This is a genomic window from Arthrobacter sp. 10N418, from assembly GCF_056394725.1.
Map to the genome: position 1 here is coordinate 1 of NZ_JBFTIK010000026.1, position 43,134 is coordinate 43,134.

The following is a 43,134-nucleotide window of genomic DNA, read 5'->3' on the forward strand; positions in this document are numbered from 1 at the left end:
CCTGGGACTTCGGAGACGGGTCCGTTGGCCAGGGTGCGACCGCGACCCACACCTACGCGGCTGCGGGAACCTACACGGTGAAGCTCACCGTGACGGATAACCAGARCGCGACGGGCGAGAAGACCGATCAGGTGACAGTGACGGCACCGGCACCGGTGGACGTGGTGGCTGTTCCGGCGAAATCCGCGTGGAGCTGGCGCTACGAAGCCACCGCACCTCCGGCCGACTGGAAGGGACAAGGCTTCGACGCTTCGTCCTGGAAGACCGGAAACGGCGTCCTGGGCTTCGGCTCCACGGGACTGGGTACGAATGTCGATGTCAGCACCGGAACCAGCACGCGACCGCTTGCTGCCTACTTCATCAAGACATTCACGGTGGATAACGCAGCCAGCGTTTCCAAGCTGACGCTCAAGACGGTCGCCGACGACGGCGTGGTGGTGTACGTCAACGGAACCGAAGTGGGCAGGACCAATATGCCTGCCGGCACCGTGACGTTCAATACCTACGCATCGAGTGCACCTCGCACCTCGGTGGCCGCGGCCAGCCCGGTGACGATGGATGTGCCGGTGTTCCTGCTGCGGAACGGGGCCAACACCATCGCCGTCGAGACGCATCTGAACTACCATGCTACGGCCGACGTCAGCTTCGACCTGAGCGCCATTGAAACGGTCGGCGGGACGGTGCCGAACCAGGCCCCGGTCGCCAAATTCACCTCGACGGTTTCGGGACTGGGAGTTTCGTTGGACGGGTCCACATCGGCCGATCCTGACGGGACGGTGGCATCATATGCCTGGAATTATGGTGACAACACCACCGGGACAGGTGCAACGGCCACTCACACCTACGCCGCCGCGGGGACATACACGGTCACGCTCACAGCTACGGATAACAAGGGTGCGACCGGTGTGGCAACGGCTCCGGTGACGGTCACCTCGGTGACGGGACCGGTGGATGTGGTCGTGGTGCCGGCGAAGTCTTCGTGGAGCTGGCGCTTCGCGTCAACGGCGCCGGATGCCGCGTGGAAGAACAACGGCTTTGATGCTTCCTCCTGGAAGATCGGCACCGCGGTTCTCGGGTTCGGCTCAACGGGCCTGGGAACGAACGTCGATGTTCCCCCGCCAGCCATCAGCCGGCCGCTGGCAGCGTACTTCCTCGATCAGTTCAATGTGGACAACCTCGCCAAGGTCTCGAAGCTGACGCTGAACACTGTGGCCGACGACGGGGTGGTGGTGTACGTCAACGGAACGGAGGTTGCCCGGCAGAATATGCCCGCCGGGGCGGTGACGTTCTCAACGTACGCGTCAGCCGCGCCCAGCACAGCCAAAGCCAACGCGGCGCCGCTGTCCATCAACGTGCCGCTGTCCGTGCTGGTGGCCGGCATCAACACCATCGCGGTGGAGACTCATCTGAACTACCACTCGACACCCGATATCAGCTTCGACCTCAAGGCTACGATGACCAAGCAGCCCTGAGCCGCAGCGGGGGATCCCCCGCTATGAGCGACAGACGGACCCGTCGGCAGCTGTACCAGCAGCCGGCGGGTCCGTCTCTATGTGGATGAGGGGAATGTCGCTGTCCCGGACGCCCAGCGGGGTTGGGCCTGCTGTCGGTCTGGCTGGGCTGCCGGCCGGGCTATCGCAGGGCAGCGACAGCCAGCGGGGTTGGGCCTGCTGTCGGTCTGCCTGGGCTGCCGGCCGGGCTATCGCAGGGCAGCGACGCCCAGCGGGGTTGAGCCTGCTGTCGGTCTGCCTGGGCTGCCGGCCGGGCTATCGCAGGGCAGCGACGGCCAGCGGGGTTGGGCCTGCTGTCGGTCTGCCTGGGCTGCCGGCCGGGCTATCGCAGGGCAGGGTGCCCGCCGTCGGGCGCCTCAGGGAATCAGCAGACCGGGTTGTCCGGAAAGGTCACTTGGCTGACACGCCACGTCTGCGTCGGGGACTGCACCAGCGTCATGACATTCAAGGACCGGTCCTTGGCGCTGCCTTTCTGGACCGTCGCTCCGTCATTCGTCAGCACGGAAACGGCCGAGGAATCGATGCAAACGTTGAGGGTGACGGTCGGCGGCTGTGCGCTCGGCTGGTAGCCGACCACCTCAGTTGATACCACTTCCGGCTTGCCGTCGAGGTGCCAGCCGTTGGCCTTGAACTCGCTGGTTCTTGCCATCAGGGAGTCGTAGGCGGAGCCGGTGGCCAACGCAGAGAGTTCGGCCTCAGGCGGCGGGGTCACCGTGGCAAGCACCGCGGCCGTCCTGCCCACGTACGCAGTGGCGTTCTCGGCCGCCGAAGCCTCGACGGGGGCCGGCACAGCAACAGCGGGGGTAGCGCTTGCCGACGGGGCCGCCGAGGGCTTTGCGGCGGGGGCCGCAGCAGCAGAGCCGGGCGCCGTCGGGGGCGCCGCAGACTGCGAAGGGGTGCTCTGAGCGTCGGGCCGGCCCGCGCCGGGGCTGCCTTGCGTGAAAATCAGCAGTACTATCAGGGCGGCCAGCACGACGGCGGCGACTACGATGCCGGTGGTGCGCACCCTGACTCTCGGAGCCTGACCCGGTTCGGACATGTTTGCTCTCCCTCGATAATCGCCACATTCGACGAGGCCTTCGGCGTCATCCGAACTCTGCCACGTCACGGGCAGTGACCAGTATCGTACACAGCCAGTGGTGCTGACTATAGCCCTGGACACGAAGCCGGATGCAGGCGGCGCGCGACGGGTTCGGCGGATGCCCGCGCCCGTGGGGCCATGGCGGCCGGAGGCGGAAATGGGGACCAGTCGCATCATTTCTTCGGCCGGGTCCCGCCGTGGAAGAATTAAGCCAATATTTCTCGAGCGCGGGAGCCTCCGAATCTTGTCAGGCTTAACGACGCACAATGGGCAGAGGTCAGCCGGTCCTGCCCTGCCGAAGTGCTGCGCAGTCGCAACGATTTCCCCATCCTGAACCAGCAGGCCGCGGCAAGCCGTTGACTTATCCGGACTCCGGTGCCAACTCCCAGAACCCGCCGGGCGTGCCTGAGGCGGAGCAGGAATTCTATGAGCGGCGCAAAGAGGCGGTGCACCACGGCGCCCAACAGCTTGCCGTGGCGGCGACCGACGCGTTCGAGAATGCGCGCAATACTGGTGCCCGGTGCGTCGGCGTGGGTGGTGAGGAGCTCATCGGGACGGCGGATGCTTTTGGGGGCGCCGATGTCGAACCCGTTGGTGCCCAGTTTTTGGGCACAAAAAAACCCCGGAAAACCGGGGTTTTTCAGTGCGCGGAGGGGGACTTGAACCCCCACCCCCTTTCGAGGACTAGCACCTCAAGCTAGCGCGTCTGCCATTCCGCCACCCGCGCAGGTGGTAATTCGGTGAACCTCTCGCCTTTCAGCGTTTTGGATTTCTCCGAAGCAGCGAGAAAGACTCTAGCACGAACTTTCCGGAAACAAATAATCGGGGCTTGTGGGTAGGCTGAAGCCAGCAAATGACCCGCATCCACGAGGAGCTGCACATGACTGAAATCAGGCCCGAGGACGAAGTTGTCAGGATCTGCCAGGAACTGATCCGCATCGACACATCGAACTACGGGGACGGTTCCGGTCCGGGGGAGCGCGCGGCTGCTGAATACACCGCCGGGCTCATGGCAGAGGTAGGGCTGGACGCCGAAATTTTCGAAGCCGCCCCTGGACGGGCGAGTGTGGTCACCCGGCTGGCAGGGGAGGACCCCTCGGCGAGCGCCCTGGTTGTGCACGGACACCTGGACGTTGTCCCGGCACTCCGCGAGCAGTGGTCCGTGGATCCCTTCGGCGCCGAACTCAAGGACGGCCTGATCTGGGGCCGCGGCGCCGTGGACATGAAGGACATGGACGCCATGATCCTCTCCGTACTGCGCAACTTCGCCCGCACGGGCCGCAAGCCCAAGCGCGACATCATCTTCGCGTTCTTCGCCGACGAGGAAGCCGGCGGCACCTACGGGGCCCGCTACGCCGTCGAGAAGCGGCCCGAACTCTTTGAAGGAGCCACCGAGGCGATCTCCGAGGTCGGCGGGTTCTCCGCCACGATCGGCGGCCAGCGCACCTACCTGCTGCAGACCGCTGAGAAAGGCCTGTCCTGGCTGCGCCTCGTCGCCCACGGCCGCGCCGGCCACGGCTCCCAGATCAACACGGACAACGCCGTGACGCGGCTGGCCGGCGCCGTCGCGCGCATCGGGGAATACAAATGGCCGATTGAACTGACGCCCACCACGAGGCAGTTCCTCGACGGCGTGACCGAACTCACCGGCGTCGAATTCGATCCGGACGATCCCGACAAGATCCTCAAGGAACTGGGCACGGTGGCCCGCTTCGTCGGGGCGACGCTGCAGAACACCACGAACCCCACACTGCTCAAGGGCGGCTACAAGCACAACGTCATTCCCGAATCGGCCGAAGCCCTCGTGGACTGCCGCACGCTGCCCGGGCAGGAGCAGCAGGTCCTGGAGATCGTCCGCGAGCTCGCGGGCACAGGCGTCGATATCAGCTACGTCCACCAGGACGTCTCCCTGGAAGTGCCGTTTGCCGGCAATCTCGTCGATTCGATGATCGACGCCCTGCACGCCGAGGATCCCGGGGCCAAGGTCCTGCCGTACACGCTTTCGGGCGGCACGGACAACAAGTCCCTGAGCAGGCTTGGCATCACCGGCTACGGTTTCGCCCCGCTGATGCTTCCGGACGAGCTCGACTTCACCGGAATGTTCCACGGCGTCGACGAGCGCGTCCCGGCCGATTCCCTGAAGTTCGGCGCGCGGGTCCTGGACACCCTGCTGACCAACTACTGAGTCCAGCCACTGACGGAGCCGGAACATAGACCGTGACACCTGAAGAGATCCTGACCGGACCCCTGCTGGAACGGATCCGCGGCCGGGCCGCCGGCTACGACCGTGCCAACGCGTTCTTCCATGAAGACCTGGCGGAACTCGCCGCTGCCGGCTATCTGAAGATCTTCGTGCCGGCATACGACGGCGGTCTGGGCCTCGGGCTCGCCGACGCGGCACAGCTGCAGCGGCGGCTGGCGACGGCGGCGCCGGCCACCGCACTGGCCATCAACATGCACCTGGTGTGGACCGGTGTCGCGCACGTCCTGGCGGCCAGGGGCGACTCCTCGCTGGATTTCGTCCTCCGCGAGGCCGCACAGGGGGAGGTGTTCGCGTTCGGGAATTCGGAGGCGGGCAACGACTCCGTGCTGTTCGACTCGCGGACGGAGGCGATCCCGCTGCCGGACGGCAGCTACAGCTTCACGGGCCGCAAGATCTTTACGAGCCTGTCCCCGGCGTGGACGAGGCTGGGGATTTTCGGAAGGGATGCCTCGGCCCGGGACGGCGAGGGGGAGCTGGTGCACGGCTTCATGACCCGGGACACCCCCGGCTACGAGATCCTGCAGGACTGGGACACGCTCGGCATGCGGGCCAGCCAGTCCAATACGACCGTGCTGCGCGGCGCCGTCGTACCGGCGGAGCGGATCTTCAGGAAACTGCCCGTAGGCCCGAATGCGGACCCGCTGGTCTTTGCAATCTTCGCCTGCTTTGAGACGCTCCTGGCGGCGGTCTACACGGGCATCGGCGAACGGGCCTTCGCGCTGGGCGTTGAGGCCGCCAAACGCCGGACCTCGTTCAAGAGCGGCGGCCGCAGCTACGCGCAGGATCCGGATATCCGGTGGAAGGTGGCGGAAGCGGCGATGGCCATGGACGCGCTCTGCCCTCAGCTCTCCCGCGTGGCCTCGGACGTGGACGAACTGGCCGAGCACGGCAGCCAGTGGTTCCCCAGGCTGGTGGGACTCAAGGTCAGGGCGACCGAAACCGCACGGTCGGTGGTGGACCTCGCCATCCGCGTCTCCGGCGGATCAAGCTACTTCCACGGTTCCGAACTGGAGAGGTTGTACCGGGACGTGCTGGCCGGAATGTTCCACCCGTCCGACGACGAATCGGCGCATAATACGGTGGCCAATGCGTGGCTGGGGCCGCTGGAAACGCCCTAGACGGTCCGCTGGACCTGAATCACTTTCCGGCGCAGCCAGAAGCGGCGTCCGCCGCCGAGATACAGGACGCTGCGCTCCAGTTCCCACTTGCCGTACTCGGAATGTTCCACGAGCCTGCGGCGCGCGTCGGGCAGGGAATCCTCAGGCCCCACCGTCAGTACGAGGTACTCGTACTGCTTCACATAGTCCCGTTCCCGCTGGACTGAACTGCTCAGAAAATGTTCCTTCATTGCTCTCCATTTTCGTCCTTTTCCGGCTAACGTGAAGTCATGAGCATCGATCCGCGTGTCGCGCTTGAGTCCCTGACCGCCGCTTTGGAAGAACACTTGGCTGCCGCCGCGGCGCGCCGCGGCGAGGGGGACCCGGCGGTCGAGGCGGCCTTCTTTGCCGTTGCCGACGCCTTTGAAGTCTACGACGACTCCCTGTACGAAGCGTACGGGGAGGTCACGCCGCTCGAAGTGATCGACGACGACAGCGACGACGACGAGGAAGAGGACGTCGACGACGAGGAAGACCTCGAGATCCTCCAGGAATCCGAGCAGAACTAGCTATATTCCAGCGCCTGCGTCAGGCCGGGCTGGACACGTCTTCCAGCGCCTGCGCAATTTCCGGCGGCAGCGGCGCGAGCGTGGACTCGAGAATCTCCTTGAGCTGAACGGGCGTCCGGGCGCCCACGATGGCCGTGGCAACCCCGTGCTGGGAGAGCAGCCAGCTCAGCGAGACGTCCAGTGACGTCCTGCCCAGTCCTTTTGCGGCCATCGCGATTGCTTCGACCACACTGGAGGCGGGCCCCTCGAGGTAAGGCTCCACGTAACCGGCGAGCCGCTGGTGGGCGGCACGCGAATCGGCGGGGATGTGGCCCCGGTATTTTCCGCTCAGGACGCCGCGCCCCAGGGGCCCCCACGCCATCAGGCCCAGTCCGGCATCCTCGACCGCGGGAATCAGCTCGATTTCCGGCGTGCGGTGCAGCAGCGAATATTCGGACTGGTTCGCCACCAAGGGGAAACCGGCAACCGCTGCCGCCTTGGCCGTCTGCCAGCCATTGAAGTTCGAAACACCGGCATAGCGGGCCCGGCCCGAACGTACGGCGTACTCCAGCGCGGACAGCGTTTCGTCCAGCGGCACGTTGGGGTCCCAGGCATGGGCGAACCAGAGGTCCACGTACTCAGTGCCCAGCCGTGCAAGGCTTGCGTCCAGGCCGGAGAGCATCCCGTTACGGGACGTGTCAACGCTCCGGCGCCCGTCCGACGTCGAAAGTCCGGCTTTGGTGGAGATCACCACTTCGGAGCGCGCGACGACATCGCCGAGCATCCCGCCAAGCATGGCTTCCGCCTGGCCGTCGGCGTAGGACGCTGCCGTGTCGATCAGGGAACCGCCGCCGTCGACAAAGGTCCGCAGCAGCCCGGAGGCATCCTGCTCATCGGTCTCACGGGCCCAGGACATGGTGCCAAGGGAGAGGGCGGACACGCGCAAACCACTGTTGCCGACATAACGCTGCTGCATGTCAGCAAGCTTACGGGGATTCGGAGGCGTTCATAACGTAGGGTCTATAAACGTGAACTGGTTTGAAGCGGCCCTGCTGGGCCTTGTGCAGGGACTGACCGAATTCCTCCCGATTTCCTCAAGCGCCCATCTGCGGATTGTTGGCTCGTTCTTTCCCAACGGCTCAGATCCGGGAGCGGCATTTACCGCCATCACCCAACTGGGAACCGAGACGGCGGTCATCGTCTACTTCTGGCATGACATCGTCCGGATCGTCAGGGCATGGTTCGGCTCCCTTACCGGCAAGGTGTCCCGGCAGAATCCGGACGCCCGCATGGGTTGGCTGGTCATCCTGGGCAGCCTGCCGATCATCATCCTCGGCCTGCTGTTCCAGAACCAGATCGAATCGGTGCTCCGCAGCCTGTGGATCGTGGCCACCACGCTCATTGTGTTCGGCATGATCCTGGCGGTCGCCGACGCCGTGGGGCGCCAGGAGCGCTACCTCTCCAAGCTCACCTACAAACACGGAATCCTGTACGGGCTGGCCCAGGCCATGGCCCTCATCCCGGGCGTATCCCGCTCCGGCGGCACCATCACGGCCGGTCTGCTCATGGGCTACACCCGGGAAGCCGCGGCACGCTATTCCTTCCTGCTCGCGATCCCGGCCGTCTTCGGCAGCGGCCTCTACGAGCTCTACAAAGTCCTCACCAAGGAAGGGATCACCGGACCGTACGGGCTGCCGGAAACCGCTCTGGCCACAGTTATCGCCTTCGCTGTGGGCTACGTCATCATCGGCTGGTTCCTGAAGTACGTCTCAACCCGCAGCTACCGCCTCTTCGTCTGGTACCGGATCTTCGCAGGCCTGGCGCTGTACCTGCTGCTCGGTTTCAATGTCATCAGTGCCTAGCACTAGGCTTGGGCTGTGAAGTCCTGGATATCCCGCCCTGTTCCCCAACTCCCGGGCAGCATGCCTGCCGTGCGCCTCTTTGACACCGTCAAAGGCCGCGTCGTCACCCTGGAGGCAGCGGGTGAGCAGTCCATGTACGTCTGCGGCATCACCCCCTACGACGCCACGCACATGGGGCACGCGGCCAGCTACGTCGCCTTCGACCTGCTCAACCGTGCCTGGCGGGACGGCAAGCAGCAGGTTGCCTATGTCCAGAACGTGACCGACGTCGACGACCCCCTGCTCGAACGCGCGACGGCGACCGGCGTGGACTGGCGGGACCTCGCGGCAAGCCAGATCGAGCTGTTCCAGACGGACATGGAAGCCCTCAACGTCCTGGCCCCGGACCACTACGTCGGTGCCGTTGAAGCCGTGCCGATGATCGTGCCCGCGATCGAGCGCCTCCTCCACCAGGGCCTGGCTTACAGGGTCGCCGGTGCCGCCGGCGAACCCGACGGCGATGTCTACTACGATGTCGAAGCCGCCGGCAAGCACTCCGCGAACGCTGTCGGCTTCGCAGGCGCCGCTGCCGACGCATGGACGCTCGGCTCCGTTTCGGGCCTGTCCGACGCCGAAATGCTGGAACTTTTCGCCGAACGCGGCGGCGACCCGGGACGCGCCGGGAAGCGCCAGGCGCTTGACCCGCTGCTGTGGCGTGTCGCCCGCGAGGGCGAGCCCTCTTGGCCCGGCGGCGAACTGGGGGAGGGGCGGCCCGGCTGGCACATCGAATGCACCGTCATCGCGCAGAAATATTTGCCGGCACCGTTCACCGTCCAGGGCGGCGGATCCGACCTCATCTTCCCGCACCACGAGATGGGCGCCGGACACGCTTATTCGCTGGCCGGCGTCCCGCTTGCCCGCCACTTTGCACACGCCGGGATGGTGGGCCTCGACGGCGAAAAGATGAGCAAGTCCAAGGGCAACCTGGTGCTCGTTTCGCGGCTCCGGGCCGCAGGCGAAGATCCGGCCGCCATCCGGCTGGCCATCCTGGCGCATCACTACCGTTCGGACTGGTCCTGGACCGATGCCGGGTTCCACGAAGCCAAGGAAAGGCTCCAGACGTGGCGCTCCGCCCTGGCTGCGGCCCCCGCGGGTTCCGCCGGCGGGCTCATCGCCCGGCTGCGGGCCGAAATGTCCGATGATTTGAACGCCCCCGCGGCGCTGGCCGCCGTCGACGCCTGGGCGAAAGCAGCGCTGGAGCACACCGGCACGGTTTCCGGCTCGTCCACGGACGCGGCCCTGGTGGGCGACGCCGTCAACGCCCTGCTCGGCGTCGAACTCTAAATCGAAATCCGGGGCCCGCCGGATCGCATTCCAGGCGGGCCGGCGGGCCAGCCCTGCGCAAGCCCGTTTACGAGGGCTTGTCCTTGCCCCGCCGTTTGAGGTAGCGCTCGAATTCGCGCGCAATTGACTCGCCGCTTGCCTCCGGGAGGTCGGCGGTGTCCTTTGCCTCCTCCAACTGGCGCACGTAGGCCGCAATTTCCGGGTCCTCCGTAGCCAGCTCGTCGACACCGCGTTCCCACGCGTCCGATTCCTCCACGAGCTCCTGGGTGTCCAGGGGGACCTGCAGCAGCTCCTCGATCCGGTGCAAGAGCGCAAGTTGTGCCTTCGGGGAGGGCGCCTGGGCCACGTAGTGCGGTACGGCCGCCCAGAGCGACACCGTGGGCAAACCTGCCAGCAGCGCCACCTCGCCGAGCACGCCGACGATTCCGACCGGGCCCTCATACTGCGACGCCTCCAGGTCCATCCGCTCACGCAGGGCGTTGTCGTCCGTTGACGTACTGACGGGGATGGGGCGGCTGTGCGGCACGTCCGCGAGGAGGGCGCCGACCAGGATCACGTCGTCGACGTGCAGCGCTTCCGCATGCACGAGGAGCTCGGCCGTATAAGCGCGCCACTTATAGGACGGCTCCGTGCCCTGCACAAAGATCACGTCCACGTTGGAGTCCGGAACGCTGGCCTTGAAGATACGTGTGGAGGGCCACTTGATCTTCCGGTCACCCGAGGCGGTCCGGCGGATCGTCGGCCGTGTGAACTGGAAGTCGTAGTACTCATCGGCGTCGATCGTCGCGACCTTCTTGCCGCCCCACAGCTTGTTCAGATAGCGCAGGGCGTCGCTCGCGGCCTCGCCGGCGTCGTTCCAGCCCTCAAACGCGGCCATCATCACCGTAATGCGCCGCCCCTCGGGAACCGGCTGCAGCAGCCGCTCCGGCTCGGGGACGGCGCCTGGTTCCGTGGGGTCTCCCTCGAAGCTATTCATCTCATCACCCTACTTCCAAGGGGCGGGCCCGTGCAGGGAATGAAGCACCGCAAGTCGGCAAATCTCTGCCCGCATGCCGCAACCGTGCCGCTCGTGGGTGCCGGCGGCGGCGCCCGGCCACCTGATATTCGCCAGTGGCGTAGTCCGGACGGCGGGCGGGCGCTTCACCGTAGACTGGACGCATGCGATCCTCAGCTTCCCGGCCACTTCTCAAAGCTGCGCTCTGGGACATGGACGGCACCATCGTCGACACGGAACCGTACTGGATCGAGGCTGAACACGACCTCGTCGCCGCCCACGGCGGAGAGTGGTCACATGCCAAGGCCATGCAGCTCGTGGGCCAGTCCCTCATGTTTTCCGCGGGGATCCTGCAGGACGCCGGCGTGAAGCTGGAGCGCCGCGAAATCATCGACACCCTCACCGCTCACGTCATCAGCCGGGTACGGATCGCCGTACCGTGGCGGCCCGGGGCGCGGGAGCTGCTCGACGAGCTCCACTCCGCCGGAGTCCGCTGCGCCCTCGTGACCATGTCCGAGGCCCCCCTTGCCCGCGAGATTGTTGCCAGTCTGCCAAAGCCGTACTTCGACTTTCTCGTCACCGGGGACACCGTCACCAACGGCAAGCCCCATCCCGAGGCCTACCTCAAGGCCGTGGAACTGCTTCAACAACAGGATCCGGGACTAACGCTGGACGAGTGTGTGGCGCTTGAAGACTCCGAGCCGGGAGTCGCCGCAGCGGTGACTTCGGGCGTCGTGACGGTCGCCATTCCGCACATCATGCCGCTCCCGGACGATCCCCGCCGCGCCACCTGGGACACCCTGGCGGGCCGCACCGTGGCCGACCTTGAAGAGCTGGTGGCCCTGCGTCACGAGTTCCCGGACGCGACATTCGGGCTGGCAAGTGCCGTCACGGGGAGCAACGGCGTTGACTGACACCGAGACCCAGGGGCAGCCCGGCCAGCGCCTGTCCACCCGCAAAGAGGGAATCCCGCTGGGACGCATCGCGGGGATCCCGGTAATCCTCGCGTATTCCTGGTTCGTGATCGCGGCGTTCACCGTTATCGTCTACGGGCCCGTTCTCCAGCACAACAATCCCCGCCTCGGCCTCACGGCCTACCTGGTGGCGTTCGCGTACGCCGTGCTGCTCCTGATATCCGTGCTGGTGCACGAGCTCGCCCATGCGCTGACCGCCAAAATGTACCACTGGCCCACCCAGAAAATCGTCCTCAATCTCTGGGGCGGCCACACCCAGTTCGAGAGTTTCACCGCATCCCCGGGCCGGTCGGTACTGGTGGCCATGGCCGGACCGGCAGCGAACTTCGTGCTCGCAGGCGGCGGCTGGCTGTTGGTGTCCACCGGAAGTCTCAGCGGCGTCGCTGACATCCTGGCCAACATCTTCGTGTGGGCCAACCTGCTGATCGGCATCTTCAACGTACTGCCGGGCCTTCCCCTGGACGGCGGAAGGCTCGTCGAATCCGCCGTGTGGAAGGCGACCGGCAGCCAGGAAAAGGGCACCATAGCCGCAGGCTGGGGCGGCAGGATCATCGTCATCGCCCTTGCCCTCTGGTTTGTGGTGCTGCCCCTGCTCAGCGGGGGGCTCCCGGACGTTTCCTTCATCCTCATCACGGTTCTGGTCGGCAGTTTCCTCTGGATGGGCGCGACGGCCTCGATCCAGCAGGCACGGCTGCGGAGCCGGCTGCACCTCGTGGACGCAGCGGCCCTCGCCGAGCCCGCCGTGGGCCTGCCCGAATCCGCGACGGTCGCAGACGCCCTTGCCCTGGCTCCGGCCGGGACCCCGGCGGTCGTGCTGTGCGGCCCGGACGGCCGCCCAGTGGCAATCGTGGACGCTGGGGCTGCCGCGAGCGTTCCTGCGTCCGCTGTCGCGGTGACCCCTGTCACCGCGGTGTCCTACGCCCTTGGCGCCGGCGCCTACGTTCCGGAATGGTCCCAGGGCCAGGAACTGGTCCAGTACCTGGCCCAGCTGGAAGGCCAGGAGTACGCAGTGGTGGACCGGGACGGGGCGGTCACCGGCCTGCTCCGCCAGTCCACCGTTCTCAACGCCATCACCGGGAAGGGTCCAGGCAACGGCAGTCGCGGGCCGGCCAACGCCTGAAAACAGCCCCGCAGCCACCGTGGCAACCCGGGCGAAGGCCCCAACCAGGGCCGGAACCGGTAGAGTTACGTGCCGGTCGTGAATTCCGGCCCCACACGCAAGGACCGGTGCCCGCCGGAAGATTTGCGGCCACAGAGCGTTACAGGAGTGAGGAACATCGTCATGAGCAGCGACACCGCCGCCAACACCAGCCAGGCCGCCGCCACGGCACCGGCCAGCCCCGCCACCGGAGCAGCCGCCGTGCCGGCCGCCGGTACGGCGCCGGTGGGAGCGACCCGCCGCCGCGGCCCGTTTCGTGAAGGCGAGCGCGTGCAGCTCACCGACGAGCGCGGCCGCATGAACACGATCAGCCTAGAAGTAGGCGGTGCCTTCCACACGCACCGCGGCTTCCTGAACCACGACGAGATCATCGGCAAGCCCGACGGCTCCGTCGTCGTGAACAACGTCGGCCAGCAGTACCAGACCCTGCGGCCGCTCCTCTCGGACTTCGTGCTTTCGATGCCCCGCGGCGCAGCGGTGGTCTACCCCAAGGACGCCGGACAGATCGTCACCATGGCTGACATCTTCCCGGGCGCACGCGTCGTCGAGGCCGGGGTCGGCTCCGGCGCACTGTCCATCTCGCTGCTGCGTGCGGTGGGGGACAACGGCTACCTGCACTCCTTTGAACGCCGCGAGGAATTCGCGGACATCGCCCGTGGCAACGTCGAGACGATCTTCGGCGGACCGCACCCGGCGTGGAAAATCTCCCTCGGCGATTTCCAGGAGGAAGTCGTCCGGACGGAGGCTCCCGCTTCCGTGGACCGCGTGGTCCTGGACATGCTCGCCCCCTGGGAGTGCCTCGACGCCGTCGCAACCGTCCTGGCCCCGGGCGGCGTCTGGATCAATTATGTCGCCACTGTGACGCAGTTGTCCCGCACCGCCGAGGCCATCCGCGCCGACGGCCGCTTCACCGAGCCCGACGCCTGGGAATCCATGGTCCGCGGCTGGCACCTTGAGGGCCTGGCCGTGCGGCCCGACCACCGGATGGTGGCCCACACCGGCTTCCTGCTCGTCACCCGTCGCCTCGCAGACGGCGTCACGGGCATCTCCATGAAGCGCCGCCCGTCCAAGACGGACTTCAACGAAGAGGACGTCAACGCCTGGACGCCCGGGGCAGTGGGGGAGCGGGCCGTCTCGGACAAGAAGCTCCGCCGCGCCGCGCGCGACGCCATTGCCGGGACGAACGTCGTGGACGCCCCGGAGGTAACGAACTAGCCAGCATATTTCGGATGTCTCCACCGGCACCCGCCTTCTTGGGGCTAAGGTCTTAATAGAAGAGCAGGAAGGGGCTGATGCACGATGGACACTCCGAACACTGACCCGGGCCGCACACCGGCGGACGACGCAGCGGCCACAGCCGCGCGGGCGGATGCCGGCCAAGGCGAGGGCTGGCCCTCAGCCACCGACGGTGACCGCTACGCGGCCAACGAACTGTCCGTGGCAGAGCGACAGGTCAACATCCTTAGGGACAAGCTCAGGCATATTGACCGCCAGCTCGCTGCCGCGACGCAGAACAACTCCAAGTTGGTCGGCATGCTGGAGACCGCAAAAGCCGAAATCCTGCGGCTCAAGAACGCCCTCGACCAGGAAGGCCAGCCGCCCTACAGTTTCGGCACGATCCTTCAGGTTAACCCCAAGCGCCAGGCGTCCGCCGGCAACAGCGGACAGGCTGCCACCGAGGAGTCCGTGGACATCTTCAACGCCGGGCGGAAGATGCGTGTCGGGGTCAGTCCGCTGGTGAACCTCAACCAGCTCGCGGTCGGCCAGGAGGTCCTCCTCAACGAAGCCCTGATGGTCGTGGCCGGTCTCGGCTACGAGCGGGCGGGGGACCTCGTCACGCTCAAGGAGATGCTCGGTCCGGACCGCGCCCTCGTCGTCGGGCGGGCCGACGAGGAACGCGTCATCCGCCTCTCGGGCGCACTCCTGGCCCAGAAACTCCGCGTCGGCGACGCCCTCTCGATCGACTCCCGCACCGGCTACGCACTGGAGAAGATTCCGCGCTCCGAAGTGGAGAACCTGGTCCTGGAAGAAGTGCCCGATATCACCTACCAGGACATCGGCGGTCTTGGACCGCAGATCGAGCAGATCCGCGACGCCGTCGAACTCCCGTTCCTGCATCCGGACCTGTACCGCGAGCACGGGCTGAAGGCGCCCAAGGGCATCCTGCTTTACGGACCGCCTGGCTGCGGCAAGACCCTGATCGCCAAGGCCGTGGCGAACTCCCTCGCCGCGCGGGCCGCCGAGCGTGCCGGCAAGACCGACATGAAGAGCTATTTCCTGAACATCAAGGGCCCCGAGCTCCTCGACAAGTACGTCGGCGAAACGGAACGGCACATCAGGCTGATCTTCGCCCGCGCCCGCGAAAAGGCGTCCGAGGGCAGCCCTGTGGTGGTGTTCTTCGATGAAATGGATTCGCTGTTCCGCACGCGTGGCACCGGCATCTCCTCCGACGTCGAGACAACGATTGTCCCGCAGCTGCTCAGCGAGATCGACGGCGTGGAGCGGCTGGACAACGTGATCGTAATCGGCGCCTCCAACCGGGAGGACATGATCGACCCGGCCATCCTGCGTCCGGGCCGGCTGGACGTCAAGGTAAAGATCCAGCGCCCCGACGCCGAGGCCGCCGCGGACATCTTCAACAAGTACATCACCAGGGATCTTCCGTTCCACGTGACCGATCTCGCCGAACACAACGGCGATGTCCAGGCCACCGTGGATGCCATGGTCCAGCGGACCGTCGAAGCCATGTACTCCACCGAAAAGTCCAACGAATACCTCGAGGTGACGTACGCCAACGGCGACACCGAGATGCTCTACTTCAAGGACTTCAATTCCGGTGCCGTCGTGCAGAACGTGGTGGACCGGGCCAAAAAATACGCCATCAAGGACCTGCTGACCATCGGGCAGAAGGGCCTGCGGATCGACCATCTGCTGCGTGCCGTAGTTGACGAATTCCGTGAGCACGAGGACATGCCGAACACCACCAACCCGGATGACTGGGCACGGATCTCAGGCAAAAAGGGCGAGCGCATTACCTACATCCGCACCATCGTCCAGGGCAAGGCGGGCCAGGAGCCCGGCAAGTCCATCGAGACGATGCCCAGCACGGGCCAGTACCTGTGACCGCTGTTGTCCCCGGCAAGCCGGCCGACGCCGCCGGCGGCCTGCCTGCGGGCGGGGCGATGAGGGTGATGGGCTCGGAGACCGAGTACGGAATCCACGCGCCGTCCGCACCCGGAGCCAACGCCACCATGATGTCTGCCCGGGTGATCCAGGCGTACGCGCAGGTGACGCGGCAGCGCGCCGCCGGCGGGGCCGAAACCCGGTGGGATTACACCGACGAGGAGCCGCTGCATGATGCCCGCGGCTGGACACTGGAGCGGAGCGCGGCCTCACCCGGACAGCTCACGGACTTACCTCCCGTCCTTGACGCTGAGGCGGTGGCCCTCGCCTATGGGCGCCAGGAGCTGGAGGCCGACGGGGAGGACGAGTCCGGCTCCCTCCTCATGAACATGGTCCTCGGCAACGGGGCACGGCTGTACGTCGACCACGCCCACCCGGAGTATTCGAGCCCGGAGGTCACGAATCCGCGCGATGCAGTTTCCTGGGACGCCGCCGGGGACCTCGTGGCTTTGGCGGCAGTGCGCCGCCTCGCCGCGGACCCGGACCTGCCGCCCATCAATCTCTACAAGAACAACACTGACAACAAGTCGGTCTCCTACGGCTCCCACGAGAACTACCTGATGCCCCGCGCGGTGCCGTTCGGGGACATCGTCCGCGGGCTGACGCCGTTCTTCGTCACCCGGCAGATCATCTGCGGTGCCGGCCGCGTGGGCATGGGGCAGGACAGCTCCCGGCCCGGCTACCAGATCAGCCAGCGCGCCGATTTTTTCGAGACCGAGGTCGGACTCGAGACGACGATCCGGCGCCCCATCATCAACACCCGCGACGAGCCCCACGCCACGGCGGACAAGTACCGCCGGCTCCACGTCATCATCGGCGACGCCAACCTCAGCCAGGCGTCCAACTACCTGAAATTCGGCACAACCGCGATGGTCTTGAGCCTCATCGAGGCCGGCCTGGCGCCGCGGATTGAGGTCCACGAACCGGTGGCGGCCCTGCAGGCCGTCAGCCACGACACCTCCCTCACGGCCACGCTGCGGCTGCACGACGGACGCCGGATAACGGCACTGGACCTGCAGTGGATTTACTACGAGGCCGCCGCGAAGCACGCCCAGGACGCCGGTGTCGCGGACGCGGTGGACGGTGACGGGCACACCCACGAAGTACTCGAACGCTGGTCTGCCACGCTGACCGAACTGGGCGGCGACCGGACGGGGGCCGCTTCCTCGGTGGAGTGGCTGGCCAAGCTGTCCCTTCTGGAGGGCTACCGGCAGCGGGACGGCCTCGGCTGGGACAATGCGCGCCTTGGCCTCATCGACCTGCAATGGGCCGACATCCGGCCCGAAAAGGGACTCTACTACCGGCTGCTCGCCCGCGACCGGATGCAGCGGATCGTCGACGACGCCGCGATCGCACGTGCGGTGACGGAACCGCCGTCGGACACGCGCGCGTTCTTCCGCGGGCGCTGTGTCAGCCGCTTCGGGACCGATCTGGTGGGGGCCAGCTGGGACTCCGTCATCTTCGATGTTCCCGGCCGCGGGCGGCTTCAGCGGGTCCCCACGCGCGAGCCGCTGCGGGGAACCGAGGCCCTCACCGGGGGTCTGTTTGCCCGGCACCGTGAGGCCGGGCCGTTCCTGGCAGAACTCCTCGGGCTCAGCCCGGGTTCATAGGAACAAAGACCCCCGCGGAGGCACCCGGCGTGGCACTATTGCTACAGGATGTCCCTTAGGAGAAAAGGGACGGACAGTAAGGAGAAAACAATGGCAGGCCAGGAGCAGCAGCAGCCGCAGTCGCGGGACACCGAGGTTGACGAGGACGTCCCCGCCGCGCCGCCGGCCCCCGCCGAAGCGCAGGCGTCCGGAGCCACCCAGGGCGTCGACGATCTCCTCGATGAGATCGACGGCGTGCTGGAATCCAACGCCGAGGAGTTCGTCCGCGCTTTCGTCCAGAAGGGCGGCCAGTAGGGGCGCCGCCGGCCGCCGGAGGACGGCGGGAGGGGCCAGGGGCCGGAAGTGTCGTTGATCCACCACGTTGAGGGAGAGCGTCAGTGCAGGAAACAACAACCAACCAGGTAGCGGCCAACGCGACGTCCTCATTCACCGAGCACCTGCAACGCGAACGTCCCGACTTACTGCCTTTCAACCAGTTGCCTGCCGCAGCGATCGCCGGCCCTCCCGCGCCGCACCTGCAAGTGCCGCACGGCACGACGATCGTCGCGATGACCTACGCCGGCGGGGTGCTGATGGCGGGGGACCGGCGGGCCACCATGGGCAACGTGATCGCGAGCCGGCACATCGAAAAGGTGTTCCCGGCCGACCAGTACTCTGTGTTGGGCATCGCCGGGACGGCCGGGATCGCCCTCGACATCACCCGGCTGTTCCAGGTTGAACTGGAGCACTACGAGAAGATCGAGGGAACGCTGCTGAGCCTGGACGGCAAGGCGAACCGGCTCGGTGCCATGATCCGCAGCAATCTCCCGATGGCCATGCAGGGGCTTGCCGTCGTCCCGCTGTTCGCCGGTTTCGACCGGCCGGCCGGACTCGGACGGCTGTTCTCCTACGATGTCACCGGCGGCCGGTACGAGGAGCAGGAACACCATAGCGTGGGGTCGGGCTCGATGTTCGCCCGCGGGGCCCTGAAGAAACTCTGGCGCCCCAACCTCTCCGAGCAGGACGCCGTCGCCGTCGCCGTCGAGGCGCTGTACGACGCCGCCGACGACGACTCGGCCACGGGCGGCCCGGACCCTGTCCGGCAGCTCTGGCCGGTCGTGTACATCGTGAACCGCTCGGGAGCGTTCCGGGTCCCGGAACGCGAGCTCGCTGCGGTGGCGGAGACCGTCATCGCATCCAGGGCCGTCGCCCAGCGGGAGGCCTGAGATGACCCAGCAGTTTTATGTATCGCCGGAACAGCTGATGAAGGACCGTGCGGACTTCGCACGGAAAGGCATCGCACGGGGACGCTCGGTGGTGGTAATCAGTTGCCGCGACGGGATTGCGCTCGTGGCGGAAAATCCGTCACCGTCGCTCCACAAGATCGGCGAAATCTACGACAAGATCGCGTTCGCCGCTGTCGGCAAGTACAACGAGTTCGAGAGCCTGCGCCAGGCCGGGGTGCGGTACGCGGACGTCCGCGGCTACTCGTATGACCGCGAGGACGTGACCGCAAGGGGACTGGCCAGCGTCTACGCGCAAAGCCTGGGAGCGGTCTTCACGGCCGAGCAGAAGCCCTTTGAAGTGGAGCTCGCCGTGGCCGAAGTGGGCCCCCTCCAGGAGGCGGACCACCTGTACCGGCTGACATTCGACGGGTCCATCGCCGACGAACAGGGATTCATCGTCATGGGCGGACAGGCCGACAAGGTCTCCGAGGCCGTCGAAGCGGGCTGGCAGGGCGAACTCGACTTCGCCGGAGCCATCCGGCTCGCCCTGGCGGGCCTCGTGGCGGACAAGGAAACCGCCGCCCTGCCGGCGTCGGCAGTGGAGGTTGCGGTGCTGGACCGCGGCTCGGAAAGCAGCCGGGGCACGCGCCGCGCCTTCCGCCGGCTCGAGGACGCCGACATAGTGGCATTGCTTGCTGAGGAGAACTGAGATGGACAAGCGTATTTTCGGTATCGAAACCGAATTCGGAATCTCCTATTCGAGCCCGGAATCCCGGCCCTTGGCCCCGGAGGAAGTGGCCCGCTACCTCTTCCGCAAGGTGGTCAGCTGGGGACGGTCCTCCAACGTCTTCCTCACCAACGGCTCCCGCCTGTACCTCGACGTCGGGTCCCACCCCGAGTACGCCACGGCCGAATGCGACGACCTCGCCCAGCTGATCGCCCACGACAGGGCCGGGGAGCTGATCCTGTGCGACCTCGTGGACGAAGCCCAGGAACGGCTCGCCGCCGAAGGCTTCAACGGCACGGTGTACCTGTTCAAGAACAACACGGACTCCGCGGGGAACTCCTACGGCAGTCACGAGAACTACCTGATCCCGCGCCGCGGTGAGTTCTCCCGGCTCGCAGAGATCCTCATTCCGTTCCTCGTGACCCGCCAGCTGATCGCCGGGGCCGGCAAGATCCTGAAGACCCCGCACGGAGCCACGTTCGCCTTCTCGCAGCGCGCGGACCACATCTGGGAGGGCGTTTCGTCCGCCACCACACGGTCCCGGCCCATCATCAACACCCGGGACGAGCCGCATGCGGACGCCGAGTTCTACCGGCGCCTCCACGTCATTGTCGGCGACTCCAACATGTCCGAGACCACCGCGCTGCTCAAGGTCGGCACCGTGGACCTGATTCTGCGGATGATCGAGGCCGGAGTGATCATGCGCGACATGCGGATGGAGAACCCCATCCGGAGCATCCGGGAGATCTCGCACGACCTCAGCGGCCGGGCCCTCGTGCGCCTCGCCAACGGACGCCAGCTGACGGCACTGGAGATCCAGCGGGAATACCTCGGCAAGGTCACGGCCTTCGTCGCCGAACACGGTGCCCACAACGCGCATGTGCCGTTGATCCTGGATCTCTGGGGACGCACCCTCGACGCGATCGAGAGCGGAGACACGAGCACCATCGACACCGAGGTTGACTGGGCCATCAAGAAGAAGCTCATGGACAACTACAGTGCACGGCACGGGCTGAGCCTGGATGCGCCTCGGATCGCGCAGCTGGACCTGACGTATCACGACATTTCCCGCAGCCGCGGACTCTTCTACCTGCTGCAGGCACGCGGCGCAACGCGGCGGGTGGCGGATGACACCGCGATCAAGGACGCGGTGGAGGCTCCGCCGCAGACGACGCGCGCCAAACTCCGCGGCGACTTCGTCCGCCGTGCCCAGGAGCTCGGCCGGGATTACACCGTGGACTGGGTCCATCTGAAGCTCAACGACCGCGCCCACCAGACGATTTTGTGCAAGGATCCGTTCCGCAGTGTGGACGAGCGCGTGGATGCCCTTTTGGACTCTATGGGCTGATTGCCAGCTTTCCACGTTATTCTGGAGAGGGGCCGCCTGGCGGCCACCCCTTTCATTGCCACGGGCAACTGTCCGGCATTGAGTCCACACTGCCCCGACGAAAGTTTCTAAGTGCGCCGACTACTAGCAATTCTTCTTCCCGGACTGCTGCTCCTGACCGCCTGCGGCGGCACACCGCCGGCAGCAGCCCCGGAACCCACGAGCCAGTCCGCCGGCGAGACCGCGAAGCTGGACTCCCTCAAGCTGACGGAGAATGGCGACAAGAAAGCTCCGGGTGTCGACTTCACCAAGCCCCTCGATGTCAAGGAACCCACCATCAAGGTCGTCAGCGAAGGCAGCGGCGACAGGGTCAAGGCGAACCAGATCGCAGAGATCTCGATCGTGGCGTTCAACGGCACCGACGGCACCACAATGGAAGACACCTACCCGAACGATCCCGAGCCGCTCGAATTGAACGACCAGCTCAAGACCAGCAGCGCCGTGATCTATAACGCCTTCGTTGGCGCCAAGGTCGGTTCCCACTTGGCCCTCGCCGTCCCCGGACAGGCCGCCGCCGAGGGCGCTGAGGCCAAGCCCACCCAGCTGCTGATCGTCAAAGTGCTTTCCGCCAAGGACGCTCCGCCGGTCCTGGACAAGCCCGAGGGCGACGCCGTGACGCCGCCGGCCGGCCTGCCGACCGTCAAGGACAACGACAAGGGCGTCCCCGAGATCTCCGTCGCCGGCGTCCCCGCCCCGACAGCACTCGTCGCCCAGGACCTCATCAAGGGCAAGGGCCAGGAGGTCAAGGGGACCGACACCCTGACCGTCAACTACGTCGGAGTCGCCCTGGCCAGTGGCAAGGTGTTCGATTCCAGCTTTGACCGCGGCCAGAAGGCGACTTTCCCGCTCACCGGCGTCATCAAGGGCTGGACGCAGGGCCTGACGGGCAAGACCGTCGGCTCCCGCGTCCTGCTGGTGGTCCCCAAGGCCCTCGCCTACGGTGACCAGGGCCAGGGCGACGCCACCGGCGACCTCGTCTTCGTCGTCGACATCCTCGGCGTCAAATAGGCGCCGTCAAGTCATCACGGCCGAATAACCACGCCACACCAAAGCCACGCAAGAAGGAGCAACCATGTCATTTGGACAGCGCAACCTCGACCGCCAGAAGCCGGTAATTGAGTTCCCTGAGGGCGACGTTCCCACCGAACTGGTCATCACCGACCTGATCGAGGGCGACGGCGCCGAGGCCAAGGCCGGCGACACCGTCTCGACCCACTACGTGGGCGTCGCCTGGTCCACCGGCGAAGAATTCGATGCCTCCTGGGGCCGCGGTGCGCCGCTGGACTTCCGCGTCGGCGTCGGCCAGGTCATCCAGGGCTGGGACCAGGGCCTCCTGGGCATGAAGGTCGGCGGCCGCCGCCGGCTGGAAATCCCGTCCGAACTCGCCTACGGATCCCGCGGCGCCGGCGGAGCGATCGGCCCCAACGAGGCACTGATCTTCGTCGTGGACCTCGTCGCCGTCCGCTAGTCCCCACCCGGCCGCCGGGCCCTCCGGCGGCCAGGCGTGCGCGAGCGCGGTAACAATCGGGAAAGTTCTTCCCGCTGTTACCGCGCTTTCGTCTTAATCCGGCAGGGACTTTAGTACCCTTGCGGGGTGTCCGCCTCACGTACAGAACGCCTCCTGAACCTGCTCATCGCCCTGCTCAACACAAAGTACGGCCTGCCCCGCAGCGAACTGCGCGAGAAGGTGTACCACGACACCACCAGCAGCGATGTCGCGTTCGGCCGGATGTTTGAACGCGACAAGACTGAGCTGCGCCACTTCGGCTTCGAGGTGGAAACGGTCATGGAGACGGGCTGGTCCTCGGATGACCCCGCGACCACAAGGTACCGGATCGGCAAGGAATCCAACCGTCTCCCGGACGTCAGCCTCACCCCGGAAGAATGCACGGTGCTCATCCTGGCCGCCCAGCTCTGGGAGCGGGCAGCTCTGGGTTCGGCCGCCCTCAACGCGGTGCGCAAACTGCAGGCCGCGGGCGGACTGGTGGACCCCGAACTTCCCGCGGGCGTCCAGCCGCGCATCCGGCCAGCGGGCCAGGCTTTCGAGGACCTCCTCGCCGCCATGCACGCCCAGCATCCCGTAAGCTTCCGCTACTTCGCCGACAGCACCGGCAGGGAGGAAGAACGTCTGGTCGAGCCCTGGGGCCTGGGCAGCCGGTTTGGCCAGTGGTACGTCGTCGGTCAGGACCGGGCACGCGGAGCGAAGCGCTTCTTTCGGCTCTCCCGCCTCACCTCGGCGGTCACTGTGCTGGGCAAGGAGTCCTTCACCCCGCCGGCCGCGTTCAACGTCCGGGCCGAACTTGCAGGCCTCCGGGAGCTGCCCGTGCGCACCGCCGTCCTCGACGTCGAGAAGGGCCGGCTGCTGGGGCTGCGCAAGCGGGCCGCGCCTGCCGGGACCGCAGCCGGGGCGCCCCTGGCCGGCCGGGACAGGCTCAATGTGCCTTTCCGGGACGCAGAGACGCTGGGTGAAGAGCTCGCCTCCTACGGACCGAGAACGGCGGTGGTTTCACCGCCCGAGCTCGCCTCGGCCGTCCGCCGGCGGCTCACCGCCGCGGCGGACTTTGCTGCCGCTCCCGTCCCGAACGTGGCTTTCCCGGAAGACCGTGCCCACCCCGGTCAGGTCAAGCGCGGACGGAAACGCACCTCCGAGGACCAGCTCAAGCGCATGCTGCAGCTCGTGCCGTTCCTGGTGCACAACCAGGGCCTGCACATCAGTGAGGTCGCCGCGAAGTTCGGCGTCACCCGCAAAGAACTCGAAGATGACCTGCGGATCCTGATCTGTTCGGGCCTGCCCGAGGGCTACCCGGATGACCTCCTGGACATCCAGTGGGACGACGACCACGTCTTCATCATCCAGGACCTTGAAATGAACCGGCCTGTCCGTTTCACGGTCGAGGAGGCCTGCGCCCTGCTGACCGGACTGGAGACCCTCAACGGGCTGCCGGAGCTCGCCGAGGGCAGCGCCCTGGAGTCGGTGACGCTCAAGCTCATGGCCGCAGCGGGTGAGGAGGGCCGCAAAGCCGCGTCGCTCGCCGGACCGGAGGTGGCCCCTGGGAACTCCGCCACCCTGGAAACAGCCCGCGAGGCCATCCGTACCGGCGCCCAGCTCCACCTGCGGTACTTTTCCGCACAACAAGATGCCGTGTCAGAACGCGATGTCGACCCGCTGCGCCTCTATTCGCTGGACAACACCTGGTATCTCGAGGCGTACTGCCACTCCGCCCAGGGCCTGCGCAACTTCCGGCTGGACCGGATCGAAGCCCTGGAGCCGAACGGGCGACCCGTGTCCGAGGCCGCGAAGCCGGCGGACAGCTTCCCGGTGAAGCTCTTCACCCCCAACGACGACGACACTGTGGTCGTGGTGGAACTGGCCCCGCGGGGGACCGGACTGGCCGACGACTACTATGCCGAACGGACCGCCGCCCTCCCCGGCGGGGGAATGCTGGCCGAGATCCGGTTCGGCAGCACGGACTGGCTGCCCATGTTCGTCGCCCAGCACGGCGGCATGGTCCGTATCCTTCAGCCGGCCTCCCTCGCGGACGCTTCCCGGGAGTGGCTCGCCGCCGCCCTGGCCCAATATTAAGACTAGTAAGGACGCCAGCTAGACTACACAGCATGCCTTGGTGGTCCTGGATTGTGATCTGGATAGCGCTTATCGCGCTGTCACTGTTGTTGTTCGTCGTGCTCGGCGTGCGGCTGTTCCGGCAGTTCATGACAACGCTCAAGGAACTCGGCGAGGCAGGGGAACGGTTCTCGCACCTGCCGTCCCGGCCTGACTCCGACGACGTCGGTTCAGCCGCCGTTCATCTTGGCGCCGTAGGCTTCGACGGCGCAGAGAACGGGACGCCGCCCGGCTCCGGCCTGGAGCCTGGCGCCGCGGTCTTTGCCTCGCCCGCCCGGATGCGGCATGACTACGACGCATCCAAGCGGTCCCGGCAGGACCTGCGGCGGCAGCGGCGCATCCGGCGAAAGACGGACCGGGGCCAGCCCCAGGCGCTGCGCGACATCGAATTAGGATAGACGTAGGATGTATTTCAACGAAAGGACTTCCCGGCATGAGGCTTGAAGGCTGGCATCTCATCATCATCATCGTTCTGGCTCTGGTGCTTTTTGCTGCACCGAAGCTGCCCGGCATGGCCCGCAGCCTTGGCCAGTCGATGCGCATATTCAAGTCGGAAGTCCGCGAAATGAAGAAAGACGGCACCCCCGAAGCCAAGACGGAATCCGACCCCGTCGAGGGCAGGGTTGTGAACCACCCGCGGCCCGCCGGCACTGAAAGCCGCACCGGAGACGGCACCGACGTTCCGCCGTCCAGCCGCGCCTAAGACCACATGGCAGTAACCATGAACCGTCGATCCAATCCCGAGGGTCGGATGGCGCTCCTCGATCACCTAAAGGAGCTGCGCAACCGGCTCTTCAAGGCGGCGATCGCGGTCGTTGTGGGAACCGTGGTCGGCTTCTTCGTCTACGAGCCCATGCTTGCGGCGCTGATTAAGCCGATCCGGGACCTGAACCAGCATGAAGGCCGTCAGGCATCGCTCAATTTTGACGGCGTGGCAAGCTCCTTCGACCTGATGATCCAGGTGTCCGTCTTCCTGGGCGTCATCATTGCCAGCCCGGTCTGGCTCTACCAGCTCTGGGCGTTCATTGTTCCCGGCCTGCACAAGAAGGAACGCCGCATCGCGCTGTCCTTCGTTGCAGCCGCCGTGCCATTGTTTGTCGGCGGCGTGCTTCTGGCCTGGCTCGTGCTGCCAAACGCCGTACGCGTGCTGACCGACTTCACCCCCTCCGGCGGCTCCAACTTCATCAGCGCCCAGATCTATCTGTCCTTCGTCCTGCGCCTCCTGCTGGCGTTCGGCATTGCCTTCCTGCTGCCGGTTGTCCTGGTCGGCCTGAACCTGGCCGGCCTGGTCAAAGGCCAGCAACTGATGAAGAGCTGGCGCATCACCGTGTTCCTTGTCTGCCTGTTCTCCGCCATGGCCGCGCCGGGCGCGGACGCCACAAGCATGTTCTATCTGGCCGTGCCCATGCTGGTGCTTTTTTTCACGGCCATCGGGCTCTGTGTACTCAACGACCGCCGGCGGGAACGGCGCGCCGTCAAACTTGCCGCGGAGACCGAAGCCACCGCAGACAAGGCAACTCCCAGCTCCGAGCTGGAGAATCTCTAGCCGCCGGCGCACTAGGCTGGAAGCATGTCTTCAGAACCCGGACCGGAGTCACCGTCCGAACGCTACCGAGCCAGTGTCGAACGGGCCGCGGAAGCCAAAACGTATCTGGGCGGTTTCATCCGCACGCTCGAATTCGAACTCGACGATTTCCAGCGCGAGGCCTGCCTGTCCCTCCAGGCCGGCAGGGGAGTGCTCGTCGCGGCCCCGACCGGCGCGGGCAAGACGATCGTTGGGGAGTTCGCCATCTACCTGGCCCTCCAGCGCGGCCTTAAGGCCTTCTACACGACTCCTATCAAGGCCCTGAGCAACCAGAAGTACTCCGAGCTGGCCGCGAAATACGGTGCGGACCAGGTGGGCCTCCTCACCGGGGACACCAGCATCAATGGCGACGCTCCCGTGGTGGTGATGACCACGGAGGTCCTCCGCAACATGCTCTACGCGGACTCCGACACCCTGGCCGGCCTCGGCTTCGTCGTGATGGACGAGGTCCACTACCTTGCGGACCGCTTCCGGGGCGCCGTCTGGGAAGAGGTCATCATCCACCTGCCCAGCGAGGTCCAGGTCGCGTCGCTGAGCGCGACCGTCTCCAACGCGGAGGAATTCGGCGCGTGGCTCGACACGGTCCGCGGCCAGACTGACGTGATCGTCTCCGAACACCGCCCGGTACCCCTCTGGCAGCACGTCATGGTGGGCCGGAAGATCGTGGACCTGTTCGCAGGAGACACAACCTTCGATGAGATCGCCCCGGCCGGCGAGACGGATGTGTCCGCGGCCACCGCTTCCGCCGACCTCAGCACGCGGCCCGGGTTTGAGGTGAACCCGGAGCTCCTCTCCATGGCACGTGCGGAGAGCCAGATGAACTTCCGGGGCCGCTTCGGCCATGGCGGCCGCAACCAGCGTCGGCAGCAGCGTGACGAACCGCAGGGCGGTCCGCGCAGTCCGGTCCGGAAGTCCAGCCGTCCCCAGGTGATCGCGAGCCTGGACCGGCAGGACCTCCTGCCGGCGATCACCTTCATCTTTTCGCGCGCCGGCTGCGACGCCGCCGTCGCGCAGTGCGTCTCGGCAGGACTGTGGCTGACGACGGAGAAGGAACAGCTGATCATCGCCCAGAGGGTCGACGAAGCCGCCCAGGACATTCCCTCGGACGACCTCGAGGTCCTCGGGTTCTGGAGCTGGCGCGACGGCCTGCTCCGCGGCCTCGCCGCCCACCACGCCGGCATGCTGCCCACCTTCAAGGAAGTCGTGGAGAAACTGTTCGTCGACGGGCTCGTCAAGGCCGTTTTCGCTACGGAAACCCTGGCCCTCGGTGTCAACATGCCGGCCCGCTGCGTCGTGCTGGAGAAGCTGGACAAGTTCAACGGCGAGGCCCACGTCAACATCACAGCGGGGGAGTACACCCAGCTGACCGGCCGCGCCGGCCGCCGCGGGATCGACGTCGAGGGCCACGCCGTCGTGCTCTGGCAGCCGGGCACGGATCCGGCGGCAGTCGCGGGCCTGGCCTCGCGGCGCACTTACCCGCTCAACTCGAGCTTCCGGCCCACGTACAACATGTCCATCAACCTGCTGGCCCAGTTCGGCCGGCCCAGGGCCCGGGAAATTCTCGAATCCTCCTTTGCCCAGTTCCAGGCCGACCGTTCCGTCGTCGGGCTGGCGAAGCAGGTCAGGAGCCGGGAGGAATCGCTGGCCGGTTTCAGCAAGGCCATGACCTGCCACCTCGGCGATTTCACCGAGTACTCCCGGCTGCGCCGTGCCCTGTCCGACGCGGAGAACAACGCCTCGAAAAGCAGTTCGCGGGCCCGGAAGTCCCTCACCGAAGACTCCCTGAGCCGCCTCCTGCCCGGGGACGTCGTCGATGTCCCCACCGGCCGCGCCCCCGGACTCGCCGTCGTCCTCAGCTCCGACCACCACTCCCGTGAGCCCCGGCCCGCGGTCATGACCCTCGATAACCAATTGCGCAGGATCGGCACGCAGGACGTCGAGGGCCCCCTTTCGCCCATCACCCGGATCCGGATCCCGAAGTCCTTCAACGCCAAGGTGCCCAAGTCCCGCCGGGACCTGGCGTCCTCCGCCCGCAACGCCCTCCGGGACAACCGTCCGCCCGCGCCGCCGAACCGGAACGAGGACTTCGGCCGGGCCGCGGCACTGCCGGACCTGGAGCGGAGAATCACCGATCTGCGCCGGGAACTCCGCGCCCATCCGTGCCATGGCTGCAGCGAACGCGAGGACCACGCACGCTGGTCCGAACGCTGGTGGAAGCTCCGCCAGGAAACGGACTCCCTGGTGCGCCAGATCCAGGGCCGCACCAACACCATTGCCAAGACCTTCGACCGGGTCTGCGGCGTGTTGACGGGCTACGGCTACCTGGAAACGTCCGACGCCGGCGTGCCGTCCATCAGCCCCGATGGGCAGCGCCTCCGCCGCATCTACGGAGAAAAGGACCTGCTGATTTCCCAGGCTCTGCGGATGGGCGCCTTCAATGACCTCGACGCCGCGGAAATCGCGGCCTTGGCCAGCATCCTGGTGTTCCAGGCCAAGCGCGAGGACCGCGGGCTGCGGCCGAAGATGCCCAGCGTCTCGCTGGAATCCGCGGTGGACACTGTTGTGCACGAGTGGTCTGTTCTTGAAGACATCGAGGAGGCCGCGAAGCTCCCGCTGACCGGCGAGCCCGAGCTCGGCCTGGTGTGGCCGATCTTCAAATGGGCCAACGGAAGGCACCTACAGGATGTCCTGAGCGGCACGGACCTCGCCGCCGGGGACTTCGTCCGCTGGGTCAAGCAGGTCATCGACCTCCTGGACCAGCTCGCCAAGATCCCGAGCCTGGACCCCCGTATTGCGCGGCTCTGCGGCGACTCGATCAAACTCGTCAAACGCGGCGTCGTCGCGTATTCCTCGGTGGCTTAGCGCCCGTATATACACCGGCCCTGAACCGGCCACCCGCCGGAATCACCTTGCAAACACCGCACTCTATTTCGAATATGCCGGCGCCGTGCCGGCAAACAGTTACAAGGAGCCTCCGCACCATGACCGACTCACCGGCCGCCCCGGCACCCCGCAAGGTCACGCTGTACCGCAACGGTTCCGTCTACACGGCCGCCGACCCCTTTGCGACGGCGATGCTCGTCGACGGGGACACCGTTGCCTGGGTCGGCTCGGAGCAGGCCGCGAGCTCGATTGCCGACTCCTCCATGGACGTCATCGACCTCCAGGGTGCGCTCCTGGCTCCCGGATTTGTCGACTCCCACGTGCACCTGACGGAGACCGGTATTGCCCTGGAATCCCTACAGCTCGGCGGCGTCCGATCGGCCGCTGAACTGCTGGCGGCCGTGGCAGGGTCCGCCCAGCAGGGCACTGTGCTGGGCCACGGATGGGACGAAAGCCTGTGGGCCGATCCGGCACTGCCGGGGCCGGAAGAACTCGAACGTGCGGCTGGCGGCAGGAAGGTCTACCTGTCCCGCGTGGACGTGCACTCGGCGCTCGTCTCGCCTTCCCTCGCGGCGTCGGCGGCGCTGGATGGCCTTGACGGCTACTCTGCCGGCGGCCAGGTCAAACGCGGCGCCCACACTGCCGCCAGGCTCGCCACCCGGCAGCTTCCCGCCGCAGCGCTGCGCGGCTACCAGCAGCGGGCGCTGGCTGAGGCCGCCGCCCACGGCTATGTTGGCCTCGCCGAGATGGCGGCCCCCCACATCGGCAGCGTCCTGGACCTGCAGCTCGCGGCGGCCTGGAACACGGACGGCGACGGCGGTGGGGCAGTACCGGAGATCCTGCCGTACTGGGGTGAGCTGGCCACTTCAGCGGACCATGCCCGGTCCGTCCTGGACGGCCTGGGCGTATCCGTCCTCGGTCTCGCCGGAGACCTGAACATCGACGGCTCGATCGGCTCGCGGACTGCTGCCCTGCGTGCGGACTACAGCGACGCTCCCGGGGAGCGCGGTAGCCTGTACCTCTCAGTCCCGGAGGCGGCCGCTCACTTGGCGGCGTGCTCGCTGCTGGGCATCCAAGCAGGTTTCCACATTATCGGCGACGCCGGCCTGGATGCAGCCCTCGAGGCCCTGGACCTGGCAGCCGCCGAGGTGGGGGAGCAGCGGATCCGCGCCGCCGGCCACCGTTTTGAGCATGTCGAGATCGCCGACCCTGGAGCCATCAGCCGGCTGGCCCACTATTCCGTCACGGTCAGCGCCCAGCCCGTCTTCGATACCCTCTGGGGAGCAGAGGGCGCCCTCTACGAGCGGCGCCTAGGCTCCCGCCGCCTGGGCATGAACCCTTTCGGATCCTTCTACGCCGCCGGCGTCCCCATCTGCTTCGGCAGCGACAGCCCGGTGACCCCGCTCCGTCCTTGGTCCAGCGTCCGCGCGTGCCTGGAACACACCAACCCCGCGGAACAGATCTCGGCCCGCGCGGCGTTCCTCGGCCACACACGGGCCGGGTGGCGCGCGGCCCGCTACCGGAACCCCATGGCCGGCCAGCTGGTCCCGGGGGCTCCGGCCAGCTTCGCAGTCTGGGAGGTCGAGGAACTGATGGTCCAGGTCGCTGACGGCCGGGTCCAGTCCTGGAGCACGGACCCGCGCGCCCGCACGCCGCTGTTGCCGGCCTTGGATACGGGCAACGATCCCGTCTGCCTCCAGACGGTGCGGGAAGGCCAGCAACTGTTCTCCAGCGGTTCCCTCGGCTCCTGAGGACCGGGCTGCCCTGCCTCGTCATCCGGGACGCCCCGCACGAAACATTGACGTTTCCACCCGCCCTTGAGCTGGGCCGAAGGATATCCGGGCAGGTCACGGATCGGTTGACAGATCCGGGCGCCTCCGTAGCATTGAGGGGCGACGGAGGCTTGCGCCAGTCTCCGGTCGTCCCCGGTCCGTGCAGCGGGCTGCCGCCCGTGCGGGAGCTTGCCTGGCCGTGACCGCGGGTCCCCTCAGGGGCGGGTCCACTTCGCAGCAGAAAACGGTTCCGGCGCCGCTCATCGCGGCCTGCCGGAACTGGCCCGATGCGGGTGGACCTGCCCGGCGGGGACGCCCGGCCTGCGAATCGCCGGCGACTCCCTATAATGGAGAGTTGCGTCCCGCTGACAGTCAGTACAGTCTGCTGCCTGCCGGGCGCTTTGACCGCTCCCTTCAAGGAAAGGCCTCGCTGTGCGTGTCCTCACCATCATCCCGACCTACAACGAGCTCGAATCGTTGCCGAAGACCCTCGGGCGCCTGCGCACGGCCGTGCCGGCTTCCGACGTGCTGGTCGTCGACGACAACAGCCCCGACGGCACGGGCCACTTGGCGGATCGCATTGCCGCGGAGGACGCGCAGGTCCACGTCCTCCACCGCCAGGGCAAGGCCGGGCTCGGCGCAGCCTACATCGCCGGCTTCAAGTGGGGCCTCGCGGCCGGCTACGACGTCCTCGTCGAAATGGACGCAGACGGTTCGCACCAGCCCGAGCAGCTCCCATTGCTGCTCGACGCCGTCGAGCAGGGCGCCGACCTCGCCATGGGTTCCCGCTGGGTTCCCGGCGGCAGCGTCGTGAACTGGCCCCTGTACCGCCAGGCCATCTCCCGGGTCGGCAGCACGTATGCCCGCGTCATGCTGGGCGTCAAGATCAAGGACGTCACGGGCGGCTTCCGCGCTTTCCGCCGCAACACCTTGGAGAAACTGAACCTCGACGCCGTTGACTCGGTCGGTTACGGGTTCCAGGTTGACCTTGCCTGGCGTGTCGCCAAGCTCGGCTTGAAGATCGTGGAGCGCCCCATCACCTTTGTCGAGCGTGAGCTTGGCGCCTCCAAGATGAGCGGCAATATCGTGGTGGAAGCCATGATCAACGTCACCAAATGGGGCCTCCTGGCCCGCTGGAACAAGCTGACGGGCAAGGAAGCCGCCTAGCCGTTCCCGCGGCCAACGGACAGCAAAGGGCCGGGCCCGCATCGTCGGACGACGTTGCGGGCCCGGCCCTTTGTTTATCAGTGGTGCGCTTGGTGGCGCGCCGGCGTCTTAGGCCGAGCGGCGTTCGCCGCGGCGTTCACGCAGGATCGTGAGGCGGTCGTCGAGGATCTGCTCCAGCTCGGGAAGCGAGCGGCGCTCCAGCAGCATGTCCCAGTGCGTGCGCACTGCCTTCTCGTTGCTGTTGACGGGGCGTTCGCCGTCGACAAGCAAGGCTTCCTTGCCTGTCTTCGAAACCCATACCGGGGGGATCTCCGCTTCGGAAGAGAAGGTCACGAACACCTGCTCGCCGTCCTCGCAGCGGTACTCAACGCGCTGGCGCGGAGCCGGTTCGACGCCGGATTCGGTCTCCATGCTCTGTGCGCCAAGGCGCATACCCCGCAGGCTGCGATCGCTCATCTTTTCTCCCTCTATTCGGTTCGCGGGGTGGTGCCCCGCGTTAGCCGGGGGCTGTGGGGCCTGGCCGGACTATTGTTTGCATCGCGTTGCATCTGTGCCCAAATGCCGCATTTGCAGTCACTGAATTAACGCTTTGCGAAGCTTATTTGTTCCGGCCAGCTGAACCTGCCGGACAAATATTCAAGTATACGGGAACGGCGCGTCCCCGGTAAAGCCTGGCCACGCTTCCGTGGACGGTGAGTCGTCGGCCGGTCACGTCCCGGCGGCCCCGTACCCGTCGGCTGGAGCGTACCTCACCGGTGAGGCACGCTCCTCCGGGCTCGGCCAAAGGCCACGCAGGGCACGGCTCACGGCTCCGGGTGTGTACCTGCGACCGGTCCCGCCGTCCCTGCGCCTGCGCCGTCCTCCCGGCCCGCCACTGCGCCCGGGCCGAACAGCCCCTCCGTTGCCGGGCCGTTAGTGCCGAGGGCACTGCCGATCCCCTTGAGGGCCTCGCCGATCTCGCTGGGAATGATCCAGAGTTTGTTGGACGTCCCCTCGGCAATCTTCGGGAGGGTCTGCAGGTACTGGTAGGCGAGGAGTTTCTGGTCCGGGTTGCCCTTATGGATCGCGTCGAACACCTTCTGGATGGCCTGGGCTTCACCGTCGGCCCGGAGGATCGCCGCCTTGGCGTCGCCTTCGGCCTTCAGGATTGAGGACTGCCGCTGGCCCTCGGCCGTGAGGATGGCCGACTGCTTGGTACCTTCGGCGGTGAGGATGGCGGCGCGGCGGTCACGTTCGGCACGCATCTGCTTTTCCATCGAGTCCTGGATGGAGTGGGGCGGATCGATTGCCTTGAGTTCGACCCGGGAGACGCGGATGCCCCAGCGGCCTGTGGCTTCGTCCAGGACCCCGCGCAGCTGTCCGTTAATCTGGTCGCGGGACGTCAAGGCTTCCTCGAGGTTCAGCCCGCCGACGACGTTGCGGAGGGTGGTCGTAGTGAGCTGCTCAACAGCCTGGATGTAGTTGGCGATCTCGTACGTCGCGGCCCGCGCATCGGTCACCTGGAAGTACACCACAGTGTCAATGGAGACCACCAGGTTGTCCTCGGTGATGACGGGCTGCGGCGGAAAGGAGACCACCTGTTCCCGCAGGTCAAGCAACGGCAGCAGCCGGTCGACAAACGGAATCAGGATTGTCAGGCCCGGGTTCAGGGTCCGCTGGTACTTGCCGAGCCGTTCAACGACGCCGGCACGCGCTTGCGGGATGATCCGCACCGACCGGACAAGCACGATAATTACGAACGCGACCAGAACCAGCAGCACAATTGCGACTGCGATATCCATACATCACCTTTTCCCCAGTTGTTTCGTTGAGCTCTCGCTGTGGCGGATCCGCCGCCACGTCGCCTGCCGCCGGTGCCGGCTGCAGGAAGTCGTTGCCGCAAAGCGGCGTGCCCATCTTCGACGGCTACTGCACGGCTGTTTCCGGCTCCGGGGCCACGACGGCGGTGGCGCCGTCGATGGCGCTGACGACGGCGTGCTGTCCCGGTTGCAGGACCCCGGTCTCGGACCGGGCGCTCCAGACGTCGCCGCCGATCTTGACGAGACCGCCGCTTGCGCTGACGGCTTCCATGACGAGCGCGGACTCGCCGATCAGGCGCTCGATGTTGCTCCGCTGGTCTGCCGGGCCCCTGTTGAGGTGCTTGAGGGCGACCGGCCGGACGAAACCGATCATGAGCAGGGACACCACGCAGAAGGAGACTATCTGGAGCCAGAGGTCCGCGCCGGTGAAGTCGGCAATCAGCCCGGCGAGGGCGCCGCCGCCTAGCATGATGAAGAAGAGATCCAGGGTGAGCATCTCGACCACGGCAAACACCAGGAATGCCGTAAGCCACAGGGCCCACCAGTTCCCGGCCAGCCACTCGAACATCTGTTTCCCCCTTCGTCACGGGAGTTGTGCGCACAGCTCCCCAGTAACTGTGATTCCATCCTAAGCCGGAGTGCAAGGGCCGGGGCCGGCCACCAGGAACTACGGGCCAATGCGGCCAAGTCGTTATGCGGGGCGGGCCGTCCGGGTCCACGCGGGCGCCCGGGAAGAAGGGCTAGGCAAGGGGCTCAAACGCGCTGATCCGGAAGCGGGCGGACACTGCGGTCCGGGGCGGCATCCCGGCCACGAGCCCGGCCAGGGCGGCCCGGTCCAGGTGGTGGCCTGCAGGCCCCATCAAGGCCAGGTTGGCCACGTCCTGCGGGGTCAGGGACAGCGGCACATCCAGGTCGCGTGCGACGAGCGGGGAAAAATGACCCCTCAGGGAGGCGGCGAGCCGCTCGTTCTTCGCCGGTTCGATGCCCAGCATCCCGGTCTTCCCGGAGACCTCGCCGAGATGGCCGGCCCTCGGCGTGACCACCACCAGCCGCCCCCCTTTGCGGAGGACACGGGCGAACTCGGCCGCATTGCGCGGCGCAAAGACAACAGTGACGACGTCGACGGCGTCGTCCGCTAGAGGCAGCGGCTGCCATATGTCGGTGACCAGGTTCACGGCCTCCGGGTTCAACCGCGCGGCTCGGCGCAGTGCGAACTTGGAAATGTCCAGGCCGATGGCGGCGGCCGGAGTCCTGTCCAGCAGGGTCCTGAGGTAGTGGCCGGTGCCGGTACCCGCGTCCAGCACGGTGGCTCCCGGGCCGCGGGCGGCGCCCGACAGCGCGGGGGCGGCCAGTTCCGCGACGGCGTCGGCGAGGGGCTGATAGTGGCCGGCGGAGAGGAAATCGAAACGGGCCGCCACCATGTCGGCCGCGTCGGCCTCAAACACGGTGCCCTTGCCGACGAGGAAGTTGAAGTAGCCCTGCCTGGCCGCGTCGAAGCTGTGGCCGGCCGCGCACACCAGGATGCGGGCGTTGCCGTCGCGCGGCCCCAGGGCGGCCCGGCACACCGGGCAGAGCAGGGACGAGGAGGCGGGGAGCATACAGTCCATCCTAGGGGCGCGGCTGCGTGCGGGGACCGCCCGGACGGCACACCGGGAGGGCGTGAGGTATTTCACAGTCCGCGCAACACGGGTTAGGCTCACAAGCGTGAAATCCGAACATCTGCCGCTGCTCAATTCCGTGTCCGCCCCCGCCGTGCACCCTGACGGCTCGCGGGCCGTAGTATCCGTGGTCCGACCCGACTTTGACGCCGACGCGTACGTGGGCCAGTTATGGACCGTTCCGCTGGATCCGGCGCAGCGGCCGCGGCGCCTGACCCGTGGTTTCCGTGACACAGCCCCGGAGTTCTCGCCGGACGGTCTGGTGCTGGCGTTCCTCCGCGCGGCGCCGGGCGGGAAGCCGCAGCTCCATGTGGTGGAGGCATCCGGCGGCGAGCCGCAGCCCGTTACGGATGCACCGCTGGGCGTGTCCGCCTTTGCCTGGTCTCCGGACTCGCGGACGATCCTGTTCAGCGCCCGGGTCCCTGCGGATGGCCGGTACGGCAGTGTCGAAGGCGTCTCCGCCGGCGGCGAGGACGCCCGGATGATCACCGACTACCAGTACCGCATGAACGGCGTCGGCTACACCGCAGACAAGCCGCTGCAGCTGTTCCTCGTTGAACTGCCGGAGCTCGACGCGGAACCGAAGGTGGCGCCGGCCGGCCGGGCCTTGAAGGCCCGGGCCTCCTCCGCTGCCGGCCCCCAGGGGAAAGCTGACACCTTGTTGCCTTCGGCCAAACAGCTCACCGCGTCGGCCACGGACCACGACGGCGCCAGCTTCAGCGCCGATGGCCGTACCATCTACTTCACCGCGGCCCTGCATGAGGGCCGCGACAGCGACCTCGAGAGCGGGATCTACTCGATCCCCGTCGGGGGAGGGCACCCGGAAGCAGTACAGCCGGGCAACTCCGGCCGGCAGACGGTCAGTGCCGTACGCCAGTCCCCGGACGGGCAATGGCTGTTCTTCCTCGCCCAGGACATCGGCGACTCCGGCCAGGACTTCGTGGCCCGGAACACCGCCTTGTGGGTCATGCCGGCAGCTGGCGGGGCCGCCTCCGTCCTGAGCGACGTCGAGACTGTGGACCTCAGCGCCAGCAGCCGGATCGAACTGCGGGGCGCAGACCGGGCCCTGGTGCTGAACAACGCGCACGGGACGGTCGAGCTGCACGAGTTCGGCGCCACCGGCAGCCACGACGTGCTGGTCGACGGCGTCCGGGTGGTCACCGGGGCCGCCGCGCGTGGCGGATCGCTCGTGCTCAGTTTCACCAATGCCTCGACCGCCGGGGACGTGGCAGTGCTCGACAGCGGCCGGCTCCGGCTCCTGACGGATTTCTCCGCCCCGCTGCGCACCGAGGCCGGCGTGATCGAACCGCAGGAGCTGTGGTTCCCGTCCGCAGACGGCTACCCGGTCCACGGCTGGCTCGTGAAGCCTGCAGGCAAGGGCCCGCACCCGGTGCTGCTGAACATCCATGGCGGGCCGTTCGCCCAGTTCAGCGGGGCACTGTTCGACGAGGCCCAGGTCTATGCCGAGGCGGGCTATGCGGTGTTGATGTGCAACCCGCGGGGCTCGGCCGGTTACGGGCAGGCTCACGGCCGGTCCATCAAGGAGCGGATGGGAACTGTTGACATGCACGACGTCCTCGCCTTCCTGGACGGGGCCGTGGCGAAGTTCGAGGAGCTCGACGCCGACAACCTCGGCATCATGGGCGGATCCTACGGCGGCTACCTGACCGCGTGGACGATCAGCCACGACCACCGTTTCCGCGCGGCGATCGTGGAGCGCGGTTTCCTGGATCCCGTGAGCTTTACCGGGTCATCCGATATCGGCTGGTTCTTCGGCGGCGAATACACCGGCCGCTCCGCGGAACAGATGCAGGCCCAGAGTCCGATGGCGCGCGTGGACCACGTGCGGACCCCGTCGCTGGTCATCCACAGCGAGGAGGACCTGCGCTGCCCCGTGGAACAAGGCCAGCGGTACTTCACGGCGCTCAAGCTGCGGGGGGTGGAGGCCGCCTTCCTGGTGTTCCCCGGTGAGAACCACGAGCTCTCCCGGTCCGGAACGCCCCACCACCGCAAACAGCGGTTCGACGAAATCCTGAAGTGGTGGGCCCGCCACCTCCCGACGCCCGCGAACCCGGCGCCGGGTTCCGCGGCGGAAGCTCCCGCGGCGGAAGCTGCAGCGTTGGATTCAGACCCGCGGGCTGCGACACCGGCACACCAGTGACGCCGGGGAGCGCCGCCGGGTCTACGCCGGCGGAGCGTCCGGCAGGAACCCGAGTTCCTGCCGGGCATGGCTGATGTCCGGCTGGGACCAGCGGGCGGAGTATTCGGCGTTACTGCTGATCGAACGCAGCTCCGCCCGGTCCAGGTAGAGGATCCCGTGCACGTGATCCGTCTCGTGCTGGACAATCCGGGCCTGCCAGCCGCTGAACTCTCGTTCGAGCCTCGAACCGTCCAGGGCAGTGAAGCCCAGCCGCACCGTCTGCGGCCGCATGACCGCTGCCTGCAGCCCGGCCACGGAAAGGCATCCCTCGTAGAAGGCCACAGCCGCAGACCCGAGCGGCACGTACGACGGGTTCAGCATGACGAAAAACGGCAGCGGTTCACGCCCGCGGGCGGCAGCAACGTCGGGATCCACCTCAAACTGGTCCTCCAGTACCGCGATCTGCAGGGGGATCCCGAGCTGCGGGGCGGCCAGGCCAACGCCGGGAGCCTTGTGCATGACGCTGCGCATGAGGCCCACGAGCTGTCCGAGTTCCGCATCGGTCAGTTGGCCGGTGAACGGCGCGGCAGCATGCCGCAGAACAGGGTGGCCCGCCTGGACAATCGGGGGCAGCACGCCGGCGGTCAGGATCTGCTGCACGGTCTCCTGGATGCGTGCGGCACTGAAGTCGGTGGGCTTGGCGTCTGAGGACATGGGACCAGACTACTGTCGTCCGCAGGCTGTCGTGACAAAGTCATAGATCCTGTCCCGTAATGTGGCGCCGGCGTCGATCTTCAGGAGGCCCTCCCGTCCTGCGACGCTTACCCTGAGCGGCAGTAGCGTCCCCACCTTGTCTTCCGCCACTGCGTGGGGATCGCAGCGGGCCGGCCGGATGCCAAGCCGGAGCTCCTGGCCGGCACCGCCGGCGCGCACTGTGACGGCCCGGGGCCACGGTGCGGCCGGGTCTTCGGCGAGCAGGGTGGTTTCCTGGATGCGGTCGATCGTCAGGGCGTCGGCGGCGCCGGCGGGACCGTGCGGGGTAACGAGGAGCCGCACGACGGCGGTCTTCGCGTCCGCTGCCACCTCAAGTTCCGGCACGGCCCGGATCGAGGCCACCGCCGCGGCAGCCTGCGAAAGGCACATTTCGGCGTTGTTCCTGGCCAGGACGCCGTAGGGGTCCGGCGCCGCAGCCGTCGGGGCAGCGCCGGGAGCTGCTCCGGCGCCGGACGTGGCCAGCCGGAGGGACACAGTGGCGGGCTCGCCGGCGCCTCCTGCCGGAGCCGGCGAGCGGCTGCAGTCCGGGGCGGGCAGTGGAGCCGGAATGCTCTTCGTCTGCCCCGGCGGGAGCTCGATGCCGCCCGGCTGTCCGGGCCACGCGATCGCGGCACTGAACAGCGGGCTCACCAGCTCCGCACCGGCGACCGTCAGCGGCCGTCCCGTGGTGTTTGTGAGCTGGATTTCAATGATCTGCTTGCTGTAGTTGTCGCGGTACTGGTTGATTTCCGCAGTCACGGGCGGCGGAACTGCCGGGGCGGCGGTGCTCGTTTCCGTGCCGGCGGTGCTCCCACTGCAGGAAGCCGCAGCGGCCAGGAGTGCGACGGCGGCCGCGGCATGCAGTGATGTCCGCAATACTGATTGCACGGCCGCTTGACGACGGCGGCGGCTCGCGGGGAGCGGGTCCATGCGGCCAGTCTATTCCCCGGCGCGTTTCGCTCCACCTGCCGGGTTCCCGGCCGTCGGCTAGTGTCATTCCATGACTGCACGAGCTTCCCACGGCACGCCACTTGACTGCGTTCTCGGCCTCTTGCGTGCCCTGGAGTCCGGCGGCAGGGCGGCCGGGATCGGCCCGTTCCTGGCCGAGAACTACACCCTCGTCGAGGCACCCCATCTGCTGGCCCCGGAAGGGGCGACGCGCAACCGCGAACAGGCCCTGGCCGGGGCGGACGCCGGGGGCCAGGTCGTCTCCGGGCAGCGCTTCGACGTCCGGCGGACAACCTGTGACGGCAGCCGCGTGGTGGTGGAGGCCGATTGGTCCGCGACCGTGCTGATGGATCTGCCGTATTGGGACGCAGGCGAGCTCATCCGTGCCCGGACGGCATCGGTCTTCGAGGTGCGGGATGGCCGGATCGTCAGCCAGGACAGCTAAGACTGCTATTACACCTCACCCTGAGCCGGGCTTCCGGCGGCGGGGCCCCGCGGCCGTCAATGCATCGTGAAGCGGCGGGCCACCAGCGAATTGACGGCGGGAACGCCAGCGGCGGCGGAGATAGCCCGGTTCCGCACCGTCAGAACACCGGCCGGGAGCGGGCGCCCCAACGCCATGTTGATCTCCGCCTGCCGAACCGCTTTGGCCGCTGACCGCAGCCGGGTCCGTTCAAAGGCCCGCAACGGCCCGGCCACGTTTTCGCCCTGCAGTCCAGCCAGCAGCGCAGGCACAAGCGCCGCCGCGTCGAGCCATCCGAGGTTCATGCCCTGGCCCCCGATCGGGCTGACCTCGTGGGCTGCGTCCCCGATCAGCACGGTGCGCCCGGCGACCATCCGGCGGGCCACGCGTGAGCGGACACCGAAGCTGCTGAGCATGCTGTTGGTCCCGGGGTCGACGCCGATCCCGGTCCGCTCGAGGACGCGGTGCGCCAACCACCGGGCGTCCGCATCCGGCTGGGCCACATCGAGCCGGACCACCCAGCGGCGCAGCCTCCCGGGCAGGGGGAAGGACTCGACGATGCCTTCGCCTTCCAGGAACAGCGCGGCGTCCGGGCCGAAGTCCGTGCTGTCGGCAAAATCTCCCATCAGATAGCTGTCCGGGTAGTCCTTCGCCCGCAGCGGGATGCCCTTCAGCGCGCGCACGCCGGAGCGCACACCGTCGGCCGCGATGACAAGGTGCGCCGCGTACCGGTGCGGACCGCCGGCCGAGGCAGCCTCCACCGTGACCCGGCCGCCGTCGTCGTGCAGCCTGCGGAGCCGGACGCCGCGGAGGAGGGCCTCCGGGTCCAGCTCACGAACGCGCTGTTCCAGCACCGCTTCGGTGCGCACCTGCGGCAGGGCGAGCACGTACGGGTAGTTCTCGGACACGCCGGCGAAGGACATCTCGGCGAGCGTCCTGCCGCCGGCGACTGCAATGCCGCGACGGATCCGGACGCCGCCGGCAATGAGCGCCCGTGCGACGCCGACCTGTTCAAGCGCCGCAAGCGCCGGGGGATGGATGCCGATGGCGCGGGAGTGCGGATCCGGGGTTGTCCGTTGTTCCAGAACCCGGACCGCGACGCCGTGCTGCAGCAGGAGGGCGGCCATGAACAACCCCACCGGGCCGCCGCCGATAATCAGCACGTCAGCCACTGGCAGCACGCACCGTCGCGTTGTCCAGGATCAGCACGTTGCGAAAGGGGGAGTGCCTGAGCACCGTCCATCCCGGGCGAGCGGCGGACCTCAGCTCCGGCGCGGTGTAGCTTCTCCGGATGGAGGTAAGCCCGTCCTGCCGGATGTAGGAACCGGTGAAAATCCAGGCGCCCGCAAAGAACAGCGCGTAGGCGGCGGGGGAGCGGCGGAGGTCGTTGTGGATGGCCAAGCCACGGCCCAGCACAGCCGACTCGTCGAGGAACCGTGGAAACTCCTCTGCCCCCAGATGGTGGAGGACGTGGTTGGACACCACGAGGTCGTAGCTTTCCCCGTCCGCCACGAGCTGCGCGGCGGCGGCCTGGCGGAACGTGACTCCTGAGGCCGCATGCCGCTCACGCGCGAAGCGGCTGGCCCGCGGGTCAGGGTCGATGGCCGTGATCTTCAGGCGCAGCCCGTCCCGCGCGGCCCAGCGGGCTAGCAGTACCGGCACGTCCCCGCCACCGCAGCCGATGTCCAGCAGGGTTGTCGGGACACTTTGGGACAGCCGTGGCCGCAGCCGGGTCCGGTAGATGCCGCGCCAGCCCGCTACCAGACGGTTGACCATGGCGAACTGGGCATAGGTGCGGTCCAGCCGCCGGGGGTCGCATCCGGGCAGGTCCATTTCCTCGACCGCGTCTGCGGCGCGGTCCCGCAGGAACTTCACGCTGTGCATTTTCAGGCGAGGGCCGGCGCCGACAGCGGTGGTGGACCCTGGACTGTCCCAGCCGCCGTCTCGGCTCTGGATTCTGCCCTGGTGTCCGGACGTAAGGGCGCAGCGCGCCGCGGGTCCCGGAGCTTGGTGAAGAGCGCTGTTTCCACCGTCAGTCCGGGGCCGAACGCCATCGAGCAGATCCGCTCGCCGCCGTCCGGCCCTCCGCCGCCGGCTCCGTCCGCTGGCGGGAGGTCGAGTATGTGCTTGATCACGAAGAGCACCGTGGCGCTGCTCATGTTGCCGAAGTTGCGGAGCGTTTCGCGGGCAGGGACCAGCTGTTCATCGCTGAGGTCCAGCCGTGACTGGACCTTGTCCAGAATGCTGCGGCCGCCGGGATGGATGGCCCAGTGCCGGATGTCCCGGTAGGGGAGACCCAGCAGGGCGCTCTCCCGGGACAGCAGGGGTTCCAGTGCGCCGATGATGTGGTCGTCAATGATGTGGGGGACGTAATTGCCGAGCACCATCTCGAACCCTTCGTCGCCGATGTTCCACGCCATGGATTCCTCGCCGACGGGCGTGAGCACCGTCTCGAAGTGGTCCAGGCGCATCAGCGCGGGTTCGTCCGGGATGTCCCTGGCGCTGACGATGGCCGCGGCGGCACCGTCGGCAAACAGTGCCGATCCCATGATCGTGTCGGGATCGTTGGAGGTGCGGACGTGGAGGGAACAGAGTTCAGCGCAGACCACCAGCACCACGGCGTCCGGATCGGCCTCACAGAAGGACTTGGCAGCCCGGAGCGCCGGGAACGCCGCGTAGCAGCCCATGAACCCCAGGTGGTAGCGCTGCACGGCAGGGTTCAGGCCGAGGGCGCGGACGATTTTGTAGTCCGGGCCGGGATTGAAGAATCCAGTGCAGGAGACGGTCACGAGGTGAGTTATGTCAACTAAATCGATTCCCGGACAGGCAGCCAGGGCCTTCTGCGCCGCCCCGATGAAGAGCTTGGTCGCTTCGGTGGCGAAGATGTCGTTCCGGACTTTGGTGCTGGGACTGAGCAGGAGTCCCGTTGTGGGATTGAAGAACCGGGGATTTTCCGCCTGGCTGTCCTTGGTCAGTTCCTCGACGGCGGTGTGCCGCGTGTCGATGGCCGCCGAATCAAAGCAGGTGCCGACGAGCCGGGTGCCAAGCCTGGTGAGCCCTGGCTGGGCGGCAAAAACATCCCGGGCCTCGGACTGGATCAGGACAGTTGGCGGAACAGCAGTTTCCAGGGACCTCAGGTAGACCGTCATGGTTCATTCTCAGCGAGACGGTCGCCAAAGACAATGGATTCGGCCTGACAACAGAGTACCCGTGGGGCGGATATCTCGGGCTTGCCGCCGGGGTCAGAGGGCCACTTCCGGGCTCCCCTCAGAACTGGCAGCGGGACGTGTTGATGTGGGACGAGTTGGCTTCCCGGAAGCCGTTCGTTGGGCGGACCCTATAGCGTGATGCTGTGACTGTTTTGCTTGGTGGGGAAGCCAACCCCATGGGATCCGTCGTGCATTTTCTTGAAGCTCCACT

Annotated in this window: 39 protein-coding genes, 1 tRNA gene and 1 pseudogene; 27 read left to right on the forward strand and 14 right to left on the reverse strand. The window is 67.2% G+C overall.

The window, feature by feature from the left end:
• A partial coding sequence (locus tag AC1DCZ_RS16815; protein ID WP_476975616.1) for a PKD domain-containing protein occupies window positions 1-1,472 on the forward strand: 1,472 nt, incomplete at its 5' end.
• A gap of 403 nt (window positions 1,473-1,875) precedes the next feature.
• Here the strand turns inward: AC1DCZ_RS16815 and AC1DCZ_RS16820 are convergent.
• Window positions 1,876-2,550 (reverse strand): hypothetical protein, encoded by a 675-nt coding sequence (locus tag AC1DCZ_RS16820; protein WP_476975617.1) that lies wholly within the window; start codon window positions 2,548-2,550, stop codon window positions 1,876-1,878.
• Window positions 2,551-2,858: 308 nt separating this feature from the next.
• Here AC1DCZ_RS16820 and AC1DCZ_RS16825 point away from each other — a divergent pair.
• Window positions 2,859-3,074, forward strand: a pseudogene (locus AC1DCZ_RS16825) (cysteine desulfurase); the annotation flags it as partial.
• 162 nt (window positions 3,075-3,236) lie between these two features.
• Here the strand turns inward: AC1DCZ_RS16825 and AC1DCZ_RS16830 are convergent.
• A tRNA-Leu gene (locus tag AC1DCZ_RS16830) sits at window positions 3,237-3,319 on the reverse strand.
• 153 nt (window positions 3,320-3,472) lie between these two features.
• Between AC1DCZ_RS16830 and AC1DCZ_RS16835 the strand changes: the two genes are divergently transcribed.
• Together AC1DCZ_RS16835 and AC1DCZ_RS16840 are read left to right on the forward strand one after the other, a co-directional pair.
• A complete protein-coding gene (locus AC1DCZ_RS16835) occupies window positions 3,473-4,777 on the forward strand; it encodes a M20/M25/M40 family metallo-hydrolase (RefSeq protein ID WP_476975618.1) in 1,305 nt (434 codons plus the stop codon).
• A gap of 32 nt (window positions 4,778-4,809) precedes the next feature.
• The gene (locus AC1DCZ_RS16840; RefSeq protein WP_476975619.1) at window positions 4,810-5,973 is read left to right on the forward strand and encodes an acyl-CoA dehydrogenase family protein; all 1,164 of its coding nucleotides are present in this window, start codon (window positions 4,810-4,812) and stop codon (window positions 5,971-5,973) included.
• Here the strand turns inward: AC1DCZ_RS16840 and AC1DCZ_RS16845 are convergent.
• Window positions 5,970-6,203, reverse strand: coding sequence for a DUF5703 family protein (locus tag AC1DCZ_RS16845; RefSeq protein ID WP_476975620.1), 234 nt, complete (start codon window positions 6,201-6,203; stop codon window positions 5,970-5,972). The two genes, AC1DCZ_RS16840 and AC1DCZ_RS16845, sit on opposite strands and share 4 nt — an antisense overlap.
• 39 nt (window positions 6,204-6,242) lie before the next feature.
• On the opposite strand from AC1DCZ_RS16845, the gene AC1DCZ_RS16850 reads away from it, so the two are divergent.
• The gene (locus tag AC1DCZ_RS16850) at window positions 6,243-6,521 is read left to right on the forward strand and encodes a hypothetical protein (RefSeq protein WP_476895482.1); all 279 of its coding nucleotides are present in this window, start codon (window positions 6,243-6,245) and stop codon (window positions 6,519-6,521) included.
• A 19-nt stretch (window positions 6,522-6,540) separates the two neighbouring features.
• Here AC1DCZ_RS16850 and AC1DCZ_RS16855 read toward each other — a convergent pair whose 3' ends face one another.
• The gene (locus AC1DCZ_RS16855) at window positions 6,541-7,476 is read right to left on the reverse strand and encodes an aldo/keto reductase (protein ID WP_476975621.1); all 936 of its coding nucleotides are present in this window, start codon (window positions 7,474-7,476) and stop codon (window positions 6,541-6,543) included.
• A gap of 52 nt (window positions 7,477-7,528) precedes the next feature.
• Between AC1DCZ_RS16855 and AC1DCZ_RS16860 the strand changes: the two genes are divergently transcribed.
• Window positions 7,529-8,362: an undecaprenyl-diphosphate phosphatase gene (locus AC1DCZ_RS16860; RefSeq protein WP_476895484.1), complete on the forward strand. Its 834-nt coding sequence runs from the start codon at window positions 7,529-7,531 to the stop codon at window positions 8,360-8,362.
• Window positions 8,363-8,377: 15 nt separating this feature from the next.
• Window positions 8,378-9,685 (forward strand): cysteine--1-D-myo-inosityl 2-amino-2-deoxy-alpha-D-glucopyranoside ligase, encoded by a 1,308-nt coding sequence (gene mshC / locus AC1DCZ_RS16865; protein WP_476975622.1) that lies wholly within the window; start codon window positions 8,378-8,380, stop codon window positions 9,683-9,685.
• A gap of 67 nt (window positions 9,686-9,752) precedes the next feature.
• On the opposite strand, the gene AC1DCZ_RS16870 is transcribed toward mshC, so the two are convergent.
• Entirely contained in the window at window positions 9,753-10,661 is a 909-nt protein-coding gene (locus tag AC1DCZ_RS16870; protein WP_476975623.1) for a PAC2 family protein, read from the reverse strand.
• A 182-nt stretch (window positions 10,662-10,843) separates the two neighbouring features.
• Between AC1DCZ_RS16870 and AC1DCZ_RS16875 the strand changes: the two genes are divergently transcribed.
• The 18 genes from AC1DCZ_RS16875 to AC1DCZ_RS16960 all read left to right on the forward strand — a co-directional run bounded on the left by AC1DCZ_RS16875 (window position 10,844) and on the right by AC1DCZ_RS16960 (window position 31,953).
• Window positions 10,844-11,593, forward strand: a complete 750-nt coding sequence (locus AC1DCZ_RS16875; protein ID WP_476975624.1) for an HAD family hydrolase — start codon at window positions 10,844-10,846, stop codon at window positions 11,591-11,593.
• Window positions 11,586-12,773: a site-2 protease family protein gene (locus tag AC1DCZ_RS16880; protein WP_476975625.1), complete on the forward strand. Its 1,188-nt coding sequence runs from the start codon at window positions 11,586-11,588 to the stop codon at window positions 12,771-12,773. The genes AC1DCZ_RS16875 and AC1DCZ_RS16880 overlap by 8 nt, the downstream gene beginning before the upstream one ends.
• A gap of 162 nt (window positions 12,774-12,935) precedes the next feature.
• Window positions 12,936-14,027 (forward strand): tRNA (adenine-N1)-methyltransferase, encoded by a 1,092-nt coding sequence (locus tag AC1DCZ_RS16885; protein ID WP_476975626.1) that lies wholly within the window; start codon window positions 12,936-12,938, stop codon window positions 14,025-14,027.
• 84 nt (window positions 14,028-14,111) lie between these two features.
• On the forward strand, window positions 14,112-15,935 hold the full coding sequence (gene arc / locus AC1DCZ_RS16890; protein ID WP_476975627.1) for a proteasome ATPase: 1,824 nt from the start codon (window positions 14,112-14,114) through the stop codon (window positions 15,933-15,935).
• A complete protein-coding gene (gene dop / locus AC1DCZ_RS16895) occupies window positions 15,932-17,605 on the forward strand; it encodes a depupylase/deamidase Dop (RefSeq protein ID WP_476975628.1) in 1,674 nt (557 codons plus the stop codon). Before arc ends, dop begins: the two co-directional genes overlap by 4 nt.
• A 90-nt stretch (window positions 17,606-17,695) precedes the next feature.
• On the forward strand, window positions 17,696-17,899 hold the full coding sequence (locus tag AC1DCZ_RS16900) for a ubiquitin-like protein Pup (protein ID WP_476895492.1): 204 nt from the start codon (window positions 17,696-17,698) through the stop codon (window positions 17,897-17,899).
• 83 nt (window positions 17,900-17,982) lie between these two features.
• On the forward strand, window positions 17,983-18,810 hold the full coding sequence (gene prcB / locus AC1DCZ_RS16905; RefSeq protein ID WP_476975629.1) for a proteasome subunit beta: 828 nt from the start codon (window positions 17,983-17,985) through the stop codon (window positions 18,808-18,810).
• A 1-nt stretch (window position 18,811) separates the two neighbouring features.
• Window positions 18,812-19,519: a proteasome subunit alpha gene (gene prcA, locus AC1DCZ_RS16910; RefSeq protein ID WP_476895494.1), complete on the forward strand. Its 708-nt coding sequence runs from the start codon at window positions 18,812-18,814 to the stop codon at window positions 19,517-19,519.
• Between the two features lies 1 nt (window position 19,520).
• Entirely contained in the window at window positions 19,521-20,885 is a 1,365-nt protein-coding gene (gene pafA / locus AC1DCZ_RS16915; RefSeq protein ID WP_476895495.1) for a Pup--protein ligase, read from the forward strand.
• Between the two features lie 111 nt (window positions 20,886-20,996).
• A complete protein-coding gene (locus tag AC1DCZ_RS16920; RefSeq protein WP_476975630.1) occupies window positions 20,997-21,932 on the forward strand; it encodes an FKBP-type peptidyl-prolyl cis-trans isomerase in 936 nt (311 codons plus the stop codon).
• 64 nt (window positions 21,933-21,996) lie between these two features.
• Complete coding sequence (locus AC1DCZ_RS16925; protein ID WP_476975631.1) at window positions 21,997-22,392, forward strand: FKBP-type peptidyl-prolyl cis-trans isomerase; 396 nt, start codon at window positions 21,997-21,999, stop codon at window positions 22,390-22,392.
• A gap of 126 nt (window positions 22,393-22,518) precedes the next feature.
• The gene (locus AC1DCZ_RS16930; protein WP_476975632.1) at window positions 22,519-24,507 is read left to right on the forward strand and encodes a helix-turn-helix transcriptional regulator; all 1,989 of its coding nucleotides are present in this window, start codon (window positions 22,519-22,521) and stop codon (window positions 24,505-24,507) included.
• 32 nt (window positions 24,508-24,539) lie between these two features.
• Window positions 24,540-24,944 carry a hypothetical protein gene (locus AC1DCZ_RS16935; protein ID WP_476975633.1) on the forward strand — a complete coding sequence of 135 codons (405 nt, stop codon included), beginning with the start codon at window positions 24,540-24,542 and terminating at the stop codon, window positions 24,942-24,944.
• A 35-nt stretch (window positions 24,945-24,979) separates the two neighbouring features.
• Window positions 24,980-25,249: a Sec-independent protein translocase subunit TatA gene (gene tatA, locus AC1DCZ_RS16940; protein WP_476895500.1), complete on the forward strand. Its 270-nt coding sequence runs from the start codon at window positions 24,980-24,982 to the stop codon at window positions 25,247-25,249.
• A gap of 48 nt (window positions 25,250-25,297) precedes the next feature.
• A complete protein-coding gene (gene tatC, locus AC1DCZ_RS16945) occupies window positions 25,298-26,092 on the forward strand; it encodes a twin-arginine translocase subunit TatC (RefSeq protein WP_476975647.1) in 795 nt (264 codons plus the stop codon).
• 24 nt (window positions 26,093-26,116) lie between these two features.
• Complete coding sequence (locus AC1DCZ_RS16950; protein ID WP_476975634.1) at window positions 26,117-28,993, forward strand: DEAD/DEAH box helicase; 2,877 nt, start codon at window positions 26,117-26,119, stop codon at window positions 28,991-28,993.
• Window positions 28,994-29,112: 119 nt separating this feature from the next.
• Entirely contained in the window at window positions 29,113-30,765 is a 1,653-nt protein-coding gene (locus tag AC1DCZ_RS16955; protein ID WP_476975635.1) for an amidohydrolase, read from the forward strand.
• 453 nt (window positions 30,766-31,218) lie between these two features.
• Window positions 31,219-31,953: a polyprenol monophosphomannose synthase gene (locus AC1DCZ_RS16960; protein ID WP_476975636.1), complete on the forward strand. Its 735-nt coding sequence runs from the start codon at window positions 31,219-31,221 to the stop codon at window positions 31,951-31,953.
• Window positions 31,954-32,061: 108 nt separating this feature from the next.
• On the opposite strand, the gene AC1DCZ_RS16965 is transcribed toward AC1DCZ_RS16960, so the two are convergent.
• The 4 genes from AC1DCZ_RS16965 to AC1DCZ_RS16980 form a co-directional block, all read right to left on the reverse strand.
• Window positions 32,062-32,409, reverse strand: coding sequence for an RNA polymerase-binding protein RbpA (locus AC1DCZ_RS16965; RefSeq protein WP_476895505.1), 348 nt, complete (start codon window positions 32,407-32,409; stop codon window positions 32,062-32,064).
• A 347-nt stretch (window positions 32,410-32,756) separates the two neighbouring features.
• Entirely contained in the window at window positions 32,757-33,734 is a 978-nt protein-coding gene (locus tag AC1DCZ_RS16970) for an SPFH domain-containing protein (RefSeq protein ID WP_476975637.1), read from the reverse strand.
• A gap of 124 nt (window positions 33,735-33,858) precedes the next feature.
• On the reverse strand, window positions 33,859-34,320 hold the full coding sequence (locus AC1DCZ_RS16975) for an NfeD family protein (RefSeq protein WP_476975638.1): 462 nt from the start codon (window positions 34,318-34,320) through the stop codon (window positions 33,859-33,861).
• Window positions 34,321-34,492: 172 nt separating this feature from the next.
• On the reverse strand, window positions 34,493-35,350 hold the full coding sequence (locus AC1DCZ_RS16980; RefSeq protein WP_476975639.1) for a methyltransferase domain-containing protein: 858 nt from the start codon (window positions 35,348-35,350) through the stop codon (window positions 34,493-34,495).
• A gap of 106 nt (window positions 35,351-35,456) precedes the next feature.
• On the opposite strand from AC1DCZ_RS16980, the gene AC1DCZ_RS16985 reads away from it, so the two are divergent.
• Window positions 35,457-37,571 carry a S9 family peptidase gene (locus AC1DCZ_RS16985; protein ID WP_476975640.1) on the forward strand — a complete coding sequence of 705 codons (2,115 nt, stop codon included), beginning with the start codon at window positions 35,457-35,459 and terminating at the stop codon, window positions 37,569-37,571.
• Window positions 37,572-37,592: 21 nt separating this feature from the next.
• Here the strand turns inward: AC1DCZ_RS16985 and AC1DCZ_RS16990 are convergent, their stop codons facing one another.
• Both AC1DCZ_RS16990 and AC1DCZ_RS16995 read right to left on the reverse strand, forming a co-directional pair.
• Entirely contained in the window at window positions 37,593-38,264 is a 672-nt protein-coding gene (locus tag AC1DCZ_RS16990; RefSeq protein ID WP_476975641.1) for a peptide deformylase, read from the reverse strand.
• A 9-nt stretch (window positions 38,265-38,273) separates the two neighbouring features.
• Window positions 38,274-39,233 (reverse strand): hypothetical protein, encoded by a 960-nt coding sequence (locus AC1DCZ_RS16995; protein WP_476975642.1) that lies wholly within the window; start codon window positions 39,231-39,233, stop codon window positions 38,274-38,276.
• 70 nt (window positions 39,234-39,303) lie between these two features.
• Between AC1DCZ_RS16995 and AC1DCZ_RS17000 the strand changes: the two genes are divergently transcribed.
• Entirely contained in the window at window positions 39,304-39,696 is a 393-nt protein-coding gene (locus AC1DCZ_RS17000; protein WP_476975643.1) for a nuclear transport factor 2 family protein, read from the forward strand.
• A gap of 56 nt (window positions 39,697-39,752) precedes the next feature.
• On the opposite strand, the gene AC1DCZ_RS17005 is transcribed toward AC1DCZ_RS17000, so the two are convergent.
• The 3 genes from AC1DCZ_RS17005 to AC1DCZ_RS17015 are packed head-to-tail and all read right to left on the reverse strand — an operon-like array spanning window position 39,753 to window position 42,863.
• Window positions 39,753-40,886 carry an FAD-dependent oxidoreductase gene (locus AC1DCZ_RS17005; RefSeq protein ID WP_476975644.1) on the reverse strand — a complete coding sequence of 378 codons (1,134 nt, stop codon included), beginning with the start codon at window positions 40,884-40,886 and terminating at the stop codon, window positions 39,753-39,755.
• Window positions 40,879-41,598, reverse strand: a complete 720-nt coding sequence (locus tag AC1DCZ_RS17010; protein ID WP_476975645.1) for a class I SAM-dependent methyltransferase — start codon at window positions 41,596-41,598, stop codon at window positions 40,879-40,881. The genes AC1DCZ_RS17005 and AC1DCZ_RS17010 overlap by 8 nt, the downstream gene beginning before the upstream one ends.
• Before the next feature lie 2 nt (window positions 41,599-41,600).
• Entirely contained in the window at window positions 41,601-42,863 is a 1,263-nt protein-coding gene (locus AC1DCZ_RS17015; protein WP_476975646.1) for a type III polyketide synthase, read from the reverse strand.
• Window positions 42,864-43,134: the final 271 nt, after the last annotated feature.

Bases quoted from the DNA above. Each gene is read 5' to 3' on its own strand.
- tatC (WP_476975647.1), top strand. From the start codon at position 25,298: ATGGCGCTCCTCGATCACCTAAAGGAGCTGCGCAACCGGCTCTTCAAG.
- AC1DCZ_RS17015 (WP_476975646.1), bottom strand. From the start codon at position 42,863: ATGACGGTCTACCTGAGGTCCCTGGAAACTGCTGTTCCGCCAACTGTC.
- AC1DCZ_RS16835 (WP_476975618.1), top strand. From the start codon at position 3,473: ATGACTGAAATCAGGCCCGAGGACGAAGTTGTCAGGATCTGCCAGGAA.
- AC1DCZ_RS16950 (WP_476975634.1), top strand. From the start codon at position 26,117: ATGTCTTCAGAACCCGGACCGGAGTCACCGTCCGAACGCTACCGAGCC.
- AC1DCZ_RS16820 (WP_476975617.1), bottom strand. From the start codon at position 2,550: ATGTCCGAACCGGGTCAGGCTCCGAGAGTCAGGGTGCGCACCACCGGC.
- AC1DCZ_RS17010 (WP_476975645.1), bottom strand. From the start codon at position 41,598: ATGCACAGCGTGAAGTTCCTGCGGGACCGCGCCGCAGACGCGGTCGAG.
- AC1DCZ_RS16955 (WP_476975635.1), top strand. From the start codon at position 29,113: ATGACCGACTCACCGGCCGCCCCGGCACCCCGCAAGGTCACGCTGTAC.
- AC1DCZ_RS16975 (WP_476975638.1), bottom strand. From the start codon at position 34,320: ATGTTCGAGTGGCTGGCCGGGAACTGGTGGGCCCTGTGGCTTACGGCA.
- AC1DCZ_RS16990 (WP_476975641.1), bottom strand. From the start codon at position 38,264: ATGTCCTCAGACGCCAAGCCCACCGACTTCAGTGCCGCACGCATCCAG.
- tatA (WP_476895500.1), top strand. From the start codon at position 24,980: ATGAGGCTTGAAGGCTGGCATCTCATCATCATCATCGTTCTGGCTCTG.
- AC1DCZ_RS17000 (WP_476975643.1), top strand. From the start codon at position 39,304: ATGACTGCACGAGCTTCCCACGGCACGCCACTTGACTGCGTTCTCGGC.
- AC1DCZ_RS16845 (WP_476975620.1), bottom strand. From the start codon at position 6,203: ATGAAGGAACATTTTCTGAGCAGTTCAGTCCAGCGGGAACGGGACTAT.
- AC1DCZ_RS16980 (WP_476975639.1), bottom strand. From the start codon at position 35,350: ATGCTCCCCGCCTCCTCGTCCCTGCTCTGCCCGGTGTGCCGGGCCGCC.
- AC1DCZ_RS16965 (WP_476895505.1), bottom strand. From the start codon at position 32,409: ATGAGCGATCGCAGCCTGCGGGGTATGCGCCTTGGCGCACAGAGCATG.
- AC1DCZ_RS16970 (WP_476975637.1), bottom strand. From the start codon at position 33,734: ATGGATATCGCAGTCGCAATTGTGCTGCTGGTTCTGGTCGCGTTCGTA.
- AC1DCZ_RS16935 (WP_476975633.1), top strand. From the start codon at position 24,540: ATGCCTTGGTGGTCCTGGATTGTGATCTGGATAGCGCTTATCGCGCTG.
- AC1DCZ_RS16885 (WP_476975626.1), top strand. From the start codon at position 12,936: ATGAGCAGCGACACCGCCGCCAACACCAGCCAGGCCGCCGCCACGGCA.
- AC1DCZ_RS16925 (WP_476975631.1), top strand. From the start codon at position 21,997: ATGTCATTTGGACAGCGCAACCTCGACCGCCAGAAGCCGGTAATTGAG.
- prcA (WP_476895494.1), top strand. From the start codon at position 18,812: ATGACCCAGCAGTTTTATGTATCGCCGGAACAGCTGATGAAGGACCGT.
- arc (WP_476975627.1), top strand. From the start codon at position 14,112: ATGGACACTCCGAACACTGACCCGGGCCGCACACCGGCGGACGACGCA.
- AC1DCZ_RS16875 (WP_476975624.1), top strand. From the start codon at position 10,844: ATGCGATCCTCAGCTTCCCGGCCACTTCTCAAAGCTGCGCTCTGGGAC.
- AC1DCZ_RS16870 (WP_476975623.1), bottom strand. From the start codon at position 10,661: ATGAATAGCTTCGAGGGAGACCCCACGGAACCAGGCGCCGTCCCCGAG.
- AC1DCZ_RS16995 (WP_476975642.1), bottom strand. From the start codon at position 39,233: ATGGACCCGCTCCCCGCGAGCCGCCGCCGTCGTCAAGCGGCCGTGCAA.
- AC1DCZ_RS16855 (WP_476975621.1), bottom strand. From the start codon at position 7,476: ATGCAGCAGCGTTATGTCGGCAACAGTGGTTTGCGCGTGTCCGCCCTC.
- AC1DCZ_RS16900 (WP_476895492.1), top strand. From the start codon at position 17,696: ATGGCAGGCCAGGAGCAGCAGCAGCCGCAGTCGCGGGACACCGAGGTT.
- AC1DCZ_RS16850 (WP_476895482.1), top strand. From the start codon at position 6,243: ATGAGCATCGATCCGCGTGTCGCGCTTGAGTCCCTGACCGCCGCTTTG.
- pafA (WP_476895495.1), top strand. From the start codon at position 19,521: ATGGACAAGCGTATTTTCGGTATCGAAACCGAATTCGGAATCTCCTAT.